Below are 54,189 nucleotides of genomic sequence, written 5' to 3' on the forward strand. Positions count from 1 at the left end.
CCTTGCCACACGCACGACCAGACTCATGTTCTGTTCGATCAGCAAAAGCGCGGTGCCTTGGTCAGCGACCTGGTTGAAGATGACGGCCAGTTGGTCCACGATGACCGGAGCCAAACCTTCTGTGGGCTCGTCCAGCAAGATCAGCTCGGGGTTGGCCATCAAGGCCCGCCCCACAGCCAGCATTTGCTGCTGACCACCCGACAGGGCTGTGCCCGGCGTGTGGGCGCGCTCTTGCAGGATGGGAAAGAGCTTGTAAATTTCGGACACCGTCCATGGGCCTTTGCGCCCAACGGCAGCGCCTAGGATCAGGTTCTCTTCCACGCTCAGGTTGGCCACAATCCGACGGCCTTGGGGAATCACGGCAATGCCATGCTGGGCGGCCATGTAGGCGCGCAGCTTGGTGTGCTCTTTGCCGCCAAAAGCCACATGCCCGTCTTGCAGACTGGCCAGCCCCAAGATGGTGTTGACCACAGTGGTCTTGCCCACCCCGTTGCGCCCAATGAGTGCCACACGCTCGCCAGGGTTCACATGCAGGTCCAGACCGTGCAAGATGTGCGCGGCACCGTAGTAGGCGTGGACGTTTTTCAGATTCAATAAGGCGCTCATGCTGCGCTCCCCAAATAAGCTTCACGCACTCGTGGATTGGCTCGCACTTCAGCTGGCACCCCACTGGCAATCACACGGCCCAACTCAAACACCGTTACCACATCGGAGATGCTGAACACCACATCCATGTCGTGCTCCACCAGCAAGACCGACACGTCCCAGCTGGAGGTGAGTTTTTTCAAGTGCTGCGCCAGATCCAAGGATTCCTTGACCGACAAGCCCGCCATGGGCTCGTCCAACAGCAGCACGGTGGGGCGCCCCACCAAAGCCAGTCCCAGATCCAGACGGCGTTGCTCGCCATAGCCCAGGTCATCGGCGGCGGAGTCCCGCATGGGCCACAGGTCCAGCTCTTTGAGCACAGCTTCGGCATCGGCGGCAGAGTCCTTCACGCCCATCTTGTGAGACGCCAGTTCGATTTGTCGGTACACGGTCATTTGGCCGAAGATGCTGGTGCGTTGAAAGCTGCGGGACAAGCCCCGCATGCGGCGTTCGACCACACCCAGGGCCGAAACGTCTTCGCCGAGCAACTGGACTTTGCCGCGCGTCAGCCTGCGCCGTCCGGTGATGGCGTCGATCACCGTTGACTTGCCCGCCCCGTTCGGGCCTATCAGTCCGCGGATTTGTGCTTTTTCCAAAGTCAGGGCGACACCGTCCACGGCTTTGACCCCGCCGTAATGGATGGCCACGTCTTCTGCTTGCAATACGTAATTTGTCATCTTGTTCTCCCGCTCAGTGGCCACCTACCTTGACCGAAGGCTTCTTGCCCAGGACCCAGCGGTCAAACAGCCCTGCCACCCCCGTGGGGGAGAAGACGATGACCGTGATCAGGGCCATGCCGAAAATCGTCATCCAGTGCGTGGCGTGTTCACCCAAAATGTCTTTGAACATGAAATACACCACCGCACCCACGGCAGGTCCCCAAAGTGCTTTGAAGCCCCCTACGACGACCATCATCAAAGCCACCCCCGACAAGCTCCAGTGCAGGCTTTCAGGGGAGACAAATCCAGTGTTCAGTGCAGACAAAACGCCTGCCACTGAAGTCACCAGTGCCGACAGGGCGTACACCGCAGCGCGTGGCAGCAATGTAGTGATGCCGATGAAACGGGCCCGTTCCTCGTTGTCCCGAACTGCTTCGGTGATGGCACCAAAACGTGTGCGCATCAGCCAAGACAAAAGGAACATCACCACCACCAAAGTGGTCCAGCAAATCAAGAACATCATGGCCGGCTTGAGCATCTGCGACATCGGGAAACCAAACAGACGCGAAGGCCAATCGATGTTCATACCGTCGGCCCCGCCCGTCAAACCTCTGGCGCGTGAGGCAGTGAGAAAGAACATCTGGCCAATGGCCAAGGTCAACATTCCAAAGGCCACGCCAGGCACGCGCACAATGACCAGTCCGATCAGAAAGGCCGCTACCGTGACGCCAAGCAAGGCCGCCAAAATGGCCAGCTCCGCCGACACGAGTTGCAGTTGCAGCAAGATGCCTACCAAGTAACTGGCACCCCCAAAGAACAGGGCATGCCCAAAGCTGACCATGCCGTTTTGCTTGAGCAACACGCCCACACCCAGTGCAAAAACCGCATAGATGATGGACTGCGTGAGCAGCGACAAAAGGGTACTCGAGCCCACGCCAAAGGCAACTGCCGCCCCCAAGATCAAGGCTAGTACGGCACCAAGAGAAGAAAATTTCAAGTTCATCAGCATCTACTCCCGACACTCAAGTGCGGCTGCCAGCAAAGCCGGAGGGCTTCCAGATCAGGATGCCGATCATGAACACGAAGGGCAGTAACACGGCGACATCGGGCAGGTAGACTGCACCAATGGCCTGCAACATACCCAACACCAAGGCCGCGATGAACGCGCCTGCCAAAGAACCCAGGCCGCCAATCACGACCACCACGAAAGAGTCGATGATGACGTCAGAACTCATGGCCGGTGACAAGGACAGGAAGGGCGCTGCCACCACACCGGCAAGACCTGCCAGCGCGGTGCCCAGACCCACCACGCCTGCGCTCAGAAAGTCGGTGTTCACGCCTTGCATGGAAGTGGTCACCGGGTCGGTGCTGGCTGCACGGACAAACAGACCCACCTTGGAAAAGCGTAACCACAGGCTCAAGCCCAGCGCTACCAGCAAACCGATCACGATCACAGACAAGCGATAGGCTGGCACAGGCGTGCCAAACAAGTCGACGCTGAAGGCCAGGGCTTCAGGGACCGGTACGGACAGGTTACTTTTGCCCCAAGTGGTTTGCACCAGATCCTCAATGACCAACAGCAAGCCGAAAGTGACGAGCACCACCGTGAGCGGATCGCGGTCTTGGAGCAGACGAAACCCATAGCGGTCCAGCAACACGCCGAACATGGCCATGATGGCCGGTGCCGCGACCAATGCCACCCAGAAATTGCTGTGCAGAGAAATCGAATAGCCCAGGTAGGCGCCCAACATGTACAGCGAGCCATGGGCAAAGTTCACCACCCGGCGCAGGCCGTAGATGAGGGCCAGGCCTGAGCACATCACAATGAGCAATGCGCCGTAGACCAGGCCGTTGAATAAATTGATCGTCAACATCTAGGTTGTCTCCTTTTTTAATCTTCTTCAAGGGGGCTAAGTGCCGTCTCGGGCGCACCCAAGGCGGTCCAGCCACCATCCACCGGCAACACCGCACCGGTGATGTAGCTGGCCATCGGTGATGCCAAAAAGGCGATCACCTGGGCAATTTCTTCGGGGGCGGCCATGCGGCCCATGGGGGTTCGGCGGGCAATCGCCTGTGCATCGATCGCGCCGCGTTCGACCAGACTGGCCACCAAGGCGGTTTTCACGTAACCAGGGGCCACGGCATTCACACGGATGCCACGGTGAGCCCACTCGCTGGCAAGTGCCCGTGTCATTCCGAGCACACCGGCCTTGGCCGCGCAGTAAGCATTGCGACCGGGAATGCCGCCAAAGCTGGCGATGGAGCCGATGTTCACGATGGCGCCTCGGATGCCGCGTGCATCACGCGGCTGCTGGGTCATCTGCGCGATCACCTGTTGGGACATTAGAAACACACCTCGCAAATGCACCGACAACACCTTGTCAAAAGCGACGATGTCTTGCTGCAAAGTCGGGGCGGTCTGATCGGCGATCCCGGCGTTGTTGACCAGTCCATCGACGCGGCCATGGCGTGCCACCACATCGCTCACACGCGTTTGCACCGCGTCCGCATCGGTTACATCGCAGGACCAGCCCGAGTGTTGGACACCCAGGGTCTGCGCACGTTCTAGCGCGAGCGCACCGTTCAAATCGAACAAGGCCACGGTCCATCCAGCATGGGCCAGCTGCTGTGCCGTGGCCCAGCCAATGCCATCGGCCGCGCCGGTGACGATGGCCACAGGTGCGCCGCTCATGCTGCGCTCCTTACCGGCTTGATGAGCGTGTTCATTTCAGGCACCCACTTTGTCCGCGATGTGGTTGGCCGTCACAAAGGCGAACACCATGTTGGGCCCGTGTGTAATGCCTGCGGCCGGGTAGTTGCCGCCCATGATGCTGGCACGGTCATTGCCGACGGCGTACAGACTAGGAATCACCGAGCCATCGCTTTTCTTGACTTCACCCACCACGCTGGTCTGGATGCCATCGAAGCTGCCGAGGTCACCCATCAACAGTTTGACCGCATAGAACGGACCTTTTTCGATCGGTGCCACGCAGGGGTTGGGCTGGTGATTGGGGTCGGCCAGGTAGCGGTTGAAGGCGGTGGTGCCTCGGGCATGTTGTTCGTCCACACCTTTGACGGCACCTGTGTTGTATTCGAGCACGGTGGCTTGCAGACCCGCCGCATCGATGCCGGTGACTTGGGCCAGGTCGGCCAAGGTCTTGCCCTCAAAGAGGTAACCGTTGCGGATGTACTTGCCAATGGGCATGGGCGCGGGTTTGACAAAGCCCAGGCCGTATTTGCCCAAGGTGGTCTTGTCACAGACCAGCCACATCACGGTTTCCTTTTGACCCTTGCAGGCCTCGATCATCGCCACGCCCACATCGTGGTACGAGTTCGATTCGTTGGTGAAGCGCTTGCCGTTGCGCAGCACACCGATCACGCCGGGCTTGTAGCGGTCCAACAAGTGAGGGAAGACCCCAAACTCGCCGTTGCCAAAGGGCACTTTGGACACGGGCATCCACGCGGCGGCGTCTTTGAAGCGTAAGTCCACATCGGCACCGGCGGTCTCGGCCATGCGCACGCCATCACCGGTGTTGGTTTCGGGCGTGGGGGAGAGGTGTTCCCCGCCACTTTGCAGGTGCGGATAAGCCTTGGCGATGCGCTGCACGTCTTGCGGAAAGCCGCCGCATGCGAGCACCACGCCGCGGCTTGCCCGGATGTCGCGGTCACCGCCTTCGCCGCCCACTTGCATGCCGACCACTTGGCCGTTCTCGGTCAACACCCGCTTGGCCGGTGTCGAGGTCAGGATCGGAATGCCCAGGTCCAGCGCCGATTGGGCCAGACGCGCGGCCAGCGCATTGCCGCTGGTCACGTTGATGGCGCGTTGGTACAGGACCAGTTCCTTAATGTGGTTGACCAACCGTTTGGCCACGTACACAAAGGAAGTCAGTGATTTGGTGAACTGGAAAAAATGCTTGAGGTCCGCATTGGATGAGTTGAACATCATGCCGATGAAGGTGATGGTCTTGAGTGGGGGCTTCAGGCGCGGCATGTCTTTGCCCAGACCCCGGATGTCATAAGGCTTGGCCAGGATGGAGCGGCCAATGGCAGCGCCGCCAGGCACATCGGGGTGGTAGTCCGGGTAGAGAGTGGGGATGAACTGCATCGCGGTCTCGCGCTCGAGGAAGTCGACCATCTTGGGGCCTTGATCCAAGAAGGCCGCCACCGCCGCTTCGTCGTAATACGCGCCGGTCTCTTGCATCATGTAGGTGCGCACTGCGTCCAGCGTGTCTTGCGGGTTTTGTTGGCGACCATGGGTGTTCAGGGGCACCCACAGCACGCCGCCCGAAAGCGCCGTGGTGCCGCCGAACACGGGTTCTTTCTCGATCACCACCACATTCAGGCCCCGCTTTTTGGCGGTGATGGCGCAGGTCAATCCTGCAGCACCAGAGCCCACCACCAAAAGGTCACATGCCATCGGGTTTGTCATCTTGGTTTCCTCAAGCGGTTAGGTTGTAGCCAGGGCGCGGCACCATGTCCATCAACATGCAGGACATGCCGCCGTCGACGACCAACTCGGCGCCGTTGACGTAGCCCGAGCGTGGACTGGCTAAAAAGATCGCGACATCGGCGATGTCGTGTGGCTCACCGATCCGGCGGCTGGCCGTGACGGCGGAGCGCTTGGCTTCAAAGCCAGGCTCTTCGTAAAACTTGGCAGATAAAGCGGTGCGGATCATGCCGGGGCAAATGGCGTTGCTGCGCAAGCCCAGGGGGCCCCATTCGACCGCCAGTTGCCGCGACATTTGCAGCACACCAGCCTTGCTGGCGCTGTAGGCACCGCTGTGGCTTTGTGGGAACAGGCCTGAGATGGAGGCGATGTTGACGATGCAGCCTTCACCCGCTTCGCGCATGGCCGCGCCAAATGCGCGGGCACACAGCAGGTAACCGGTCAGGTTCACAGCCAACACGGCGTTCCAGTCGTCCAGACTGACATCGGCCAGCCCGCCCGAGCGCAAGAGGCCGGCGTTGTTGATCAGTGCATAGGGGGCACCCCATGTGGCCTGGACTTTTTCTGCGGCGGCCTGCACGCCTTGGGCATCGCTGATGTCACAGCTCAGGGCCATGACCTGAGCGCCCTGGGCTTGCAGCCTGACTTGCACCTTGTGCAGGCCCTGTGCGTCGCGGTCAAGCATCGCCACGCGTGCGCCGACCTGTGTCAAGCGCTCGGCCACCGAGGCCCCGATGCCGCTGGCTGCCCCGGTGACCACACACACGCGGTCTTGCAGTTCAAGCCAGCTCTTGTCTCCAGTCATGTTCTTGTCCTTGTTCCTGATCTCTGTTGGAGATTGTTGGAATGGGGGGCGTTTTATTTTTTGACGAATCGAACGAAGAACAGGACAATTCGTGCGGAATGGAGTGTGAAAATGGCAGTTTCTAGGGTAATCCCGAATTACGATTTGTATGGCGATTCGAGCAGCCATGAAGAATCGTCGGCATTCAATTTCGAATGGATTCCGCAGCGCTCGACCTTGTACAACTGGCTCATCCATCCCCACCGCCACGACTCGTTCATCCAGGTGCTGTACCTCACGCAAGGGCATGTGGATGTGCAGATTGAGCATGTACAGCAGACACTGCACGCGCCCTGTGTGATGCTGATCCCGGCGGGGCATGTGCACGGGTTCAGGTTTTCTAAAGACACCAATGGTCCGGTGGTCACGGCCATGCAAAAGGCGCTCGAGTCGGCAGCGGCTTTGATGATGCCGCCCTTGCTGGAGACCATACGCACGCCGCGTTTGCTCTCTTTGCAGTCGGAGATGCGCTACATCGACCAGCTCATGCCTTTGTTCATGGCGCTGGAGCAGGAGTCGCACACACCTGCGGAAGGCCAGGTGGCTGCAGGCACGTCTTTGTTGTTGGCCCTGATGGTGCAAGTCCACCGCATTTGCAAATTGTCCGAGCTGACGGACACCCACACCCACTACAGTATCTCGCGCAAGGCCCGTCAGATCGAAAAGTTCCGCAGCCTGATCGACAAGAATTTCCGCACCGAGCATTCTTTGCAAAGCTACGCCAACCAGGTCGGCGTGACGGTGGGGCAACTCTCGCGCCTGTGTCGGGAGGTCTTGGGCAAATCGAGCCTGCAGGTCATCAATGACCGCTTGATCCAGGAAGCACAGCGCGAACTGGTTTACACCGCATTGCCCATCAAGCAATTGGCTTCTGAGCTGGGTTTCGAGGACGATGCCTACTTCAGCCGCTTCTTTCGCAAACACATCGGCATCACCCCCAAGGCCTACCGAGCGAGGTCTCTGGCGCAAATGGGCGGCGATGTTCAGACCCATTTCTGAGCACCTTTTCCCATGTGAGCCTTGAGTTTGAGGTCGCAGTTCATGCGGTGTACGGATGGTCCGGTCTGGCCCCAGTGCAGGTCTGTGCTGGCGCGATGCACTTGGCGCTTGTTCTGGGCCCGTTGAACGTCGAGGTTCAAAGAATCAGCCCAAGCAAAAGTGGCTTTGTCGGACATTGGATCAACGGTGCTGGAAAACAGGTTTGCGCTTGTCCAAAAAGGCATGCATGCCTTCGTGGGCGTCTTCGCTGGCAAAGCGGGCATACAGCTCGCGCCTTTCATACAAGATGCCCTCGCTCAGGCTGCTCTCATGGGCACGGTTGACGGATTCCTTGATGGCCATGAGTGCAGGCAATGAGTAGCCCGCGATCTGTGTGGCCAGTTTCAATGCGGTGGTTTCCAGTTCCACGTCAGGTACCACACGCGAGACCAGTCCATAACGGTCCGCTTCTTGCGCCGACAGCATGCGGGCCGACAGGCACATGTCCATGGCCTTGGCTTTACCCACTGCGCGTGGCAGGCGCTGTGTGCCGCCTGCGCCGGGCAACATGGCCAATTTGATTTCGGGCAAGGCGAATTGCGCAGACTCGGCCGCCAAGATGATGTCGCAAGCCAAAGCCAGCTCGCAACCACCGCCCATGGCGTAACCCGCCACAGCCGCTATGACCGGCTTGCGCACATGGCGGATGGTTTCCCAGTTTCGGGTGATGAAGCTGCTTTGGTAAACATCCATGTAGGACCAGTCGGCCATCACGGCGATGTCGGCCCCGGCGGCAAAGGCTTTGCCACTGCCGGTGATGAGGATGGCCCCGATGTCGGCGTTGCCATCGAAAGCCAGCAAGGCTGTGCCCAGCGCGTCCATCAACTCGTCGTTGAGTGCGTTCAGTTGCGCGGGACGGTTCAGTCGGATCAGGCCCACGCGGCCATGGATCTCGGTCAGGACGGTGGGCTCGGGCATGGTGTGGGTGACCATCAGCCTTGGGCCAGCATGGCTTGCAGTTGTTCGCGCAGCTTGAACTTCTGGATCTTGCCCGAGGGGGTCGCGGGCATGGCGTCCAGCAGGTGCAGGCGCTCGGGAATGTACTGCGTGGCGACCTGGTTCTCTTTCAGGTAACGCACGATTTCGGGCAGATCCATGCTTTGACCGGCCTTGGTCACCACCACGGCGCAGGCGCGTTCGCCCAAGCGCTCGTCAGGATAGGCCACGATCGCGGCCATGGCCACAGCAGGGTGACGGTACAGCAGCGATTCGATCTCGACCACTGGGATGTTTTCACCACCACGGATGATCACGTCCTTGCTGCGGCCGGTGATGCGGATGTAGCCCTGCGCGTCCATGCGCGCCAAGTCGCCGGTATCGAACCAACCTTCGCCATTGGTGCCGTTCAGGTTCTGTCGCTTGAGGTAGCCGCCAAAGTTGGAGCACGAACGCACATACAACTTACCGGGTGTGCCCGCAGGCAGGGCGGGGCCGGAAGCATCGATCTCCACCACTTTGAGTTCCACACCGGGCAATGCGAGGCCATCGGTGGTGAAAGCGCGCTCGTCCGGGTCGTTCAACGCGATAAGCGTGACAGCACCGTTTTCGGTCATACCCCAAGCTGACACGATCTTGGTGCTCAAAGCAGCACGTGCCTGCTCGACCAGTGGACCGGGAATCGGCGCGCCAGCGCACAGGAAAGTTTTCAGCGTGGGTACCGGGGTGTTTCCTTCGCTCACGGCGCGTGTCAGGTCGGTTAGGAACGGTGTCGAGGCCATCGTGAAGGTGGCTTTTTCACGGTTGATGATCTCGACCGCTTTTTTCGGCTCCCAGATGTCTTGCAGCACGGCGCTGGCCTTGAGCATGATGGGCATCATGAGACCGTACATGAAGCCCGTTTGGTGCGCCATGGGCGAAGCCATCAACACCACGTCTTCGGCATCGAGCTGCAGGCGCTGAGCGTAGGGGATGATGTTGGCCATCACGGTGTTGGCCGAGTGCATCACCCCTTTGGGCTCGCCGGTGGTGCCCGATGTGTAGATCAGCTGCGTGATTTCGTCCGGGCCAGGGCGGTGCGCGCTCAAAATGGTGGCGGCATCGGGCTCGTCTTCCCACGCGGGGCCACTCAGCAGGGCTTCAAAACTGTTGGGGCCTTGGCCGTCGATGACCACCACGTGTTTCAGATGCGGCAGGCTCGGCTGAATGGCGGTAATCATTTGCTCGAAATCAAAACCCCGGAAGGCCTTGGGTGCGACGATGACCTTGGCTTCGCCATGCTTGAGCATGAAGTTGAGTTCGCGCTCGCGGAAGATGTGCATCAGCGGGTTGATCACCGCACCAATGCGTGAGCAAGCCAAGTACAGCAAGGTGAACTGCCACCAGTTGGGAAGTTGGCAGGCCACCACATCGTTCTTTTGCACGCCCAGGCGCGTCAGGCCCACCGCGATGCGATCGGCCATGCGGGCGAGTTCGCGGTAAGTGAAACGCTTTTCATCACCAGCCTCAACCCTGTAAGCGGTAAGCGCAAGCTTGTCGGGACAAGCGGACAAACAAGCGTCGAGTTCAGCGTTGATGGTGCGGTCATGCCACAGACCTTGCGCGATCATGCGGGCACGGCGAGGGGCCAAAAGTACGGCATCGAATTCCATGGTCGTCTCCTTGGGTTGGTTTTATGTTTTGAAAATCTCAGGCTGGCACGTTTTTGCGACCAGCGCGGGTACGCGCGATGATGGTTTTCATGATCTGCGCTGTACCGTCACCGATTTGGAAGCCCAGCACATCGCGAAGGCGCTGCTCCATCAGGCCCCTGTCATATCCGCCGTGCCCAAAGCACAGTAGGCACTGGTGTATGACGTCATAGGCCAGCTTCGGACCCCACCACTTGGCCATGCCGGCCTCGGCTGAATGAGGTAGGCCTTGATCTTTGAGCCAGAGGCCTTGAAGGCAAACCAAGCGTGCCCCTTCTACTTCCGTGTCATATTGAGCCAACGGGTGAGTGACACCTTGGAAAGCCGACAGTGGCTGGCCGAAGGCTTGGCGCTGCGTGATGTATTCCCAGGTTTCGTCCAGTGCCGCACGCGCTACGGCCAGGCATTGCAGGCCAATCAGAGAGCGTGAGTAATCAAAGCCGTGCATGACTTGCACAAAGCCTTTGTTCTCGTCACCTAAACGGTGACTGACGGGAATTCGAACGTTCTCAAAGAAGATAGAGCCTCGACCGATCGAACGCTGGCCATGGCAGTCAAAGCGACTGGTGGTTAAGCCGGGCGTGTCCATTGGCACCAGCAGCGCAGTAACACCGTGTGCGCCGTCTTCGGGCTTACCTGTGCGGCCAAAGACAACAGTGATGTCGGCCTGGTCGGCAGCTGAGATGGAAGTTTTCTCGCCATTGATGACGTAAAAGTCACCGTCACGCTCCACGCGCAGGCGCAGATTTGCTGCATCCGAACCACCGCGTGGCTCGGTCAAAGCGATGGCGCAGATCGCTCGACCCTCGCGGATCTTGTCAAGCCAAGGGCGCACAACTTCGGGGTTTCCGTACTTGTAAAGAATTTGGCTGTTGAGCGAGGCCAGAAGGTTCAGATATGAAAAGCTAAGGTCTGCCCTTGAGATTTCTTCGTGCACAACGCCAGCAGCCACACATCCCATGCCCATACCGCCAAATTCCTCTGGGACTTCAGGACAAATAAAGCCCAATTCGCCCATTTCACGCAGCAAGGCGCGGTCAAACTCGCGTGTCTTATCGCGCTCCAAAAAACCGGGTTTGATTTTTTCATCGGCAAAGCGGCGCACCGTCTGTGCCAGAGCCTGAAGATCTTCGGTGATGTAAGGATTGGGATTCATTGAGATTTCTCTATTTGGGCGCTTACTTGGCGAACTTACGGAAGTCGGGCTTGCGCTTTTCCTGCAAAGCTTTCACGCCTTCGCGCGACTCTTCCGTGTCGTAGTAAAGCTTGAGCGCGTACATGCCCATGCCAGCAATACCCGACTGGTGAGCGGTATCCATATTGAAGCTGCGCTTAGCAATCGCAATCGCGGTAGGGCTGCGCTCGCAGATGGTTTCTGCCCATTCCTGCACAGTGGCGTCGAGTTGCTCGTGCGGCACGCAGATATTGGCCAGGCCCATGTCCACAGCCTCTTGGCCGGAATAGCGCTTATTGAGATACCAGATTTCGCGGGCCTTCTTCTCGCCGACCACGCGGGCCAGGAAGGCGGTGCCGTAGCCGGGGTCGACCGAGCCCATCTTGGGGCCGACCTGGCCGAAGATGGCTTTTTCAGAGCAGATGGTCAGGTCGCAGATGGTGCACAGCACGTTGCCGCCGCCAATCGCAAAGCCCTGCACCCGGGCGATCACGGGTTTGGGCACATCGCGGATCGCGGTGTGAAGCTCTTCCATCGGCAGACCAATCGTGCCGCGGCCGTCGTAGTTGCCATCATGGGCCGACTGGTCGCCGCCCGTGCAGAAGGCGCGGTCACCAGCCCCGGCCAGCACGATGCAACCGATGTCGCGGTCGTAACCGGCCTTGTTCAAGGCCTTGATGATCTCGTCGCAGGTCGTGCCGCGAAAGGCGTTCATTTTGTCGGGGCGGTTGATCGTGATCCAGGCCACGCCGTTGCGGTTTTCGTAAAGGATGTCTTCGAATTGCATGTGTTTCTCCGGTTGAATGGGGGTGATGGATCAGCCGTGCATGGTCAGACCGCCCGAGACGCTCAGGACCTGGCCGGTGATGAAGGCAGAGTCGGCGCTGCTCAGGAAGACGATGGCACCAGCCAGGTCATCCGGTTGACCCAGACGACCCAGTGGGATGGCCTTTTTGAAGGCGTCCATGAGTTTTTCGGGGTTAGAAGCGCCTTCGGCGAAACCGGCCAGCAAAGCGGTGTCGGTCGGGCCGGGGCAGACCACGTTGACGGTGATGTTGTGACGGGCGTGCTCGCGTGCCAGGGTTTTGGACAAAGCGACCAGACCGCCCTTGCAAGCGGCGTAAACGGCTTCTCCGGAAGAACCGCCACGGGCCGCGTCCGAGGCGATGTTGACGATGCGGCCTGCGCCGCGTGAGGCCATGCCAGGCAATACAGCGTGGTGCATGTGCAATGCGCCTGTCAGATTGATGGCGATCAACTTGTCCCACTCAGCGGGCACGGTTTTGGTGAAGGGTTTGAAGATGTCCCAGCCAGCGTTGTTGACCAAGATATCGATGGGACCCAGCTGAGCCTCAGCGGCCGCGACTGCCGCATCGACCTGGGCACGGTCGGTGATGTTGCAAGCAAAAGCCTGCGCCTTGCCACCAGCGGACACGATGCCGTCGGCCACTTTCTGGGCGGCTTCCAAGTTCATGTCAAACACCGCAACATGAGCGCCTTCTTCGGCAAAACGGCGGCAAGTGGCCCCGCCAATACCGCCGCCGCCACCGGTCACAATCGCTGTTTTGCCTTTGAGGTCTTTCATGACTTTCTCCGTGAATTGAAATGGATTGGAAAATTCTGAATGTCGAACATATGACAACATGTTGACTAATTCTAGGGTTTTCCCACGTTTCCCCTCAAGTTTTTTTCGTGTTCAATAACCTATCGTTTTCCCTATGCCAAAAATTAAAGACGCTCGCATGGAACTGGCCAATCGGATTTTCTTCAAGCTGTATCAGTGTGCCAATATGTTGCATAAAACCGGCAGCCGTGCAGTTCAGGATGAAGGGCTGACCACACAGCAATGGGCAGTGCTGGGGGCGCTGTCTCGCCCAGAGGCGGCACAGGGGATGGGCGTAGGGGAGCTGGCGCGATACCTCATGGTCAGTCGACAAAACTTGTCGGGTTTGATCACCCGCATGACGCGCGATGGCCATATCGAGATTAGTACAGATGGGCGTGATCGCCGCTCGCGCTTGGTGGTGATGACCGAGTCGGGGCGTCACATCTGGATGGATCTGGCGCAACCCAAGATCAAGGCCTATTACGAGCAGGCCCTGCAAGATTTTTCAATGGGCGATATGGCCCACACCCTGCACTATTTCCTCAAGTTGCTCGACAACATGGAAAAGATTGATCAAAAAATTTCTGCGTCAGAGGAAGACGACACACGAAATGGCGAGCAGGAATTGTGATCACCTACTATCGTCTTATTTTTTGATGACCTCAAAAGGCTGGTTGCAGTAGCTTGTGCTACCTGATCTGACCGACCGCAAACGCTGCAAAGCAGACCTGGCGGGTTGCCCAAACAACAGCTCGGCTAGGGCCATTGAACGCCTGAAAAAAATCACAAGGCGGCTGCAGCTGACCGCGCCCTTCCAGCACTTCATTGCCAAGGGCCCCTCAGGGCCCTTGATTTTTCGGGTTGTCAATCAGCCTGCATCAGGCTGCTGCCCCGGTGCGGCTTTCTTGAAGGCGTCTATTTCGCTGCAGGCTTGGTCAATGGCATTGATCAGGGGCCAGCGGTTCAAGTCGATTTTGAAGCGGCGAGCGCTTTCAACTTGGGGGATCAAATACACATCGGCCAATGTGGGGGTGTCGCCAAAGCTGAAGCGCCCGCGCGTCTTGTCAGCCGCGATCAGGGCTTCGTAGGCGTCAAACCCCTCGCTGATCCAATGTCCACACCAAGCGTTGATGGCGTCTTCGTTGGCGCCGAACTGTTGGCGCAGGGTTTGCAAAATCCGGCGGTTGTTGATGGGGTGGATGTCGCAACCCACCATGGCGGCCAGCGCCCGAACATGAGCCCGCGCGTGCGCACCCGTCGGCAGCAAGGCCGGTGTGGGATGCGTTTCTTCCAGCCATTCGATGATGGCGGGCGACTGGATCATGACCTGCTCGCCCGTGTCCAGCGCGGGCACCAGGCCTTGGGGGTTGACCGCTTTGAATGTTGGTTTCAATTGCTCGTCCACACGCAAGTCCACAGCCACATAGTCGGTGGCGATGCCTTTGAGGTTGAGGGCAATGCGCAAGCGGTGCGAGGTGCCGCTTCTGAAAAAACTGTAGAGCTTCATGGATTTTTCAAGGTGATTCATTGCGAGCGAAGCGCGGCAAACCATGCATTGTGATGGATGCCCGCACTTGTCTTGTCAGCAGCGGTCTTACTCGGCAGCGCCAATGTTCAGCGCGATCTCGGCCACACCTTCAACACGGCCGGTGATCTTGTCGCCGGTGACCACCGCACCCACACCTTCGGGGGTGCCGGTGAAGATCAGGTCGCCGGGTTGCAGGTGGTAGTAGGTGGACAGGTCGGCGATGATTTCGCGGATGTTCCAGATCAGCTTGTCCACGTTGGACGATTGCTTGGTGTCGCCATTGACTTCCAAAGCAATCGCACCGTTCTCGATCACCACGCCGGGCATGGGCACGATCTCGGAGCAGACCGAGCCTTGCTCGATGTCTTTGCCGGTGTCCCAAGGGCGGCCCTTGTCGCGCGCCACCAGCTGCAGGTCGCGGCGGGTCATGTCCAGGCCTGCGCCGTAGCCATAGACCAATTCGTGTGCGTTGGCTTCGCTCACGCGAAAGCCGGCTTTGCCAATGGCCAGCACCAACTCCATCTCGAAGTGGTAGTTGCTGGTGCGGGGGGGGTAAGCGACGGTCGCGCCGCTTTCCACCAGGGTCTGAGGCGACTTGGTGAAATAGAAGGCCTGCTCCACGCTTTTGTCGACGGGGCGGCCCATCTCGACCGCGTGGGCGTGGTAGTTGCGGCCCACGCAGAAGATGCGGTTGATGGGTAAGCGCTCGGTTTGGCCACGGATGGGCAGGGATTGAACGTTGGGCGGGGTGAAGAGGTAAGAGGTCATGTTCAAAGAGGGAATCAAGAAAAGGTCAGCCGCGGTTTTCGTACACACCCAATTTGCGGTGCAGAGGTGATTCGTCGGCCATGAACAAGAACGCAGGCTGGCTGGCGTTCAGGTTGGTCAGTGTCACGGCTTCGTAGCCGGGCGCGCAGCAGGTGTCGGCTTCGGCCAAGGTGAAGGTGCTGGCCACGATCTGCGCTTGCACCGCGCCTTCGATGACATGGAACACCTGTGCGGGCGAGCGGGCCGCCAAGCGCAGCGTCTGGCCCGGACGCAGCATCAGGGCGTAAAAGCCCAAAATGTTTTCCGCATCGCCGCCCGTCTCGGGGTTGGTGTAGGTGACCTGCACCTGCTCCAAACCGGCTTCGTCAGAGGCCAGTGATTCGAGCGCGGCCTTGGCGTCTTTCCAGGCATAGCGCAGCATGGGGTAGGCTTTTTTGCTGCGCTCAAACACGTGCGATGGCACCACGCCACCTCGGGCGTACTGTTTGGCGCCCTGACCGGGCACCACGGTTTGGCGGTCGCCGTTGATGTGGTAGCTGGCCTCCATGTAATAGACCAGTGGCAGGTCCAGCACGTCCAGCCAGATCACGGGCTCGGTGCCGTCGTGACCGTGTTCGTGCCAGAGGCCTGTGGGCGTGAGGATCAAGTCGCCCCGGCTCATGGGGCATTTTTCGCCATCCACCGTGGTCCAAGCGCCTTCGCCTTCCACCACCATGCGCACCGCGTTGGGCGTGTGGCGGTGGCTGGGGGCCCACTCGCCGGGCATGAGCAGTTGCATGCCCAGGTACATGGCGGCCGAAGCTTGCATCTTGTCCAGACCATGGCCGGGGTTGGCCAGCACCAGCACGCGGCGCTCGGCTTTTTCGATCGGGGTCAACTCGCCTGCTTTGAGCAGCAGTGGCTTGATGTCCTGGTAGGCCCAGCAAGTCGGCTGGGTCTGGCGCGTCGGCACCTTGGGGGGCAGCACGCCCCGCAGGCTGGGCCACAGCGGCACCAAGTTCAGTTTGCGCAGGTCTTGCACATAGTCTGCGGGCAGGTCTTCGAGTCGTCCGAGGTCGTTCATGGTGATGTCTCCGTCCATTCAATGGTGCTGTGCGGCGTCCAGGCAGTTGCTGACGTTCCAGCCGTACAGCCACGCCATCGCATCATAAAAGCGCTCGGGGCTGCGGCCGCGCCAGAGGTCGTTGCGCACCAGGCGCTCGACGCCTTTGGCGTGGTAGATGCGGCCCATCTCCCGGCTCGAGAGCACGATGCGGGCGGTGCGGGCCACGCGGGCGCGTTGGTACATGTCGAGCGCTTGGGGCCAGTCGTTGTGGTGCGTGCGCAGGGCTTCGCCCAAGGTGACGGCGTCTTCCATGGCCATGCAGGCGCCTTGTGCCATGTACTGCGTGGTGGGGTGGGCAGCGTCGCCGAGCAAGGTCACGCGGCCGTAGGTCCATTGGCCAATCGGCTCGCGGTCTGCGGTGGCCCAACGCTTCCAGGTCTTGGGCAGGTCGATCAGCTGGCGCGCCTTGGGGCAAATGCCTTGGAAGTAGCTTTGCACCTCTTCCTTGCTGCCGTCGGTGACGCCCCATTCTTCTTGCTCGCGGCTGTGGAAGGTCACGACCACGTTGTACTGCTCTCCACCGCGCAGCGGATAGTGCACCAGGTGGCAGTTGGGGCCAACCCAGATGGCCGCAGCGTTCCACTGCAGGTCTTGCGGAAAGTCTTTTTTGTCGACCACAGCGCGGTACACCACATGGCCCGTGACGCGGGCCGGGTCGCCCACAAACTGCTCGCGCACCACCGATTTGACGCCATCGGCCCCAATGAGGGCGCAGCCCTTGAAAGCTTTGCCGTTTTGGTCCCACACGGTCACGCTGGTGTCGTCTTGTTCGATGCGCACCACGCGCGTGTTGGTGTGGAACGCGACCTGCCCGGTTTCTTGGGCCCCTTCGAGCAGCGACAAATGCACATCGGCCCGGTGGATCACGGCATAGGGGTTGCCAAAGCGCGCGCGGAATTTTTCATCGGTAGGGATCTTGCCGACCTGGTACTCGTCGATGGCGTCGTGCATCACCATGAAGTCGGTGTAGACGGCGCGGCCCCGGGCCTTGTCGCCAACGCCCAAAGCGTCAAACGCGTGAAAACCGTTGGGACCAATTTGGATGCCCGCGCCGATCTCTCCGATTTGGGGTGCTTGTTCCAGCACCGCGACCTGAAAGCCCTGGCGCACGAGCGCCAAAGCGGCTGCCAAACCGCCAATACCGCCGCCAGCGACGAGGACAGGAAGTTGAGAAGGTGCAGTGCTCATGGGTTCTCCAGCAGGTGTTGAATGTGGGCAGATCTATTATAAGCATGCTTATTAATTGTGTGCTGAATCCAGATTTCGATGGGGCATGCTCGAAAACTCCAGCATGGAGCCCAGCAGGGTCAGGGCACAAAGAGACTAAAATTTCCCGACCGCCCGGTTGGCTAATTTCTTGAGCCGGGCTTTTTTCTTTTCAGAAAGCACGATGCCATGTCCCAAGTCCTGCAAAGTTTCATCGGTGGCCAGTGGATCGGCCAGCAAGGTGCACAAGCCCTGCGCAGCGCCATCAACGGTCAGACCGTTTACCAAACCCATGCCGAAGCCATTGATTTCGGCGATGCGGTGCACCACGCCCGCACGGTGGGTCTGCCCAACCTGCTCAAGCTCGACTTTCAAGAGCGCGCCCAGCGCCTGAAGGCCCTGGCCAAGTACCTGGGCGAGCACAAGGAAACGCTTTACGCCATCTCGGCCCACACCGGCGCGACCCGTGCCGACAGCTGGGTCGACATCGAAGGCGGCGCAGGCACCTTGTTTGCCTATGCGGGGATGGGCAGCAACGAGCTGCCCAGCGGTAACTTGATCCACGAAGGCCCTGCTTTTTCGCTGGGCAAAAAGGGTGGCTTTGCAGGCACGCACATTCTGGTGCCGCGCGGCGGCATCGCCGTGCACATCAACGCTTTCAATTTCCCTGTCTGGGGCCTCTTGGAAAAGTTCGCACCCAGCTTTTTGGCCGGCATGCCTTGCATCGGCAAACCGGCTTCATCCACCAGTTATCTGACCGAAGCCATGGTGCGCTTGGTGGCGCAATCGGGCATCCTGCCTGAAGGTGCTTTGCAGCTGGTCATTGGCTCGACCGGCGACCTGCTCGAGCGCCTGAACGGCCAAGACGTGGTCACCTTCACCGGCTCGGCCGACACCGCCGCCATGCTGCGCGTGCACCCCAATGTGGTCAAGCACAGCATCCCCTTCAACGCCGAAGCCGACTCGCTCAACTGCGCCATCCTGGCGCCCGATGTCTCGCCCGACGATGAAGAGTTTGACCTGTTCGTCAAAGAAGTCGCCCGTGAAATGACCGTCAAGGCCGGCCAGAAGTGCACCGCGATCCGCCGCGCCATCGTGCCGCGCCAGCACCTGGACGCCGTGGCTGAAAAACTCAAAGCCCGTCTGGCCAAGGTGGTGGTGGGCGATCCGTCGGTGGAGGGCGTGAAGATGGGCGCCTTGGCCTCGCACGCGCAGCAAGCCGATGTGGCCGAGCGCGTGGCCCTGTTGCGCCAAAGTGCCGAGCTGGTGTTTGGCGGCGGTGCCGATTTCCAACCGGTGGGGCAGGGCGTGGAAGGCGGCGCCTTCTTCCAGCCCACGCTGCTGCTGTGCCAGAAACCTTTGCACACCGACAGCGTGCACGACGTAGAGGCGTTTGGCCCGGTCAGCACGCTCATGCCCTATGACGACATCGACCAAGCCTTGCAACTGGCCGCACGCGGGCAGGGCAGCCTGGTCGGCACTCTGGTTACCCAAGACCCGCACATCGCCGCCCGCATCATCCCGGTGGCCGCGGCCTTGCATGGCCGCCTGCACATCCTCGACCGTGAATCGGCCGTGGAATCGACGGGCCACGGCTCACCGCTGCCGTCTCTCAAGCATGGCGGCCCTGGCCGCGCTGGTGGTGGTGAAGAGCTCGGCGGCATCCGCGCCGTCAAGCACCTGATGCAGCGCACCGCGCTGCAGGGCTCACCCACCATGATCGCTGCCGTCACGGGCGAATACATGCGCGGCGCCAAGCTGATTGAGACCGAGGTCCACCCCTTCCGCCGTTACTTTGAAGAGTTGCAAATTGGCGAGAGTCTGCTGACCCACCGCCGCACCGTGGGCGAGGCGGACATCGTGGCTTTTGGGGGCCTGTCTGGCGACTATTTCTACATGCACTTCGACGAGATCGCCGCCAAGGATTCACCCTTTGGCAAGCGCATCGCGCATGGCTACTTCGTGTTGTCGGCCGCTGCGGGCTTGTTTGTCTCGCCCGCACCTGGCCCGGTGCTGGCCAACTACGGTTTGGACACCCTGCGCTTCGTCAAGCCCGTGGGCATTGGCGACACGATTCAAGCGCGCCTGACGGCCAAACGCAAGATCGACCGCCACAAGAAGGACGCGAACGGCGTGGGCCAAGGTGTGGTGGCCTGGGACGTGGAAGTCACCAACCAGTTGGGTGAAGTTGTGGCCAGCTACGACATCCTGACGCTGGTGGCCAAAAAGGGCTGAGGCCCATTGTCAACAGGGGCACACCATGAACTGGTACGACCGTGTGGTGTTGCCCTATGTCATCGACATGGCCTGCGGCTTGCCGATGGTGCAAAAGCAACGCCGCCAGTTGGTGCCCCAAGCGCAGGGCCGGGTGTTGGAGGTCGGCATGGGCACTGGCCGCAACCTGCCGTTTTATGACCGCAGCCGCATCACCCGCTTGGTGGGCGTGGACCCGGCCATGCAGATGCACCGATTGGCCCAAAAACGCAGCCGAGAGGCGGGCATTGCCGTCGAGCTGATGGGCCTGTCGGCCGAGCAACTGCCAACCGAAGATGCCAGCTTTGACACCGTGGTCTGCACCTACACCCTGTGCAGCATTCCGGATGCGGCTCAGGCCCTGCGCGAAATGCGCCGGGTGTTGGTGCCGGGCGGCAAGCTCTTGTTTTGTGAGCACGGCCTGGCACCTGACGAATCTGTGCGTCGCTGGCAAGAGCGGCTGCAACCTTTTTGGGGGCCACTGGCGGGTGGCTGTCATCTGGGGCGCGACATTCCTGCTCTGTTGGACGCCGCAGGCTTTGTTGCGAACACGCAATCGGCGTATCTGGCGGGTCCCAGCCCCATGACTTTTCATTATTGGGGCCAGGCGCAGGCGGATTGAAACCTTGTATCCGGGGATAATCATGGCCCATGAGATCCCCCATTGCCGTTGTCGACGTTGACCGTTGCGAAACCTGGACCCGTTACAAAAACGGTTTGTGCGACACCTGCGCCGCCAACTGCTGCACCATGCCGGTCGAGGTCAAGCTGGCCGATCTGGTGCGGCTGGAACTGGTGGACCCTTTTGAGGCCGAACACGAAGACCCCAAGCAAATCGCCAAACGCTTGAGCAAAGCCGGACTGATCGAGCACTTCAACTTCAAGAACAGCATTTTCAGCCTGGCGCGGCGCGCCAGTGGCGACTGCCAGTTTCTCGATGCCAAGACCCGCCGCTGCACCGTGTACGCCAAGCGGCCCAACACCTGCCGGTTGCATCCTCAGGTGGGGCCGCGCCCCAACCACTGCCCTTACGGCAACAAAGCCCAGTCGCGCTGAGATGGCCCTGTGGTGTTTGCACAGGTGCCGCAAGCACTGGGTGCCTCGCCTATACGGCCTTGGCTTTTGAATGCCAATTTTTATTGTTGATCGGCCTCCAGGCAAACGAGCTGAAACGACGGCAACAGTTTTTCATATTTTTCTGGAATTAATTGCTTAACCATTAAATTATTGGCTGGACTGAGCATTTACTGTCCTTTTTGCAGTTATTGATAATTATCTTAATTGAAATCTACATTTTTAATGTACGGTAGCGTACATAAATAAGTTCTTCATTGACCGGGTTTCTCAAAGTCGCTCCCCTGATGGCGGTGCAGGGCTGAATGGGGCGTGTCGAAGGCGCGCTGGGGCATAAAAAAAGCCTCCTGACTTGGCAGTCAGGAGGCTTTGAGCTTCGCCCTGATGTGGTTTACATCGTGTCGATGAAGCTGCGCAGTTTGTCGCTGCGGCTGGGGTGCTTGAGCTTGCGCAGCGCCTTGGCTTCGATCTGGCGGATGCGTTCGCGGGTCACATCGAACTGCTTGCCCACTTCTTCCAAGGTGTGGTCGGTGGACATCTCGATGCCAAAGCGCATGCGCAGCACCTTGGCTTCGCGGGGCGTGAGGCTATCCAGAATGTCCTTGACCACATCGCGCAGACCGGCTTGCAAGGCCGCGTCGATGGGCGCAGTGTGCGTGCTGTCTTCGATGAAGTCGCCCAGGTGGCTGTCGTCGTCGTCGCCGATCGGCGTTTCCATCGAGATCGGCTCTTTGGCGATCTTCATGATCTTGCGGATCTTGTCTTCCGGAATCTCCATTTTCTCGGCCAGGATCGAGGCATCGGGCTCAAAGCCAAATTCCTGCAAGTGCTGGCGCGAGATGCGGTTCATCTTGTTGATGGTCTCGATCATGTGCACTGGGATGCGGATCGTGCGGGCCTGGTCCGCGATCGAGCGGGTGATGGCCTGGCGGATCCACCAAGTGGCGTAGGTCGAGAACTTGTAGCCGCGTCGGTATTCGAACTTGTCCACCGCCTTCATCAAACCGATGTTGCCTTCCTGGATCAGGTCGAGGAACTGCAAGCCACGGTTGGTGTATTTCTTGGCGATCGAGATCACCAGGCGCAAGTTGGCCTCGATCATCTCTTTCTTGGCATCGCGCGAGGAACGCTCACCGGCGTTCATGCGCTTGTTGATGTCCTTGAGCTCATCGAGGGGCACCACCACCTGTGACTGCAGGTCCATCAGCTTTTGCTGCAGGTCTTGCACGGGCGGGATGTTGCGGCCCATGACGGCGCTCCAGCTCTTGCCCGCAGCAGCCTGCTTTTCAATCCACTTGAGGTTGAGCAGATGGGATTCGATGCGTTTGCCGTTTTTGTCGCGGCCGCTGAAATCGGCAATGAAGTTGTCTTGCGGGTAACCGCATTTGTCCACAATGATGCGGCGCAGCTCACGCTCTTTCTTGCGCACATCGTCAACTTGGCCCCGCACCATGTCGCACAGTTTTTCGATGGTTTTGGCCGTGAAGCGGATGGTCATCAGCTCTTCCGACAGGGCCGATTGCACCTTCACATACGCTGGCGTGCCCCAGCCTTCTTTGTCGTACACCTTGTGCACTTTTTCAAAGTATTCGGTGATGCGGTCAAAGCGCTCCAGCGCCTGGTTTTTCAGCTCTTCGAGCTTCTTGGTCAGGGCCTTGGAGCCGCCTTTGCCATCGTCGTCGTCGGCTTCGTCGAACTCGTCAAAGTCTTCCTCGGCCACGTAGTCGTCGGCTTCGTTCAAGTTGGCGAAACCGTCCACCACGGTGGAGATCACCACTTTGCCTTCGCGGATTTCGCTCGCCATGCGCAGGATTTCGGCGATGGTGGCGGGCGATGCGCTGATCGCGGCCATCATGTCCATCAAGCCGCCTTCGATGCGCTTGGCGATTTCGATCTCGCCTTCACGGGTCAGCAGTTCCACGGTGCCCATTTCGCGCATGTACATGCGCACGGGGTCGGTGGTGCGGCCGAATTCGCTGTCCACCGTGGACAAGGCGGCTTCGGCGGCTTCTTCGGCTTCTTCTTCGGTCGAGCCTGTGGGGGCGTTGTCCGTGATGATCAGGCTTTCGGCGTCGGGCGTTTGCTCGTACACCGCCACACCCAGGTCGTTCAGGGTGGCGATCACCACTTCCAGGGTTTCGGCATCGACCAGTTTGTCGGGCAGGTGGTCGCTGATTTCGCCGTTTGTGAGGTAGCCACGGGTTTTGCCCAGCTTGATCAGGGCCTTGAGGCGGTCGCGGCGCTGCTTCATCTCGGCTTCGGTCAGGACGGTTTCGTCCAAGCCGAATTCCTTCATCAAGGCGCGCTCTTTGGCCTTGCTGATCTTCATGCGCAGGGGCTTGACCTTCTCCGCGGTTTCGGAGCCCGCTTCGACGACCGGTTCGCCTTCGAGGTCGGCTTCAATGTCCAAATCGTCCTCGAGGCTGGGCTCGGCGATGCTGCCCTTTTTCTTGGGGCCGCGTTTGGCACCGGTGACGACTTTTTTGGCAGCAGGTTTTTTGTCTTCGACCGGGGCCGCGACTTTGGCGGCTTTGGCGGGTTTCTTCACTTCCACTTCGGCCACAGCCTCCTTGGCTTTGGCGGTGGATTTTTTGACAGGGACTTCAGTTTTCTTGGCTGGCACGGAGGCGGCTTTCTTGGCAGGCTTTGCAGGAGTCGCCGGGGTTGTTGTTGCTTTGACCTTGCTCGGTGCTGCCTTGGCTGCTGGTTTGGCTGCCGTTTTCGCTGCAGCTTGGGCAGCGGCTTTGGCAGGCGCCTTGACCTTGGTCACCACGGGGGCTGACTTTTTGGCTGGGGCTTTGGCAGTGACAGGGCTTTTGGCTTTGGGCTTGGCGAGGGGCGCGGGGGCTTTTTTGGCAACAGCGGTCTTGGCAACGGGTTTGGCTTTGGCAGCGGCCTGGGCAGGCTTCTTCGACTTTTGAGCAGGCATGAACGAACACCTCAGAACATCAAAACAGACAAGGAAACGGACACAGTCAGCGCCAAATACATCCCGGCGCGGGCGTGGGTTAAGACACAGACAGACTCCCTATATGGGCGTTTAATCTGCAATGGCAAGATGGTGGGCGAACATTTGGAATGCAGTCCTTGCGGAACGGTGACCGGCCCACATGGGGGCGTCGCGCGGTTGGCGGTGGTCTAGCCGGAGGTGCTGCTGTCGCTCTTGCCGAAAACGTGGATTATACCCAAAGGACAGGTGTGCCCCGAAGGCGGCGGCATGGGCCGGCCTCGGGTCAGGGCCAGGGCAGGGTGGACACCCTTGTGGGCGCGCCAGTCTGGGACCTGCGGCCGCTGAACTTCAAGGCGCGCCTCAGCGTGGGGCTCGGATGGCCGTTTTGGGGCGAAAGGCTTTGCAGACTTCGTCCCGGGTTTCCATGTAAGGCCCACCCATCAAATCGACGCAATAAGGAACGGCTGCAAAAATGCCGTGCACCACCGGTTTGCCCTCGGCGTCTTTGAGGCCTTCGAGTGTCTCGGCAATGGATTTGGGCTGACCTGGCAGGTTGATGATCAGGCTTTGGCCACGGATCACCGCCACCTGGCGCGACAAAATGGCGGTGGGCACAAACTTCAGGCTGATCTGGCGCATTTGCTCGCCAAAGCCGGGCATTTCCTTGTCGGCCACGGCCAGTGTGGCCTCGGGTGTCACATCGCGCAAGGCGGGGCCTGTGCCACCCGTGGTCAAGACCAAGCTGCAACCCGCATCGACCAACTCGATCAGGGTGGCGCTGATGCGGTCTTTTTCGTCAGGGATCAGGCGCGGCTCAAAACGGATGGGGTTGTGCAGGGCTTGGGTGAGCCACGCTTGCAACGCGGGAAGGCCTTTATCTTCGTACACGCCTGTGCTGGCGCGGTCGCTGATCGACACGATGCCGATCTTGACCGGGTCAAACTGGGGTTCACTCATCTTCAGCATCCTCGTCGGGGGTGTTGTCACTCTCGCCACCCGTGAGCACGCTGCGCACCAGCTTGAACAACTCGCGGTAAGCGCGGCCTTGGCGCGGGGCCAGGCCTTGCGATACCGCAGCGTTGGTGACCGGTACGGCATCCTTGCGGGCCTGGCGCACCAGGGCGCGCAGCTGCTGGATGTCGGTTTGCGGGTGGTGCGCGATCCATTCACCCACGGCGTCGTCGTCGGCGATCAGTCGGTCGCGCCAGGCTTCGGCCAGGTGCAGGGCCTGGGTGTCTTTGGCGCTGCCCAGGCGCTGGATGTCGAGTGCTTCGCGGACGGTTTGCAGGGTTTCGGGGCTGAGCAGCCGCATTTGCTTGCCAATGAACTGCATCTGACGGCGCTTGCCCTCAAAGTTGGTGATGCGCTTGGCTTCGGCCAGCCCGTCGACCAGTTTGTCGGGCAAGGCCAGACCTTCCATCAGGTCGCGGCGCAGGGTCAGCAAGGCGGTGCCGAGTTCTTGCAGCTCGGTGCTTTCGCGCTTGAGTTCGGTGCGGCTGGGGCCATCCAAGCCGCCTTTGAGCTCGCGCTTGTACTCCAGGTCGAGTTCGCTGCCCTCGGCAACAAACTGACCGCGGACGAAATAGCCTTTTTTGGGTTTACGGGACATGACTGGGGGAACTCGTTCTCTGGTGCAGCGCAGGGGCTGGGTGGCAAGTATCATAGCGGCCACTGCGGGCCTGGTGCCCGCCATTTTTTTTGAGACCCCTTCCGTGAAAAGTTCCGTGAAAAAAAACGCATCTGACGCTGCCGCCCATGCGCATGCCCATGACGGCTTCAGCTACTCGCGCGATCACTTTGAAGAGCTGGTCGACATCGCTTTGAAGCATGCCAAGAAACTGGGAGCCACCAATGCGGGGGCCGAGGCATCCGAAGGCTGCGGCCTGTCGGTCAGCGTGCGCAAGGGCGAGCTGGAAAACGTGGAGCGCAACCGCGACAAGTCGCTGGGCGTGACGGTGTATGTGGATCACCGCCGGGGCAACGCCAGCACCTCGGACTTTTCCAAAGCGGCGATCGAGCGCACCGTGCAGGCGGCCTATGACATTGCCCGCTTCACCGCCGAAGATCCCACGGCTGGACTGCCCGACGAAGCCGACATTGAAACGAATCACCGCGATCTGGACCTGTTTCACCCCTGGGCCATCAACAGCGAAGAGGCTGCCCAGCTGGCCTTGCAGTGCGAAGCCGCAGCGCTCCAAACCAGCCGCCGCATCACCAACAGCGACGGCGCGGCCGTATCGGCCCAGCAAAGCCATTTTTTCAGTGCCCACACGCACGGTTTTCGCGGCGGTTATGCCAGCTCGCGGCACAGCATCTCGGTGGCCCCGATTGCCAAGCTGCCCGGGCGCAACGCCGAGATGCAGCGCGACGCCTGGTACACCTCGATGCGCGCGGCTGCCGAGATGGCCTCCCCGCAAACGGTGGGGCGTTACGCCGCTGAACGCGCCTTGTCGCGCCTGGGGGCGCGCAAAATTGCCACCACCGAATGCCCGGTGTTGTTCGAGTCGCCCGTGGCAGCAGGTTTGCTGGGCGGTTTTGTTCAGGCCGTCAGCGGTGGGGCGCTGTACCGCAAGAGCAGTTTTTTGCTCGACTCGCTGGGCAAGAAGGTGTTCCCCAAACACATCGATATCGAAGAAGACCCGCACCTCTTGCGCGGCAAAGGCAGCTCGCCGTTTGACGACGAGGGTGTGCGCTCGGTGCGCCGCCAAGTGGTCAAGGGCGGCCGTGTCGAGGGCTATTTTTTGAGCAGCTACTCGGCCCGCAAATTGGGCATGAAGACCACCGGCAACTCGGGTGGCTCGCACAACCTGACACTCACTTCGCGCCTGACGCAGTCGAGCGACGACCTGGACGCCATGCTGCAAAAGCTGGGCACAGGCCTGTTTGTGATCGAGCTGATGGGCCAGGGCGTGAACTACGTGACGGGCGATTATTCACGCGGGGCCAGCGGCTTCTGGGTCGAGAACGGCCAGATCGCTTACCCGGTGCATGAGATCACCATCGCAGGCAACCTGAAAGACATGCTCATGGGCATCGAAGCCGTCGGGGCAGACACCTACAACATGGGGGCCAAAACCACCGGCTCCATCTTGGTCAACCGCATGAAACTCGCTGGCAGCTGAGGCCTGCGCCGCTGTGCAGGCCTGGCCCCGGCAATGCCTCAGCCGGCCAGAGCCGCCTTGACCGCCGCAGACACTTGGCCCATGTCGGCCTTGCCTGCCAATTGGGCTTTGACGGCGCCCATCACTTTGCCCATGTCGCCCGGGCCTTTGGCGCCCAGGTCGGCCACGATGGCTTGCACCGCAGCGCTCACCTCTTGGGCCGACATGCGTGCAGGCAGATAAGCCACCAACACGGCCATTTCGGCCTTTTCCTTGTCGGCCAGGTCCTGGCGGGCGGCCTGCTCGAAGGCGGCGATCGAGTCTTTGCGCTGTTTGATCAGTTTGTCCACGATGGCCACCACGGCCACATCGTCGAGCTCCACACGCTCGTCCACTTCCTTTTGCTTCATGGCCGACAGCAGCAGGCGGATGGTGCCCAGACGCTCGGCATCTTTGGCGCGCATGGCGGTTTTCATGTCTTCGGTGATCTGTTCTTTGAGGCTCATGAGAGGCTCCTGGTGGTGTGGAAAGTAGCGGGGCATCAACGAAAAAGCCCGCCTGAGCGTCCTCCAGCGGGCTTGTTTGCAGACCTGGATCAGGTCAAGCAAAAAGGAAGATCAATACATCTTCTTGGGCAACTGCATGCTGCGCACGCGCTTGTAGTGGCGCTTGACGGCTGCCGACTTCTTGCGTTTGCGCTCGGTCGTGGGCTTTTCGTAGAACTCGCGGGCACGCAGGTCTGTCAGCAGGCCGAGTTTTTCGATGGTGCGCTTGAAGCGACGCAGGGCGACGTCAAACGGCTCGTTTTCTTTCACGCGGATGGTGGTCATTGAATCAATTTTCCAAAAATGTGCCGGCTGCAGCCACAAGGGAGATCGGGCCCTTGAAACCCAGTTTCGGCGGTTCCCCGTCACGAACTAGTATTTGGCCGACGGGGGTTTGCCAGCAAAGCCTGAGATTATAACGCTGAATCCGTCTGTTTTCAGGCCCTCGACGGGCTCGCCAGACGATCGGTCAGTGCCGTGGCGCAGGCATGGGCACTGGCCCAAGCCCACTGGAAGTTGTAGCCGCCGAGCCAGCCGGTCACGTCGATCACCTCGCCAATGAAGTACAGACCGGGCTGTTTGGACTCCATGGTTTGCGAGGACACATCGCGGGTGTCCACCCCGCCCAGCGTGACCTCGGCTTTTTTGTAGCCTTCGCTGCCCGTGGGTGTCAGGTTCCAGCTCGACAGCCCTTGCGCCAGCTTGTGCAGGGCCTTGTCGGGCACCTCGGCGGCGGGTCGCTGCAAGGCGGGGTCTTGGCTGACCCAGGCTTCCGCCAGGCGACTCGGGACCAGGCTGGCCAGCTCGTTGCCCAGCAGCTTTTTGGAGCGCAGCTTGGCCTCCTGCAGGCGCTCAGGCAGGTTCAGCTCTGGGGCCAAGTTCAGGCGAATGGGCGTGCCCTCATGCCAGTAACTGGAAATTTGCAGCACACCCGGTCCGGACAGGCCCCGGTGCGTGAACAGCAGGTCTTCGTCAAAGTGCATGCGGCCTTTTTTCTCGCCCGTCTCGATGCCCACAGGCAGCGCGAGTCCGGCCAGCTGGGCATAGGGTGCCCAGGCTTGGCCGTCAAAGGTCAGTGGGACCAGGCCAGGGCGGCGCTCCACCAGGCGCAGGCCAAACTGGCTGGCGATGCGGTAGCCCCAGTCACTCGCCCCGATTTTTGGGATCGACAAACCGCCCGTGGCCACCACCAAGGACGTGGTTTGCAACGCACCCTGGGTGGTGTCCAGGATGAAGCGGGGGGTGTTTTCGGTGGGCGCTGGCACCGCTTGCACCGACTTGACGCTGCAGCCTGTGCGGATCTCGACGCCGCCCGCGGCGCATTCGGCCAGCAGCATGTGGATGATGTCCTCGGCCGAGTGGTCGCAAAACAGTTGGCCTTTGTGCTTTTCATGAAACGCGATGCCATGCTTTTGCACCAGCTCGATGAAGTCTTGCGGCGTGTAGCGCGACAGGGCCGAGCGGCAAAAGTGCGGGTTTTGGCTGATGAAGTGCTTTTGCGGGGCCGAAGCGTCCAGCAGTCGGTTGGTGAAGTTGCAGCGCCCGCCACCCGAGATGCGTATTTTTTCGGCGATCTTGTCGCTGTGGTCGATGACCAGCACCTTCAGCCCGCGCTGGCCTGCCACGCCCGCGCAAAACAAACCCGCTGCCCCTGCGCCAACAATCACTGCATCCCATGTGTTCATGGCCGGGAGTGTAAGGGGATGGGCAGTGAACAGCGGTTGCCGGCAACGGGAGTTGTAGGGACTGGGATGGGTTGCTTGTCGTGCGTGGGCGCTCGCCCCCACAGTGGTTCTGAGCTCAGGCGGCCCGCTGGGTCCATGACTGTGGCGTGGCGGCTTGCCATGCCCGGGCACCTTGCACCACGTTCCCCACCACCATGATGCTGGGGCTTTGGAGCTGTTCGCGCTGCAGGGTGCCGACCAAGTCGCCCAGTGTGGTGAGCGCTTGGCGCTGTGTGGGCAAGCTGGCGTGCTGCACCACCGCCACAGGGGTGTGGGCGGGCAGGCCTTGCAGCAAGCCTTGGCTGATCTTGTGCAGGCTGCTCACGCCCATGTAAATCACCAGCGTCAACTTGGCTTGGTGGGCCGTGGTGGCCAATTGCACCCAGTCGGTGCCGCTGTCGCCGGGTTTGGCGTGGCCGGTGACAAACACCACGCCGTGCGCATGTTCGCGGTGGGTGAGCGGCGCGCCCAGACTGCTCAGGCCCGCCAGCCCCGAGGTGATGCCGTTGACCACCGCCACGTCAATGCCCGCTGCGCGCAGGTGCTCCACCTCTTCGCCGCCCCGGCCAAAAATGAAAGGGTCGCCCCCTTTGAGGCGCACCACCCGCTCACCTTCTCGGAAAGCGGTGACCATCAGTTTGTCGATGAAGGCTTGGGGCGTGCTTTGGCAGCCGCCGCGCTTGCCCACATGGATGATGCGTGCGGTGGGCGAGGCGTGGGCCAAGACGTCGTCGTTCACCAAGTCGTCGACCAGCAGCACGGTGGCGTTGGCAATGGCTTTGACGGCTTTGAGGGTGAGCAGTTCCGGGTCACCGGGACCGGCACCGACAAGGGTGCAGCTTGGGGTAAAAAGTGGGGACATGGGCGGTCAGAAATCGGCACGGGCATTCAGTGCTTCCAATTTTCTGATCTATAGGCGGCGCTTACAAATACATATTTAGCATATGTTGAATGACGCGGTCCCAGCCCACGAACTTGCAGAGGTGCCCGCGATCAGGCCGTTTGCATGCCGTGCTGCAATTTCAGTGGGGTGCAAGCCGCCGATGCCCAAAACGCCAACAAGGCCCGCACTGCCTCGGCTTGGAGGCTGTTGGCTGCCACTGAGCCAGAGAACGTGGTGATGATCTCTACCGCCTGCGGCAGGCCGCCCACGATGGTGATGCCGGGAACGCCCAGCATTTCGCTCAGCTGCTGAAAGCCCAACGCCACTTGGCCCTGGGCCACCAGCGAGCCCACGGGCACGCCGGGTTGGGCCTGCACGATGCGTGGGGCGATGGTTTCGGCGATGCCCCAGGCCTCAAACTGCCTGGCCAGTTGCACGCCGCTGGGGCCGGTCGAATAGCCCAGTGTGGGGGCGGCGAGGATGGCGGCCTTCAGTGCGGCCTCGGTCGAGATGTCTGGCACGGGTTGGCCCGCGGGCACGGCCACCGCCACGCCCGAGCGCACCAGATCAACGCGGCTGCCCGCCAGCACATGGCCGCTGGCGGTCAGTTTGTCGATGGCGTCGCTGGCCAGCACCACGCCGTCCAAGGCTTCGCCCGCTTGCACGCGCTTGGCCGCATCGACGCCGCCGACCGACTCGACCTGGATGTGGATGCCCGGGGTCTGCGCTTGGTACAGCGCCACCAAATCGGCCAGCAGCGGCTTGGTGGCCATGGAGGAAATCAATCGGAGAGTGGTCATGGTGCGGGGCTTCAAGTGCAGAGTCGTGCTGCCCAGGATTATGGACAAGCCCCGTGTCACCGCCCATGCCCCGCTTAAACTCGCTGGTATGCGAATTTTGGGTATCGAATCTTCCTGCGACGAAACCGGTGTGGCCTTGGTGGAAACCACCGGGGACGCCATGCCGCGGCTGTTGTCGCACGCGCTCTACAGCCAGATCGAAATGCACCAGGCCTATGGCGGTGTGGTGCCGGAGCTGGCCAGCCGCGACCATATTCGCCGGGTGCTGCCGCTGACCCGCCAGGTGTTGAGCGAGGCAGGGGCCACGCTCGGCGACATCGACGTGGTGGCCTATACCCGGGGGCCGGGGCTGGCCGGCGCGCTCTTGGTGGGTTCGGGCGTGGCCTGTGCGCTGGCCGCTTCATTGGGCAAACCCGTGCTGGGCGTGCACCACCTCGAAGGGCATTTGCTCTCGCCGTTTTTGAGCGCCGACCCGCCCGAATTCCCCTTCATCGCTTTGCTGGTCTCGGGTGGCCACACCCAACTGATGCGGGTGGACGGCGTGGGCCGTTACGAATTGCTGGGTGAGTCGATCGACGACGCCGCAGGCGAAGCCTTTGACAAGTCTGCCAAGCTCATGGGCTTGCCTTACCCTGGTGGGCCGGGCTTGTCGCGTCTGGCCGAGCAGGGCAATCCGGCGGCCTACAAACTGCCGCGTCCCTTGTTGCACAGCGGCGATCTGGATTTTTCTTTTGCAGGCCTCAAAACCGCCGTGCTGACCCAAAGCCAAAAAATCGGGCCCGCAGCCCACACCGAAGGCGCACCCGAGCGAGCCGATCTGGCCGCGTCGACCCAAGCGGCGATTGTGGAAGTGCTGGTCAAAAAATCCATGAATGCCCTCAAAACCTCGGGCATGAAGCGTCTGGTGGTGGCCGGCGGCGTGGGCGCCAACCGCGAGTTGCGTGCCCAGTTGAATGCCGCCTGCGCCAAGGTGCAAGTGCGTGTGCACTACCCCGAGCTGCACCTGTGCACCGACAACGGCGCCATGATCGCCATGGCCGCTGCCATGCGTTTGCAGTCGGGCGCGCAGGTGGCCGAGGCGCGTTACAGCTTCGATGTGAAACCGCGCTGGCCTTTGCATGAACTGGTTTAAGCCGAGCCGTTAAACTGCGCGACTTTTGGCCCCGACCCGTGTCAGCACGGGTTCTATTTTTGATATGCGTTTGTCTTTGATCTCTTCCCGTTGTGCGCTGGTTTTGCTGGCTGCGGCTTTTTGTGTGGCGCCCGCTGGGGCGCAGTCGCCAGCCCCCATCAAGCTGGCACTCATTGAGGGCCTGAGTGGCCCCTTTGGCAACACCGGAGAAGCCGTGGTGCGCAACATCGCCTGGGCGGTTGAGCGTGTCAACGCACGTGGCGGCGTCAAAACGCCGCAAGGCATACAGCCCATGGTGCTTGAGCGTTACGACAGCAAAGGCCAAAGCGAAGAAGCCTTGTCGGCCCTCAAGTCCGCCATCGACGACGGGGCGCAAGTGGTTTTGCAGGGCAACTCCTCGGCCAATGCGGCGGCATTGATCGACGCGATCAACAAACACAACGAACGCGAGCCGGGCAGGCGCGTGCTGTTTTTTAACTACTCGGCGGTCGATCCGGCCCTGACGAACGAAAAATGCAGCTTCTGGCATTTCCGTTTTGACGCCCACGCCGACATGCGCATGACCGCGCTGATGCAGGTGCTGCAAGATGACAAGAAGGTCCGGTCGGTGTACCTGATCGGTCAAGACTACAGCTTCGGTCAGGCGGTGCTGCGCGAAGCCAAGCGCCAGTTGGCCGAGCGGCGTCCTGATGTGAAAGTGGTGGGCGAGGAGCTGCACCCCATGGGCCGCGTCAAAGATTTCTTGCCCTACGCGGCCAAGATCAAGGCCAGCGGGGCCCAGGCGGTCATCACCGGCAACTGGGGCAATGACCTCACGCTGTTGGTCAAGTCGGCACGTGAGGCGGGCTATGACGGCAAGTTCTACACCTTTTACGGCAATGCGCTGGGCGCGCCTGCGGCTTTGGGCGATGCGGGCGTGGACCGGGTGATCGCTGTGGCCGACTGGCTGCCCAATGTGCCGGGCAAAGCCAGTGAGGCGTTTTACCAATCGTTCCGCCAGCGTTTTGCCAAGCCCTCGGAAGACTATGTGCATGTGCGCATGCAGCTGATGGTCGAGGCGCTGGCCCAGGCGGTCGAGAAGGCGGGCAGCACCGAGCCGGTGGCCGTGGCGCTGGCGCTGGAAAAAGCCCGCGTCAGCATGGCCGGGCAAACCGGTTTCATGCGGGCCGAAGACCACCAGTTTCAGCAGCCTTTGGTGGTGGGCGTGATGCAACGCCAAGGTGCCGCGGGCGTGCCTTTTGATGTCGAAGGTTCGGGCTACGGCTTCAAAGTGGTGCGCCAGATCAAAGCCGAGCAGGCCCGTTTGCCCAGCAGTTGCAAGATGGTGCGCCCCGGTTGAGCCCATCTGCCTGCAGCCGCCTGCGCTGGCCGCGGTGTGGCTTCATTGCCCGTGACTTGACCGCGAGGCGTCGTGGTGTGGCGTGGTCTGGTGTTCGGATTTGAGTCGGGCGCGGTAGGCCCAGGGTGGCTCGGGACTGGCCGGGCCTTGGCCTTGCCACAAGCCCAGATGGTTTTCTCGCGCGCCTTGCTCGGCGGCCTCGTAGACGCTGCGTTCTTCGGGCGTTTGTTCACGCTGGTACTGCTTGTAATGCCAGGCCCAACCCGCCTGCAGTTGTCGCAAATTGGCGTCTTCGCCACGCACCCGCACTTGGCCGACGATGCGGCCGTAGCGGTCGCGCTTGTCAAATGTCACGGTCACGGTTTGCCCGAACACGGCTTGCGACAAATGCGCTTTGGATTTTTGGCCGTAGGGCTGGCTTTTCTCGGGCGCGTCAATGCCCCCGAGCCGGATCACATGCGATTGGTGCTGGGCATCCAGCACCGTCACGGTGTCCCCGTCAGCGACCTTGATCACCCGGCCCTGCAGTTCATCGGCACCCGCGACTGCATAGATGCCCAGCGTCAGACAGGCGAGCCAGCACCAGCGTCTGAATCGGCCGGCAGGGGATGGCGAGCGCCAATGGATCGGAGGGCGGGTGCGCATGCGAGGCGCAAATCAATCGGCTGGGCCCACCGCATCTTTGACGCACTTCTTGACATGGCTGGTTTTGGCTGCCCCCGCCAGTTTTCGTTCAGCCGCGGCCGCTTCGCATTGGGCTGTGGCGTCTTTTTCGCATTTCTTCAAGAACGAATTTTTGGCAGCGCCCGCCAATTTTTTTTCTGCCGCTGCGGCGGTGCAGGAGGTGGCTTGGGCGTGAGCCGAGGTGAGCCAAAGCGCGGAAACCAAAATTGCGAAAAGTTTTGACATGATGATTTTGGTGGTTAATTCACCAAAATCATAGCCAGTATTTGCATTTTTGGATGGGACGTCTGCTTGTCCCGCATTTGCCAATCACGCGCAGTCTGGCCTGCTAACCTGCGGGCATGAGCTCTACCACCGCCGCCGCCGAACACCTGATCGACTCTGCTTACGCCGCTCGGCGCTTGCTGGTCACGCTGGCCCTGATGACGCTGGGGGGCTCCAGCATGTATGTGGTGGCCGTGGTGTTGCCCGCCGTGCAGGCCGAGTTCGGTGTCAGCCGGGCCGATGCTTCCTTGCCGTACACCTTGATGATGATCGGTTTTGGCGTTGGCGGCTTGTTCATGGGCCGTTGGGCCGACCGCGCGGGCGTTCATGTGCCATTGTTTCTGGGCGGAGTGGGCACGGGCCTGGGGTTCATCGCGGCCAGTCTGTCGGGCAATATTTGGTGGTTTGCGCTGGCGCACGGCTTGCTCCTGGGGCTGATCGGCAGCTCCACCACCTTCGCGCCCTTGGTGGCCGACACCTCGCTGTGGTGGCGCAAGCGCCGGGGCATCGCCGTGGCGGTGTGTGCCAGTGGCAACTACGTGGCCGGAGCCCTTTGGCCGCCTTTGGCCCAGCACGGTGTCGAGACCATGGGCTGGCGCAGCACCTACGTGGCGCTGGGCCTGTTTTGCGGCATCGGCATGGTGCTGCTCAGCCTGCTCATGCGCCAGCGCCCGCCCTTGCTGCAAACCCCGGTGGTGGGCAGCGCCCAGGCCTTGCAGTCGCAGCGGCCCTTTGGCCTGAGCGCCAACAAGGCCATGTTTTTCCTGTGCGTGGCGGGTGTGGCGTGCTGCGTGGCCATGGCCATGCCGCAGGTGCACATCGTGGCGTACTGCACCGACTTGGGCTTTGGCGCGGCACGCGGCGCAGAAATGCTCTCGCTCATGCTGGCCAGCGGCATCGCCAGCCGCTTGATTTCCGGGGCCATATGCGACCGCATTGGCGGCTTGCGCACGCTGGTGTTGGGCTCGGTTTTGCAGGGCGTGGCTTTGCTGCTGTTTTTGCCCTTCAATGGCCTGGTGTCGCTCTACATCATCTCGGCCCTGTTTGGCCTGTTTCAGGGCGGTATCGTGCCGGCCTACGCCATCATCGTGCGCGAGTACTTCCCGGCCAAAGAAGCGGGCTCACGCGTGGGGGCTGTCATCATGGCCACGCTGCTGGGCATGGCTTTGGGGGGCTGGATGTCGGGCAAGGTGTTTGACCTGACGGGTTCTTATCACGCCGCATTCCTCAATGGTGTGATGTGGAACGCGCTCAACCTGAGCATCGCCTTGTGGCTGCTGTGGCGTGTCAAACGGGCAGCCGTGGCAGCGGCTTGAGCTTCTGAGCACATTTTGGCGCGAGAAACAGGCGCCAGAAACTGAACGATGGGGGGCATGTCACCCAGCCCTGATCGGCGCTGATCACGCGCCCAAGTGCCGAACCGCCTCCGAGATGCGCATACCCAGTTGCAGGCCCTGCGCCAGCGCCAAAGCGTTCAGGCCGTTGACCACGCCGTTGTCCAGCCCGTCTTGCGCTTCGCCAATGCGGGCCGAGGTGTGTGCGTACAAAATCGCCAGCACGCCCACGGCCTGCAACTCGTGCAGCGCCACGCGGCCCGCATCGTCTTTGCCGCCCCCCGCATCGTTGAAGGCCACGGCATAAGGTTTGTGGGTTTGCGCCGTCACAAAATGCGAGGCCGACAAACCGCCGTGCGAGCCCGAAACGATCACCGTGCCGGCATGCGAGGCGTTGACCAGCGCAATCGAATCGAGCAAGACCAATTGGCGCTGGGTCATCGCGTCTCCTTGTCGACGTCTTGGGCAAAACTGGCGTTTTGCAGGGGGTCGTTGTCGGCCATCCAGCCGCGGTAGACGGTCTTGAAGTCGGCCACGATCTGCGCCAGCGGCATGTCGTCAAAGGTGCCGCGCTGGTTCACGTATTCCATGTGCCGGTTGCCGGCCTTGTCAAAGGGGTGGTAAATCGAATCGTTGCGTCCGTCAAACTCCAGCGGCAGCAGGCCGAATTTGTCGCACAGCTCGATGTTGAAGGCGGGTGTGGCCTTGACCCATTGGCCGTCCAGCCAGATGTCGGCATAGCCGTGCCAAATGAACACATCGGTCTGCATGGTCTGGCGCAAGCGCTCGGTGCTCAGGTGGTTGCGCACATCGGCGTAACCCAGGCGGGCGTGCAGGCCCGCCGCCCGGCAGGCAGCGGCCATCAGCGCCGCCTTGGGCACGCACCAGCCCGCGCCTTGGGCGATGACCGAGCTGGCCCGCATGCCTTGGGCCGACAGGTCGATGCGGTAGGGGTCGTAGCGAAACCGGTCGCGCACCGCCAAATACAGCGAAACGGCCCGTTCGCGCGCGTTGTCGCCTTGCCCATGTTCGCGGGCAAAAGCGATCACGTCGGGGTGGTCGCTGTCGATCAGGGCGGTGGGGGCCAGGGTAGCGGGGCTGGGCGGGGTGTTCATGCCATTGACTGTAGCTTGCGCGGCAGCTGGCCGCTGTCACGCTGGCTATATTGCACACCTCAGACCGACATTTTGGAAAGGCTGTCATGTCCTCTGTTTTGCGTTTTGGCGCGGTGAGCGTGCATTTGGGTGCCAAGTCGGGCAAATACCCCGACGGCAACCAGCTCATCGTTGAGGGAGCGGATATGCGGGTGGCCTTTGACACGCCCGAGGTGGCCAACCGCATTGGCCCCGAGCTGGACACGGTGGACCTGGTCATCCTGGGCCATGTGCACGAAGACCACATGGCCGGTCTGCACCGACTGCCGCACGCCCCCGTGCAAGTGCACGAGGCCGACCTGGCCGCCGCCCAGTCGTGGGACGGCATGTGCCGCCACTACGGTTACCCGCAGGACGTGCTGGACGCGATGCTGGCCATCGTGCAAAAGGATTTCCATTACCAGCCCCGGCCCGACGCCACCGGCTACAGCGACGGCGCGGTGTGGGACTTGGGCGGCGGCGTACGGGTGCGGGCGCACCACCTGCCGGGCCACACGGCGGGCCACTGCGCCCTGGTGGTGGAGAGCGAAGGCCTGGCCTTCATTGGCGACATCGACCTGAGCGGTTTTGGTCCGTATTACGGCGACGCCACCTCCAGCCTGAGTGATTTCCGCCACACATTGAACAAAGTGGCCGAACTGGACGCCCGCATCTGGGCCACCTCGCACCACAAAGCGGTGATCACCGACCGGGCTCAGTTTTTGGCCGATTTGGCCCGCTTTGCCAGCAAGATCGACGAGCGCAGTGCGCAGCTGCTGGGCTATTTGCAAGCCCCTCACAGTCTGGACGAACTCGTCAACCGCCGCCTGTTGTACCCCGCAGGCTACGACGTGCCCTTTGTGCCCTGCGCCGAGCGCCACACCATTGCCATGCACCTGGACGAGCTGCTGGCGCAGGGGCAAATCCAGGCCCAAGAAGACGGCCGCTTTGTGGCGGTGTGAAGATTTTCAACATGTCATCAGGAGACTTTTCATGACCCCCGAACAACTCTTGCAGCACCACGACCAGGCCCTTTTGTGGGGCCAAGCCCCCGGCGTGGTGGGCGGCCCCGACACGGCCGCGGCCTACCAACAAGCTTTGGCTGTGCGCCAGTTGCGTCAGCAGCGTGGCGAAGTGCCCAGGGGCTACAAGATCGGCTTCACCAACCGCACCCTGTGGCAACGCTACGAGGTGTTTGGCCCCATGTGGGGCACGGTCTGGGACACGGGTCTCAGCTTTGCCGAGCCCGCTGCCACGGGCGAGGCCCAAGGCAGCATCGACCTGAACCGCACCTGCCAGCCCCGGCTGGAGCCCGAAATCGTCTTCGGCATGAAGGCCACGCCCCCTGCCCACGCCGGCCTGCAGCAACTGTTTGAGGCCATCGATTGGCTGGCCCCCGGTTTTGAAGTCGTGCAGTCGCACTGCCTAGACTGGAAGTTTACGGCCACCGACACCATGGCCGACAGCGGCTTGCACGCCCGCTTGCTGGTGGGCCAGCGCCTGCCCGTGCAGCAATTGGCCGCCGATGCGCAGGCCCTGCACACCCTGCTGGCGCAGGCCCAGGTCACACTGTTCAAAAACGGTCAAGCGGTGGAGCAGGGCAGTGGCACCAACGTCCTCGACAGCCCGCTCAACGCCTTGCACCACTTTTTGAAAGAACTGCGCCAATGCCCCGGCGCGGTGGATTTGCAAGCGGGCGACGTGATCACCACCGGCACCTGGACCGACGCTTGGCCTCTGCAAGTGGGCGAGAGTTGGCGGGCCGAATTTTCTGCGCCGCTGGGCCGCTTGAGCGCCCGCATGCGCTGATGGTGCGCACAAGGTGCGTCACAGACCGGGGCGTAAAAAAACGCCCCAAGCCGCAAAGCCTGGGGCGTAAATCAACAAAAATGTCAGGCAACTGCAAGAAGCATGACCGTGCCAGTATACTGTAAATATAAACAGTATTTGAGACCCCCCACACCATGCATGCCCCAGACACCCCCCAAGCCCTGCCCCCCGGAAACTGGTGGCTGCAGGCCTTGCCCGCCAGCATCGCCGCGGGCTTTCCGTCGCCCGCCGAGGACCACCAGGTCGAGCGCATCGACCTCATGCAGCAGCTGGTCAAACACCCGCAGGCCACGTTTTACATCCGGGTGCGTGGCGAAAGCATGCGCGATGCGGGCATCCTGGACGGCTCGGTGGTGCTGGTGGACCGCGCCATCACCCCAGCCGATGGCCAGATCGTGCTGGCCGTGGTCGATGGCGACTTCACTTGCAAAACCTTGCGCTTGAACGCCCAGGGCCTGCGTCTGCAAGCGGCCCACCCCGACTACCCCGACATCGTGCCCAAAGACGGCCAAAGCGTGGACATCTGGGGTGTGGTCGTGGCCACCATCCACCAACACGCCACCTGATCTGACATGGCCAGCATCTCCCCACGCCACCGCCGCGACGACTTTGAGGCCGAGCGCGTCTACGAATACCCCCAGCACCTGCGGGGCGCCATCGAAGACGCGCCCACCGGGGCGGGCGTTTACATTTTTCATGGCGAGGAAGGTGACTTGCCGCTGTACATCGGCAAAAGCATCAACATCCGCGCGCGACTGCTGTCGCACCTGCGCACACCCGACGAGGCGCGCATGCTGCGCCAAACTCAGCGCATCAGCCACATCCGCACGGCGGGCGAGATCGGCGCGTTGCTGCTGGAGGCGCAAATGATCAAGGCCCAGCACCCCTTGTTCAACCAAAAACTGCGCCGCAACCCACAGCTGTGCAGCCTGCAACTGACGGGCGAGGTGCCGCAAGTGGTCTACGCGCGGGACATCGACTTTGCCAGCCAGCCCGAGCTGTACGGTCTGTACGCCAGCCGCCACGCCGCACTCGGTGCGCTGCGCGCCATCGCCGACCAAAACAAACTGTGCTACGGCCCGCTGGGCCTCGAAAAATTACCCACCGGCAAAGCTTGCTTCAGGGCCGCCATTCGCCAATGCGTCGGTGTGTGCCGGGGCGACGAAACCCCCGATGCGCACCGCGAACGCCTGTTCAGCAGCCTGCTGGCGCTGCGCGTGGAATGCTGGCCTTACCCGGGTGCGGTGGGTTTGGTCGAGCGCGATGGCGAACTCACACAAATCCACGTTGTGAAGCACTGGTGCTATCTGGGCAGCGCCCCCAGCGCCGAAGCGGCCCGCCAACTGAGCCAGTCGGCCAGCCAAGTGGCCGCCCATTTTGACGCCGACGGCTACAAGATTTTGTGCCGCCCGGTGCTCACGGGAAGTGTGGAGATGGTGTTGTTGTGAGCCCGAACGACACGTCAGACCATTCGGTTGAAGTCCTCACCCAACGCAACCTAAGCCCAGCATCATGAAAATCCACCTGCAAACGCCCGAGGACATCCGCTCGCAAATTTGGAAAGAGCTGGCCCGGGCCAGTCTGGACCGACACCATGAATGGCGCACGCCCGTGCTGGCCTGTGCCGATGCAGACGGCTTGCCCGATGCCCGCACCGTGGTGCTGCGGCAGGTGGACGCGGTGGCCGCCCAACTGACTTTTTACACCGACAGCCGCAGCCCCAAAGTGGCTCAATTGCAGGCTCAAGCCTCAGCGATGCTGGTGTTTTGGAGTGCGCGTTTGAGCTGGCAATTGCGGGTGCGGGCGACTTGCTCGGTCATCACCTCTGGCCCAGAGGTCGATACGCTTTGGCAAGGCGTCAGCCAGTCAGCGGCTGCGGGCGATTATTTGTCACCATGGCCGCCGGGCGCGGTGTTGCCACCAGACAGTGGCACGGCAGATGCAACCAAGGCGAACGCTCCCGCGCCAACGCACAACTTGGCTTTGCTGCGTGCGCAGGTGCTTCAGATGGACTGGCTGGAATTGTCGCGCGACGGGCATCGCCGGGCGCAGCTGAGCGCCAACACCTGGGAGTGGCTCACGCCCTGAGCGCGTTGTCTCGCATGCGCTGCAGTTGCGCGCCGTCCACCACCGAACGCACGCCCAAAGAGCCGCTGCCTGCACGCACCGGATCCGACTGGTCGTGGGCAGTGTGGGCATGGATAAAGGCATGGTGGTGGGCAGGGTTCAACGCCGGTTTTGGAGCCGTTGGCTCTTGCGGCTTTTTTCAAAAAATGCGTCGGGTTTGGTTTGCACCCAACGGATGAAGCGGGTCATCTCTTCGGGCTGCTTCAAAGCTTCGACCGTGGCATAGGTGCGGGCCAATTCGGTTTCGGTGAACAGTGCATGAATTTGGCGGTGGCAAATGCGGTGCAGCACTACGGTGTGCGCGCCCCCGTGTGACTTGGGCACCAAATGGTGCGCGTCTTGTTGGCTGGGCGGAATGGGCCGCGCGCACAGCGGGCACAGCACGGTATCGCTGCGCGGTGCGGGCAGGGCTTCAAGCTGGGCTTGAATGCGTTTTTTGCGAATGCGCCCCGTCACGGCTGAAAGACTGTTGTGACCATTCCCCCAAGGCTACAACAGGCGGCCAGCGCCGCAGGACGCACCGGGCGATTGATCCCGGTCGCTTTCAGGGCATCAGGTCGATCAGGATTTCGTTGCGCCGGTTCCACGGCAGGGTGAAGGGATCGTCGTAGCGGGCGATTTGGGCTTTGGGGCTGAGCTTGAGTTGGCGCGCCTGCGCCCAAGCCCGCAGGCGCTCGGTCTGCTCCTGGATGCTCGCTTGCGTGGTGAAGCCGCCAAAGCGCACCGCCACCGTCTCGTGCTCGGGCACGGGGCGCAGCTGGATGTCCGGGTTGAGCGGTTGGGGCAGGGTCTGCATGTTTTCGGCGGACGGCATCACAAAATGCACGCGCCAACCTTGGTCGTCGGGCACCACGGTGACGGGTGCGGTCATGGAAATTTTCCGCTGCGCACCCAGCCCGGCTTGCACGTTATCGCCAAAGATGTAGGACGCAATGCGCCGAAAGCCGCTGCGGCTGGCGGCGTCAAAGTCCCCCTGGATTTGCGTTTGGGCCACCGTGAAGGCGGCGTAGCGCCGCACCTCAAAAGGCGGGTCTGAGACGAGCACGGTGTAACGCGGTTCTTCAACGGCCATGGCGGCTCCACAAAAAAGGAAAAAGAGGGGAGATATGAGAGAGAAAAGCCAGCGCATCATGGGACAAGACGGTGTTGGAGAAGGTGCATTGAATCAAATTCATCGTAGCAGCATCAGTCTCTTACCGTACGCAAGCCGCCTGCAGCCGCTCAAACGTCTAAGTCAGGGGGTTTGGGGGTAGGCATCGTCTGTATACTGTTCATTTGTACAGTATTTCATGTCCCTGCCCCAACCCATGCTGGCCCTCATCGACGGCAACAACTTCTACTGCAGCTGCGAACGCGTCTTCCAGCCCTGGCTGCAAAACCGCCCGCTCGTCGTCCTCTCCAACAACGACGGCTGCGCCATTGCCCGCAGTGACGAAGCCAAAGCCCTGGGCATCAAGATGGGCGCGCCGTACTTCCAGCTGCGCGCGCTCGAGCGCGACGCCGGCCTGATCGCCCTGTCGGCCAACTTTGCGCTGTACGGCGACATGAGCGACCGCATGATGAGCCTGGCCGCCGGCCTGGGCCACACACAAGAGGTCTACTCCATCGACGAAAGCTTTGTGGACCTGAGCGGTATCCCTGGCGACCTGGTGCGGCGTGCCCGCACCATCCGCGGGCGCATTCACCAGTGGATCGGCATCCCGACCTGCATCGGCATCGGCCCCACCAAAACCCTCGCCAAATTGGCCAACGCCATCGCCAAAAGCGCCGAACGCAAACCCGGCAGCTACCCGGCGCACCATGCGCAAATTTGCCACCTGGGCGCGTGCAGCCCCCAAGAACTCCAGGCCCTGCTGGCCGCCACCGAGGTGGGCGAGGTGTGGGGTGTCGGCCCCCGCATCGGCGCACAACTCAGGGCCCAAGGCATCCACACCGCGCTGGACTTGCAAGGCATGAGCCCGGCCGCAGCCAAAGCGGGCTGGTCGGTGGTGCTGGAAAAAACCGTGCGTGAACTCGGCGGCACGCCCTGCATCGAATTCGAGGACGAACCACCGGCCAAACAACAAATCGCCTGCACCCGAAGCTTTGGCCACCCGGTGACCGAGCTGATCGAACTGCAAGAAGCCATCACCGAATTCGCCTGCCGCGCCGCCGAAAAACTGCGCCGACAAGGCAGCCACACGGGCCACATCATGGCCTTCATCCGCACCAGCCCCTTCCGGCAACAAGACCCCCAATACAGCCGCAGCGCCAGCATCCCCTTGCCCAGCCCCACCAGCGACAGCGCCCACATCACCCAGGCCGCGAACGCCATCGTGAAACGCCTCTACCGCCCGGGCTTCAAATACGCGAAGGCGGGCGTGATGCTGATGGACCTGCAACCGGCCACCCGCGAACAACTCACGCTGGACTTTGACGAGACCATGCCCGAAAACCGCATCCGGCTGATGGCGGCGATGGACGCCATGAACCAGCGTTATGGGCGCGGCACCCTGAAGCTGGCCAGTGCGGGGGCACCAAGGGCGATCAAGTTGTGGGCGATGCGGCAAGAGCACAAGACCACCGCTTACACCACCGACTGGACCGGCCTGCTCTCGGTGCACCTGGACGCTTGAATGCCCACCGGCTGTTGTCTGGGGCCGGACCAGGTGAGGGGAGGCGGCCATTCACACCCTCCCTGACCTGTCTGTGCAGTGGCCCTCAGACCCGGGCGGGTATAAAAAACGCCCGCGCAGACCCACTGCTAGACTCAGCGACTTCAAAAAACCAACGCAGACATGCCCTACGACTCGTCCATCGACATCGTTTACTTGTGGGTTGACGGGAACGATTCAAACTGGCGCGCCAAGCGCCAAGCGGCCCTGCAGCAACTCCCCAGCGATTCCAGCGCCGCCATGGCCCGCTACAGCAATGTGGAAGGGCGCTTTCGGGACAACCACGAGCTGCGTTACAGCCTGCGTGCGCTGGAGAAATTTTTCCCCGATCACGGCCATGTCTACATCGTCACCGACGCGCAGGCGCCCGATTGGTTGCGCCCCTCGGACCGCCTGACGCTGGTGGATCACCGCGAGCTCATGCCCGAGGCGTCTTTGCCCACCTTTGACTCCGGGCACATCGAGTCCTGGATCCACCACATTGCGGGGCTGTCCGAGCGCTACTTTTATTTCAACGACGACGTGTTCTTCGGTGCGCCGGTGCGGCTCGATGACTGGTTTCACCCGGGTGGTTTTCATGTGACCTGGTCTGACGACCCGGTGGTCACGGACGAGGCCATGCGCATGGACGCCACCTCGCTCGAAAACGCCTGCCGCCTGTCGATCCAGTGGCTCACCGAAAAAGCCCGCTCGGGCACGCCCGCGTTGCGCGAGCAAGACCCCTTGTACCAAAGCACCTTCCGCACCTTTGCGCATTCGCCTCGGCCCATGCTCAAGTCGATCCTGCTGGAGCTCGAGAGCACCGCCCCGGAGTTGTTTGCCGCTGTCCGCTCGACCGTGTTCCGCAGTTGGGACAAACCCACCATCGTGTCGGACTTTGTGTTGCGTTGGGCCCTGGCGCATGGGGTGGCGAGCATCCGGCCTTACCGCCATCGCTATGTGTCCACAGGCGAGGCCGACCAGAACCAGCAGTTGCAAGCGCTCGTGGCCGACTTCGGTTCGCTCGAGTTTTTCTGCATCAACGACACCACCGACGATGCCCAGACCCACGACCCGCGTCTGCAAAATGTGCTGAACGTGCTGCAGTCGATCCTGCCTGAGCCTTCGGGTTTTGAAAACCCGACGGCTGGGCTGCAGCACGCCTGGCCGTCTGCCCCTGAGGCCTCGACCTTTCAGGCCCATGCCCGTCGGGACGAGGCACAGCACCCCCCCCATGCGGCAGGGCTTCAAAAAAGGGCCTGATGGCCGTCAACCCAGGGACTGGCGCGTGATGGGTGAGGGTGGCAGCGGAAAGTCCTCGGGCGTCTGCGCACCCTGCCGCGCGAGGGCTGCAGCCGATCCTGCGAAGCCTTCAGCGCTGCCTTGGCGCGGTGGTCGGCCCTGCTGCAAGGCCAGATGTTTGGCCACTCGGCCCCGCACCCGCATGCGCCAGACCCGGAACGAGCGGGTTTTCAGTTGCGCCCGCATCAAGGCGATGACCTCGGGCTCGGACAAGCCAAACTGCAAGGCAATCGCTTCAAACGGGGTGTCGTCCTGCCAGGCCATGGCGATGATGCCCGACACGTCAGCCTCTGACAAAGAAGCGGCCAGGCCGGAGTGAGGGTCAGTTTTTTTCACGCATGTCGTCCAGTGTTGGGCTGCCCGTTCACGGTGCGTTCTGTTGTGCTGGGGCAGATGCGTTCGATCATGCCAGAGCGGGCCAAACGACATGCACGTGAGGTGCTTTGGGAGCGGGTGTTCAGTGGCCGGGGCCAATTGGGCCTGCGTCGGCGCTGTCCAGGTGCAAGAAACGGCTGGACGAAAGCCTTGGCGCTTTCTAGACTCAGCGCACCTTGACTCACGGCGACCCCGATTCATGATTTCTTCACACCCTTCTCAAGCGCGCACCGTGGTGGTGGGCGGCGGCACCATGGGCATGGACGTGGCCATCGTGCTGGCCCGTGGCGGCTGCCAGGTCACCGTGGTCGAACCCGATGCGGCCAAGCGCCATGCGCTGGGCGCCCATGTGCGCCACAACCTGGCGCTGCTGGGCATGGCCCACCGCAGCGAGCGCGTGCATGCCGTGGCAGATTTGGCCGAGGTGACGTGGTCGGGGGTGAGTCTGTTGATCGAATGCATCCCGGAAAAATTGCCCCTCAAACAGGCCTTGTTCGCGCAACTGGCGCCGCTGGCCGCGCCCGACACGCTGCTGTGCAGCAACAGCTCCAGTTTCCCGATCAGCGCCATCGCCCAAGGCCTGCCCACGGCCGAGCGCATGCTGGGTTTGCACTTTTTCATGCCCGCTCATTTGGTGCCGCTGGTCGAGGTGGTGCTGGGCCCCCAGTCCCATGTGCAAGAGGCCGAGCAGTTGTGCGACTTCATGCGTGGCTGCGGCAGCGTGCCGGTCTTGGTGCGCAAGGACAAGCCGGGCTTTTTGGCCAACCGCATGCAGCATGCCTTGGCGCGTGAAGCCTTTGCCCTGATCGACGAAGGTGTGGCCACGCCCGAAGATGTGGACGCGGCCGTGCGCTTTGGTTTTGGCTTCCGCTTTCTGGCCGCAGGCCCGGTCATGCAGCGCGACCATGCGGGGCTGGAGGTGCACACGGCGGCGGCGGCCAGCATGTACCCCAGCCTGGCCGTGAATGCCGAGCCTGCGCGCGTGCTGCAAGAGCGCGTTGCCCGGGGTGACCTGGGCATGAAGACCGGGCAGGGCTTTTTCAGCTGGACGCCCGAGACCCAACAAGCCGAGCGCGAACGCTACGATCGCCTGCTGCGCCAAGGCTTGGATTTGCTCGCCGCGGAGCTGCCGCCCCTCAACCCTCACGATTGATTCATCAAAGGCTTCCCCATGGCTGTTTTCCCGCATCCCCTGTTGATCACCGTCGCGCCCAACGGCGCCTACAAGCAGCGGCCCGACCACCCGGCTTTGCCCATCACGGCGTCTGAGCTGGGCCAAACCGCCAAGCTGTGCCTGGATGCCGGTGCGGCCATGATCCACATGCACATCCGCGACGCGCAAGGCCGACACAGCCTGGACGTGCAGGGCTACCGCGACGCCCAGCAAGCGGTCAAGCAGGCGGTGGGCGATGCGATGATCATCCAAGTCACCAGCGAAGCGGCGCGCGTTTACAAAGCGCCCGAACAAATCGCCATGGTCACCACCCTCAAGCCCGAAGCCGTGTCGGTGGGCCTGCGCGAAGTGGACCAGCCTGAAATTGGCGACGCAGGCCTTGCCCAATTTTTTGGCTGGTTGGCCAAAGAGCGCGTGATGACCCAGGTCATCGTCTATGACGTGGCCGATTTGCAGCGCTGGCAAGCCCTGCGTGCGCAAGGGGTGATCCCGGATGCACCCTGGTCGCTCTTGTTCGTGCTGGGCCGTTATTCGGTGGGGCAAACCTCCGAGCCCCAAGACCTGTTGCCTTTTGTCATGGCCCACACCGGCAACGAGCCGTGGTCCATGTGCGCCTTTGGTGCGGGCGAGCACGCCTGCGCCACCACCGCCGCCGCACTGGGCGGTCATGTGCGGGTGGGTTTTGAGAACAACCTCTTGCTCAACAACGGGCAAGTCGCCCCCGACAACGCGGCGCTGGTCCGTCAGGTGGCCGACTCGGCCCGCGTGCTGGGCCGCAGCCTCTGCACCGCGCAGCAGGCCCGTGAAGCCTTCTGGGGCGCATGACTTTTGGCGTCACAGTGCAGGCCCCCCCAAAACCGTGGAACAGCGAGAAGTCATCGCCTGGCCTGTGGAGAACGGGAGCTCGAACGCTTGACGGGTGCTTCGCTGTGCAGCGATGCGTTGGGGCCCTGTGTTGAAACCTCGGGCTCGGCGCAGGCTTTGGGTGTTTGACGACGATCTGGCGAAGGGGCGTGTTTCAGCGGGAGGCGCCGTGTTTAAACGCCGCCTTGTGGGTGCGTGGGGTCAATCCAGAGCACCGTTTCGGGTTTTTCAGCAGGTTCGATGTCCATGTTGACCGCGACAGCCTGGCCATCGCTGCGGCACAGTACGCATTCCAGCGTTTCGTCTGCGCTGGCATTGATTTCCTGGTGTGGCACATAGGGCGGCACATAAATGAAATCGCCAGGTCCGGCTTCGGCGGTGAACTCCAGTGCATTGCCCCAGCGCATGCGGGCGCGGCCCTTGACCACATAGATCACACTTTCCAAGGGCCCATGGTGGTGCGCCCCGGTTTTGGCGTTGGGGTGGATGTGCACGGTGCCAGCCCAGAGTTTTTGGGCCCCCACGCGGGCAAAGTTGATGGCGGCTTTGCGGTCCATGCCCGGTGTGGAGGGCACATTGCCATCCAATTGGTCCCCCGGCACCACGCGCACACCGTCGTGTTTCCAGTCGGTGGGCGTCTGGCCGGACGAGGGCGACGGGGCCATGGGATCGTGGGTGTGTGACATGAAAAGTGCCTTCCTCAATGCGTGTATTTCACTGTAGCACGGGCTTGTAGCGTGGGCCTGTGCTTCAGCAGAGGGTGTTCGCCAACTGCGTTGCCGAGCCAAAAGCCAGTGTGAAGCCCAAAGCGCCTTGCCCTGCGTTGATGAATAAATTGCGGGGACCGCCCTGATGCCCAACGATGGGCAGACCCGTGGGGGTGGCCGGGCGCATGCCGGCCCAAGGTTGGATGTCGGTATAACGCGAGCAGTCCGGAAAAAGGGCTTGGGTGGCTTGCTGGAGGGTTTCAATTTGGCGGCGCTGGACGCTGGCGTCCTGACCCACCAATTCGACCATGCCAGCGGCCCGCAGCCGTTGACCCAAGCGCGAGAACACAATCTTGCGGGCGCTGTCGGTGATGTTCACCTTGGGGGCCAGGCCTGTGCCATCGGTGGGCACGGTGATGCTGTAACCCTTGAGCGGATAGATCGGCAATTCCACATCCAAAGAGGCGGCCAGCGCAGGTGCTGTGTGGCCTGTGCACAGCACAAATGCATCCGCGACCACCTCATCGCCATTGTCCAGTTGGACGGCCGCCAGCCGATCGCCCGCAGATACCCATTGTCTGAAGGCCTGCCCCCAACGCAAGGCAGCGCCTCTTGCCTTGAGAATGGCCGCCAATGCTTCGCAGACTTTTTTGCAATCGGCGGCGCATTCGCTGTCGGTGTAGATGGCGCCCGTGAAATCGTTTTGCTGGTGTGCCAGGGCGGGTTCGATGGCGCACGCCTCAGATGCGGTCACAGCCCGCTGGCTCTCCCCCCCCAATTGCTGTTGCAGCAGCATCTGCTGACGTGCCGCCGCAAATGTGGCTTCGGTGCGAAACAACACCAGTTTGCCGGAGGCGGTGTAGTCGACATCGATGTTTTCTCGCTGGCGCAGTGCATCAAACACCTGCCGACTCTGCGCGGCCAAGGTCAGCAATTCAGCCGTGGTCTTGTGCGATTGTTGTGCATTGCAAGCGTGCAGAAATTGCCAGACCCAAGCCCATTGGCGGGTGTCCCATTGAGGCCTGATCTTGAGTGCAGAAGAAGGTGACAACAGCAATTTGGGCAGTTGTGCCCAGATGCCGGGGTCGGCCAAAGGCTGAACATAAGAGTAGCTCAGCTGAGCGCCATTGCCGCCGCTGGCACCAGCGGCCGGGGCGGCACGGTCGATCACGGTGACCTGATGACCTCTTTGGGTCAATTCGTAAGCGGTGCTCAGGCCGATGATGCCAGCGCCCAATACGCAAACATGCATGGTTTTCCTTTGTGCATTGAAACGCGACCTTTGTGCAAGTGGATCGCAGCTTGTCATTAGGGGCATCGATATGAGAGTCTACCCTGAGCGGCCCGCTTTGAAGGTCAATTCAGGCGCAAGTTGTGCTACACAGTAGGGTCTGATTTTTCCACTCTTTCAAGAGGTATTACATGAAGCGTCGTCAACTGTTTTGGGTCTTGAGTTTGGCTGCCGCCATGGCCGCCCCCGTGCATGCACAGCAATTCTTCCGAATTGGTACCGGTGGTACCGCGGGCACCTATTACCCCGTGGGCGGCATGATCGCCAACGCGGTGAGCCAGCCCGGCAAGATCGTCGCCACTGCCCAAGCCACCAACGGCTCGGTGGCCAACGTCAACGGTGTGGCCGGTGGTGCTTTGGAGTCGGGATTCTCGCAGTCGGACGTGGCCACCTGGGCTTACACCGGCACCGGCGTGTACGAGGGCAAGCCCAAGGTCACAGACCTGCGCATGATCGCCAACCTGTACCCCGAGAGCATTCACTTGGTGGTCAAAAAGGGCTCGGGCATCAAGTCCGTGGCCGACCTCAAAGGCAAACGCGTGGCCTTGGACGAGCCAGGTTCTGGCACCTTGGTCAATGCCCGCATTGTGTTGGCCGCTTATGGCGTGAAGGAAAGCGACATCAAGCCCGAGTACATCAAGCCCAATCAGGCCGGTGACAAGCTCAAAGACGGCGCGCTCGATGCTTTCTTCTTTGTGGGCGGTGCACCTGCGGGCGCGATTGCCGAATTGGCATCGAGCGGCACGGGCATCGAGTTGGTGCCTTTGGCAGGCCCCCAGGCCGATGCCCTGCGCAAGACCAATCCGTATCTGGCGGTAGACACGATCGCTGCTGGCACTTACAAGGACGTGCCCGCCGTGCAGACCATGGCCATGGGCGCCCAGTGGGTGACCAGCGCCAAGGCCGATACCGAAACCGTGTACCAGATCACCAAGGCCCTGTATGGCAAAGCCGCTCAGGACACCCTGGCTGCTGGCCACGCCAAAGGCAAGTTCATCACCAAGGAGAACGCGGTCAAGGGGGTGGGCATTCCTTTCCACCCCGGTGCTGAGAAGTTCTACAAGGAAGCCGGTCTGCTCAAGTGAGTGGGGCGCATCAGGCCCAGTGTGTCGTTCACACGGGCCTGATTGCCAACCTTTTTGTAGGGGCCCAGTTGTGGGCCATGATGTTTGAACAGGGCGCTACGGCGCCCTGTGTGTTGTGAACAAGGCCCCAAGGACCTTGTGTTGTGAAGGACAGTGATGGCCGAAGCCCTTGAGCGCAATGTGCGCAATTTGCAGGAACTGGAAGAAAAGTTCGACCCCGAAATGCGCTTTCGGCCCACGCTGCCGCCAGCGACGGTGATCGTGAAATGGCTGCTCATCATCCTGTCGGGTTTCCATTACTACACGGCGGGTTTTGGCTTGCTGCGCGAGACCACCCACCGGGGTGTTCACCTGGCCTTTGTGCTGGGGCTGATTTTTCTGGTGTTTGCCGCCACAAAATCTGACGCGGAGTCCACCGTGTCCAAAAGCCGCCTGAGCATTGGCGGTGTGCCACTGATCGACTGGCTGCTGGGCCTGGCCTGTGCGGCCAGTGTCATGTACATCCCCTATGTGTTTGACGACTTGGCTTTTCGGGTGGGCAACCCGGACACGATGGACGTGGTCATGGGCTCGGTCCTGTTCCTGACCTTGCTCGAAGCCACCCGCCGCTCCATGGGCTGGCCCTTGCCTTTGATTGCGCTGGGCTTTACGGCTTATGCCCTGACCGGGCCGTATTTTCCGGGCCTGCTCAAGCATGCGGGCGCCAGTTGGAGTCAGATGATCAACCACCAGTACCTGACCAGCCAAGGCATTTATGGCGTGGCCGTGGGCGTGGTGGCCACCTATGTGTTTCATTTTGTGCTGTTTGGCGTGCTGGCCACGCGCATTGGTTTGGGGCAGTTGTTTCTGGACATCGCCTCCACCGTGGCCGGGCGTTACGCAGGGGGTCCCGCCAAAGTGAGCGTGTTTGGCTCGGCCATGTTTGGCACGCTCAGCGGGTCGTCGGTGGCCAATGCGGTCACGGTGGGCTCGCTCACCATACCGGCCATGATCCGGGTCGGTTACAAGCGCGAATTTGCGGGCGCGGTAGAAGCCGCGTCATCGACCGGTGGGCAGATCACGCCCCCCGTGTTGGGCGCAGCGGCATTTTTGATGGTCGAGTTTTTGAATGTGTCCTACCAGACCATCATCGCGGCCGCTGTCGTACCGGCTTTCATGCATTTCTTTGGCGTGTTCATGCAGGTGCATTTCGAGGCCAAGCGCTACGGCTTGCGCGGCCTGACTGAGGAGGAAATGCCCAATTTGCGCGAGTCTTTCCGTCAGCGCTGGCCGACCCTGATTCCTTTGGCCTTGCTGATTGCCATTTTGGTGTCGGGCCGCACGCCTTATTTGGCGGCTTTCACCGGGATCACCTCTTGCATCATCGTGGGCCTGAGCACCACCGTGTGGGGCAACCACAGGACCAACTGGGTTTTGCTGGTGGTGCTGCATGTGCTTCTGGCGCTGGTGACGTTTGTGGACTGGGGCAGCGATGGCGAGGCCATCAAGCTGGGATTTTTGGCGCTGGGCGTGGCCCTGATTTGGGCTGGGCAAAAGTGGATGGGCCTGGTGGGGCGCATAGACAATGCCGTGCTGCTGGAGGCCTTTGAAACCGGGGCCAAATACGCGCTGGCGGTGGGCGCTGCTGCGGCCACCGTGGGCATTGTGATTGGCGTGGTCACGCTCACGGGCGTTGGCTTCAAGATCAGCTTCATCATCACCGGTTGGGCGCAGATGATCTCGGCTTTCTTGATGGACTGGTTGCCCGCCTTCATGGCCGACAGCAAGTCCTTGACCCTGCTGGCGGCGCTGTTCATGACCGGCATCGTTTGTATTTTGATGGGCTGCGGCATTCCGACGACGGCCAACTACATCATCATGGTCACCGTGGCCGCACCCACTTTGGTGCAGCTGGGGGTGGAGCCACTGGTTGCGCACTTCTTTGTGTTTTATTACGGCGTGCTGGCCGATATCACACCGCCCGTGGCGCTGGCCGCTTATGCGGCGGCGGGCATGGCCGGCGGTGACCCGTTCAAAACCGGCAACACGGCGTTCCGCTTGGGGCTGGCCAAAGTGCTGGTGCCCTTTGTATTCGTGTTCTCGCCCTCCTTGCTGTTGGTGGCCAAGGGCTTCACTTGGGCCGACTTTGCCGTCACCTTCACAGGCTGTGTGCTGGGCATCGTGGCCTTGGCTGCGGCGCTCAGCGGTTACCTGATGACCGTGATGAATCGATGGGAACGCGCGCTGTGCGCCATCGGTGCCCTGTGCCTGATTGCGCCGGGCCTGAAAATCAGTTTGCTGGGTGTGGCGTTGATGGTCCCCGTGTTGATTCACCAATGGACGACGAGCCGGTCACCCAAAGGCGCATCCCTTGGATGACGGGAAACGCAGGGGGCTTTTCCGTGACTTTTGGGGTTGGGATGTTGGAGCCACTACACTGGCGAGCCTTGGATTGAGGCTCGCCGCTTTTCGACACGGTCTGGCCTTTCACCCCTTGTTCTTCTTTGATTGCCCATGAAATTCAAAATGTCCGAAAAGTCGCTCTTTGCGACTTTGTTACGCGCCCCTTGGTGGGTGAGCTTTTTGGTGATGTTTGGTGTGGCCCTGGTGGCCGGTGCCTTGCTGCCTGAGGCCTACAAAACAGCGGGCATGCTGGGTGCCTTTCCATTTTTTGTGATCGGTGTCATGGCCGCTTGGCGACAAAAAGACGCCATTTCGGCCAGCCGCATCGAGGAACTGACCGCGCAAGCCCGCAGCATGGGTTGGCGTGATTTTTCGGTCTTGATCGAAGAAGCGCTGCGTCAGCAGGGCTTTGTGGTGACCCGATTGAACGAGGGTCCGGCCGATTTCCAGATCGAAAAAAATGGCCGCATCACCTTGGTCAGTGCCAAACGCTGGAAAGCCGCCACCGTGGGCGCTGAGCATTTGCGCGAACTGCTGGCGGTCCGTGAAAGCCGGGATGCTTTTTCCTGCACCTGCATGAGCTTGGGCGTCTTCAGCCAGGCCGCCGTTGACTTGGCCAACGACAGCCCCATGCAGTTGCTCAGATCGGCCAACATCGCGCAACTCATGCACGAAGGGGCCAGCGCCCTCCAGGCCTGAAACAGGGGCATTTTTTTCGGTACACCTTTTTTCGGCTCACCAAGGACCTCCATGACCCGACCTCTTTTGGCCGAATCGGCCATCCACCCGGCCATCCGTCAGCGCATTGCCGAGCACCACTTGCCGGTGATCCAGCAAGTGCAAAACGCCATCGCCCAGCACCCTGTGGTGGTGGTCGGCTTGTCGGGCAACCCCTTTGTGGGCAAGGCCCGCAAGGCGCTGGCGGCGGCAGGTGTGGCGCACGAGTACATGGAATTTGGCAGCTATTTCTCGCAGTGGCGTTTGCGCAATGCCCTGAAGATGTGGACAGGCTGGCCCACGTTCCCCATGGTTTTTGTGCGCGGCACCTTGGTGGGCGGCGCCGATGACTTGCGCCGCCTGATCGACAGCGGTGAACTCAACACCTTGCTCAAAGCCTGAGCCAGATGGCGGCCCTTGCCAAACCCGAGTTGTGGCGCGCCGAGGTGGGCGATGCGGTGGCTGTGCTGAACATTCCGGGCGCACTCCACCGCCCACGCACGTTTGACATCGATGTCAGCCTGCTGGTGCGTGTCCCCGAGGACAACGCCGACGCTTGGCACGATTTGACGTTGGAGATCGACGGCCGGCGGCAATGGCATCGGCGCATTCCCAGCAGCTGCCCGGGCCAGACCGATGGGCTCGATTACCACTGTCGCGTGCGGCTTGAAGCCGGCCCGGCCTTGCGCATCCGCGCGGTGGCGGGCACCCGGGGCGCGGTGGTGCAGCGCTTGCAAATCGAAGCCCGAGAAGACGTGCAGGACTAGCCAATCACCTGCAACTCGCGCAGCGGCCTGTTGTGCAGCAGGCGCTCGTAGCCCAGCTCAGCCACCGCGATG

At 61.5% G+C, this 54,189-nt stretch carries 58 protein-coding genes (2 of these 58 running past the window's edge); 23 read left to right on the forward strand and 35 right to left on the reverse strand.

What is annotated here, in order from left to right; genetic code table 11:
• The 7 genes in view from LHAB_RS09555 to LHAB_RS09585 are tightly spaced (at most 36 nt apart) and all read right to left on the reverse strand, a layout consistent with a single transcriptional unit that may run on beyond the window.
• Window positions 1–606: the 5' portion of an ABC transporter ATP-binding protein gene (locus LHAB_RS09555; RefSeq protein WP_090045751.1), read on the reverse strand. It extends 99 nt beyond the left edge of the window; 606 of the gene's 705 nt are visible here — the first part of the coding sequence; it begins with the start codon at window positions 604–606; its stop codon lies beyond the left edge, outside the window.
• Window positions 603–1,322 (reverse strand): ABC transporter ATP-binding protein, encoded by a 720-nt coding sequence (locus tag LHAB_RS09560; RefSeq protein ID WP_090045753.1) that lies wholly within the window; start codon window positions 1,320–1,322, stop codon window positions 603–605. The genes LHAB_RS09555 and LHAB_RS09560 overlap by 4 nt, the downstream gene beginning before the upstream one ends.
• 13 nt (window positions 1,323–1,335) lie before the next feature.
• On the reverse strand, window positions 1,336–2,307 hold the full coding sequence (locus tag LHAB_RS09565; protein WP_090047865.1) for a branched-chain amino acid ABC transporter permease: 972 nt from the start codon (window positions 2,305–2,307) through the stop codon (window positions 1,336–1,338).
• A 19-nt stretch (window positions 2,308–2,326) separates the two neighbouring features.
• Window positions 2,327–3,178, reverse strand: a complete 852-nt coding sequence (locus tag LHAB_RS09570; RefSeq protein WP_090045756.1) for a branched-chain amino acid ABC transporter permease — start codon at window positions 3,176–3,178, stop codon at window positions 2,327–2,329.
• Window positions 3,179–3,195: 17 nt separating this feature from the next.
• A complete protein-coding gene (locus LHAB_RS09575) occupies window positions 3,196–3,996 on the reverse strand; it encodes an SDR family NAD(P)-dependent oxidoreductase (RefSeq protein WP_090045759.1) in 801 nt (266 codons plus the stop codon).
• Between the two features lie 36 nt (window positions 3,997–4,032).
• Entirely contained in the window at window positions 4,033–5,733 is a 1,701-nt protein-coding gene (locus LHAB_RS09580) for an FAD-dependent oxidoreductase (RefSeq protein WP_090045762.1), read from the reverse strand.
• 10 nt (window positions 5,734–5,743) lie between these two features.
• Window positions 5,744–6,556 carry an SDR family NAD(P)-dependent oxidoreductase gene (locus LHAB_RS09585; RefSeq protein ID WP_090045764.1) on the reverse strand — a complete coding sequence of 271 codons (813 nt, stop codon included), beginning with the start codon at window positions 6,554–6,556 and terminating at the stop codon, window positions 5,744–5,746.
• A 111-nt stretch (window positions 6,557–6,667) separates the two neighbouring features.
• On the opposite strand from LHAB_RS09585, the gene LHAB_RS09590 reads away from it, so the two are divergent.
• Window positions 6,668–7,594 (forward strand): helix-turn-helix domain-containing protein, encoded by a 927-nt coding sequence (locus tag LHAB_RS09590; protein WP_090045766.1) that lies wholly within the window; start codon window positions 6,668–6,670, stop codon window positions 7,592–7,594.
• A 180-nt stretch (window positions 7,595–7,774) separates the two neighbouring features.
• Here the strand turns inward: LHAB_RS09590 and LHAB_RS09600 are convergent, their stop codons facing one another.
• Genes LHAB_RS09600 through badH form a run of 5 tightly spaced genes read right to left on the reverse strand, consistent with a single transcriptional unit; the run spans window position 7,775 to window position 13,019 of the window.
• Complete coding sequence (locus LHAB_RS09600; RefSeq protein ID WP_090047867.1) at window positions 7,775–8,551, reverse strand: enoyl-CoA hydratase-related protein; 777 nt, start codon at window positions 8,549–8,551, stop codon at window positions 7,775–7,777.
• Window positions 8,552–8,565: 14 nt separating this feature from the next.
• Window positions 8,566–10,221 (reverse strand): cyclohexanecarboxylate-CoA ligase, encoded by a 1,656-nt coding sequence (gene aliA, locus LHAB_RS09605; RefSeq protein WP_090045771.1) that lies wholly within the window; start codon window positions 10,219–10,221, stop codon window positions 8,566–8,568.
• Window positions 10,222–10,258: 37 nt separating this feature from the next.
• Window positions 10,259–11,416 carry a cyclohexanecarboxyl-CoA dehydrogenase gene (gene aliB, locus LHAB_RS09610; RefSeq protein WP_090045773.1) on the reverse strand — a complete coding sequence of 386 codons (1,158 nt, stop codon included), beginning with the start codon at window positions 11,414–11,416 and terminating at the stop codon, window positions 10,259–10,261.
• Window positions 11,417–11,438: 22 nt separating this feature from the next.
• Window positions 11,439–12,221 carry a 2-ketocyclohexanecarboxyl-CoA hydrolase gene (badI, locus tag LHAB_RS09615; protein ID WP_090045775.1) on the reverse strand — a complete coding sequence of 261 codons (783 nt, stop codon included), beginning with the start codon at window positions 12,219–12,221 and terminating at the stop codon, window positions 11,439–11,441.
• A gap of 30 nt (window positions 12,222–12,251) precedes the next feature.
• Window positions 12,252–13,019, reverse strand: a complete 768-nt coding sequence (badH, locus tag LHAB_RS09620) for a 2-hydroxycyclohexanecarboxyl-CoA dehydrogenase (RefSeq protein ID WP_090045776.1) — start codon at window positions 13,017–13,019, stop codon at window positions 12,252–12,254.
• A gap of 157 nt (window positions 13,020–13,176) precedes the next feature.
• On the opposite strand from badH, the gene LHAB_RS09625 reads away from it, so the two are divergent.
• Window positions 13,177–13,671, forward strand: a complete 495-nt coding sequence (locus LHAB_RS09625; protein ID WP_228763404.1) for a MarR family winged helix-turn-helix transcriptional regulator — start codon at window positions 13,177–13,179, stop codon at window positions 13,669–13,671.
• Window positions 13,672–13,908: 237 nt separating this feature from the next.
• On the opposite strand, the gene maiA is transcribed toward LHAB_RS09625, so the two are convergent.
• The 4 genes from maiA to LHAB_RS09645 all read right to left on the reverse strand — a co-directional run bounded on the left by maiA (window position 13,909) and on the right by LHAB_RS09645 (window position 17,629).
• Window positions 13,909–14,547: a maleylacetoacetate isomerase gene (gene maiA, locus LHAB_RS09630; RefSeq protein WP_090047868.1), complete on the reverse strand. Its 639-nt coding sequence runs from the start codon at window positions 14,545–14,547 to the stop codon at window positions 13,909–13,911.
• 87 nt (window positions 14,548–14,634) lie between these two features.
• Window positions 14,635–15,336 (reverse strand): fumarylacetoacetate hydrolase family protein, encoded by a 702-nt coding sequence (locus LHAB_RS09635; protein ID WP_090045779.1) that lies wholly within the window; start codon window positions 15,334–15,336, stop codon window positions 14,635–14,637.
• Window positions 15,337–15,361: 25 nt separating this feature from the next.
• The gene (locus LHAB_RS09640; protein ID WP_090047870.1) at window positions 15,362–16,399 is read right to left on the reverse strand and encodes a cupin domain-containing protein; all 1,038 of its coding nucleotides are present in this window, start codon (window positions 16,397–16,399) and stop codon (window positions 15,362–15,364) included.
• A gap of 18 nt (window positions 16,400–16,417) precedes the next feature.
• A complete protein-coding gene (locus tag LHAB_RS09645) occupies window positions 16,418–17,629 on the reverse strand; it encodes a 3-hydroxybenzoate 6-monooxygenase (protein ID WP_090045781.1) in 1,212 nt (403 codons plus the stop codon).
• A gap of 207 nt (window positions 17,630–17,836) precedes the next feature.
• Between LHAB_RS09645 and paaZ the strand changes: the two genes are divergently transcribed.
• Genes paaZ through LHAB_RS09660 form a run of 3 tightly spaced genes read left to right on the forward strand, consistent with a single transcriptional unit; the run spans window position 17,837 to window position 20,956 of the window.
• Entirely contained in the window at window positions 17,837–19,882 is a 2,046-nt protein-coding gene (paaZ, locus tag LHAB_RS09650; RefSeq protein ID WP_090045783.1) for a phenylacetic acid degradation bifunctional protein PaaZ, read from the forward strand.
• Between the two features lie 25 nt (window positions 19,883–19,907).
• Window positions 19,908–20,522, forward strand: a complete 615-nt coding sequence (locus LHAB_RS09655) for a class I SAM-dependent methyltransferase (protein ID WP_090045785.1) — start codon at window positions 19,908–19,910, stop codon at window positions 20,520–20,522.
• A 29-nt stretch (window positions 20,523–20,551) separates the two neighbouring features.
• Window positions 20,552–20,956, forward strand: coding sequence for a YkgJ family cysteine cluster protein (locus LHAB_RS09660; RefSeq protein WP_090045787.1), 405 nt, complete (start codon window positions 20,552–20,554; stop codon window positions 20,954–20,956).
• Between the two features lie 409 nt (window positions 20,957–21,365).
• On the opposite strand, the gene rpoD is transcribed toward LHAB_RS09660, so the two are convergent.
• From rpoD to yjgA, 3 genes are all read right to left on the reverse strand, one after another.
• Window positions 21,366–23,903, reverse strand: coding sequence for an RNA polymerase sigma factor RpoD (gene rpoD / locus LHAB_RS09665; protein WP_090045789.1), 2,538 nt, complete (start codon window positions 23,901–23,903; stop codon window positions 21,366–21,368).
• Window positions 23,904–24,284: 381 nt separating this feature from the next.
• Window positions 24,285–24,881: a molybdopterin adenylyltransferase gene (gene mog / locus LHAB_RS09670; RefSeq protein ID WP_090047871.1), complete on the reverse strand. Its 597-nt coding sequence runs from the start codon at window positions 24,879–24,881 to the stop codon at window positions 24,285–24,287.
• Entirely contained in the window at window positions 24,874–25,533 is a 660-nt protein-coding gene (gene yjgA, locus LHAB_RS09675) for a ribosome biogenesis factor YjgA (RefSeq protein WP_090045790.1), read from the reverse strand. The genes mog and yjgA overlap by 8 nt, the downstream gene beginning before the upstream one ends.
• 22 nt (window positions 25,534–25,555) lie before the next feature.
• Between yjgA and pmbA the strand changes: the two genes are divergently transcribed.
• Window positions 25,556–27,046: a metalloprotease PmbA gene (gene pmbA / locus LHAB_RS09680; protein ID WP_228763461.1), complete on the forward strand. Its 1,491-nt coding sequence runs from the start codon at window positions 25,556–25,558 to the stop codon at window positions 27,044–27,046.
• A gap of 38 nt (window positions 27,047–27,084) precedes the next feature.
• Here the strand turns inward: pmbA and LHAB_RS09685 are convergent, their stop codons facing one another.
• The 5 genes from LHAB_RS09685 to LHAB_RS09705 all read right to left on the reverse strand — a co-directional run bounded on the left by LHAB_RS09685 (window position 27,085) and on the right by LHAB_RS09705 (window position 30,977).
• The gene (locus LHAB_RS09685; RefSeq protein WP_090047874.1) at window positions 27,085–27,531 is read right to left on the reverse strand and encodes a GatB/YqeY domain-containing protein; all 447 of its coding nucleotides are present in this window, start codon (window positions 27,529–27,531) and stop codon (window positions 27,085–27,087) included.
• Between the two features lie 111 nt (window positions 27,532–27,642).
• Window positions 27,643–27,855 carry a 30S ribosomal protein S21 gene (gene rpsU / locus LHAB_RS09690; protein ID WP_019428257.1) on the reverse strand — a complete coding sequence of 71 codons (213 nt, stop codon included), beginning with the start codon at window positions 27,853–27,855 and terminating at the stop codon, window positions 27,643–27,645.
• A gap of 152 nt (window positions 27,856–28,007) precedes the next feature.
• Window positions 28,008–29,255 carry a BaiN/RdsA family NAD(P)/FAD-dependent oxidoreductase gene (locus LHAB_RS09695; protein ID WP_090045792.1) on the reverse strand — a complete coding sequence of 416 codons (1,248 nt, stop codon included), beginning with the start codon at window positions 29,253–29,255 and terminating at the stop codon, window positions 28,008–28,010.
• Window positions 29,256–29,370: 115 nt separating this feature from the next.
• A complete protein-coding gene (gene cobA / locus LHAB_RS09700) occupies window positions 29,371–30,156 on the reverse strand; it encodes a uroporphyrinogen-III C-methyltransferase (RefSeq protein ID WP_090045794.1) in 786 nt (261 codons plus the stop codon).
• Between the two features lie 131 nt (window positions 30,157–30,287).
• Complete coding sequence (locus tag LHAB_RS09705; RefSeq protein WP_090045797.1) at window positions 30,288–30,977, reverse strand: substrate-binding domain-containing protein; 690 nt, start codon at window positions 30,975–30,977, stop codon at window positions 30,288–30,290.
• An 88-nt stretch (window positions 30,978–31,065) separates the two neighbouring features.
• On the opposite strand from LHAB_RS09705, the gene tsaD reads away from it, so the two are divergent.
• Together tsaD and LHAB_RS09715 are read left to right on the forward strand one after the other, a co-directional pair.
• On the forward strand, window positions 31,066–32,109 hold the full coding sequence (gene tsaD, locus LHAB_RS09710; RefSeq protein ID WP_090047875.1) for a tRNA (adenosine(37)-N6)-threonylcarbamoyltransferase complex transferase subunit TsaD: 1,044 nt from the start codon (window positions 31,066–31,068) through the stop codon (window positions 32,107–32,109).
• A 64-nt stretch (window positions 32,110–32,173) separates the two neighbouring features.
• A complete protein-coding gene (locus tag LHAB_RS09715; protein ID WP_090045799.1) occupies window positions 32,174–33,448 on the forward strand; it encodes a branched-chain amino acid ABC transporter substrate-binding protein in 1,275 nt (424 codons plus the stop codon).
• A gap of 42 nt (window positions 33,449–33,490) precedes the next feature.
• Here LHAB_RS09715 and LHAB_RS09720 read toward each other — a convergent pair whose 3' ends face one another.
• Entirely contained in the window at window positions 33,491–34,093 is a 603-nt protein-coding gene (locus tag LHAB_RS09720; RefSeq protein WP_090045800.1) for a thermonuclease family protein, read from the reverse strand.
• A gap of 12 nt (window positions 34,094–34,105) precedes the next feature.
• A complete protein-coding gene (locus LHAB_RS09725; protein ID WP_369814112.1) occupies window positions 34,106–34,441 on the reverse strand; it encodes a hypothetical protein in 336 nt (111 codons plus the stop codon).
• A 32-nt stretch (window positions 34,442–34,473) separates the two neighbouring features.
• Between LHAB_RS09725 and LHAB_RS09730 the strand changes: the two genes are divergently transcribed.
• On the forward strand, window positions 34,474–35,712 hold the full coding sequence (locus LHAB_RS09730) for an MFS transporter (RefSeq protein ID WP_090045803.1): 1,239 nt from the start codon (window positions 34,474–34,476) through the stop codon (window positions 35,710–35,712).
• An 84-nt stretch (window positions 35,713–35,796) separates the two neighbouring features.
• Here LHAB_RS09730 and LHAB_RS09735 read toward each other — a convergent pair whose 3' ends face one another.
• Both LHAB_RS09735 and LHAB_RS09740 read right to left on the reverse strand, forming a co-directional pair.
• Window positions 35,797–36,171, reverse strand: a complete 375-nt coding sequence (locus LHAB_RS09735; protein ID WP_090045805.1) for a hypothetical protein — start codon at window positions 36,169–36,171, stop codon at window positions 35,797–35,799.
• Window positions 36,168–36,845, reverse strand: coding sequence for a transglutaminase domain-containing protein (locus tag LHAB_RS09740; RefSeq protein WP_090045806.1), 678 nt, complete (start codon window positions 36,843–36,845; stop codon window positions 36,168–36,170). The genes LHAB_RS09735 and LHAB_RS09740 overlap by 4 nt, the downstream gene beginning before the upstream one ends.
• Before the next feature lie 86 nt (window positions 36,846–36,931).
• Here LHAB_RS09740 and LHAB_RS09745 point away from each other — a divergent pair, with 86 nt between their 5' ends.
• From LHAB_RS09745 to LHAB_RS09765, 5 genes are all read left to right on the forward strand, one after another.
• Window positions 36,932–37,825 carry an MBL fold metallo-hydrolase gene (locus tag LHAB_RS09745; RefSeq protein WP_090045808.1) on the forward strand — a complete coding sequence of 298 codons (894 nt, stop codon included), beginning with the start codon at window positions 36,932–36,934 and terminating at the stop codon, window positions 37,823–37,825.
• A 31-nt stretch (window positions 37,826–37,856) separates the two neighbouring features.
• Window positions 37,857–38,672 carry a 2-keto-4-pentenoate hydratase gene (locus tag LHAB_RS09750; RefSeq protein WP_090045810.1) on the forward strand — a complete coding sequence of 272 codons (816 nt, stop codon included), beginning with the start codon at window positions 37,857–37,859 and terminating at the stop codon, window positions 38,670–38,672.
• A gap of 155 nt (window positions 38,673–38,827) precedes the next feature.
• A complete protein-coding gene (locus LHAB_RS09755) occupies window positions 38,828–39,259 on the forward strand; it encodes a LexA family protein (protein ID WP_090045811.1) in 432 nt (143 codons plus the stop codon).
• A gap of 6 nt (window positions 39,260–39,265) precedes the next feature.
• The gene (gene cho / locus LHAB_RS09760) at window positions 39,266–40,141 is read left to right on the forward strand and encodes an excinuclease Cho (protein ID WP_090045813.1); all 876 of its coding nucleotides are present in this window, start codon (window positions 39,266–39,268) and stop codon (window positions 40,139–40,141) included.
• A gap of 64 nt (window positions 40,142–40,205) precedes the next feature.
• Window positions 40,206–40,781 (forward strand): pyridoxamine 5'-phosphate oxidase family protein, encoded by a 576-nt coding sequence (locus LHAB_RS09765; RefSeq protein WP_090045814.1) that lies wholly within the window; start codon window positions 40,206–40,208, stop codon window positions 40,779–40,781.
• On the opposite strand, the gene LHAB_RS14670 is transcribed toward LHAB_RS09765, so the two are convergent.
• The 3 genes from LHAB_RS14670 to LHAB_RS09775 form a co-directional block, all read right to left on the reverse strand.
• Window positions 40,771–40,923, reverse strand: a complete 153-nt coding sequence (locus tag LHAB_RS14670) for a hypothetical protein (RefSeq protein ID WP_194943147.1) — start codon at window positions 40,921–40,923, stop codon at window positions 40,771–40,773. The genes LHAB_RS09765 and LHAB_RS14670 overlap by 11 nt on opposite strands.
• Window positions 40,920–41,276 (reverse strand): HNH endonuclease, encoded by a 357-nt coding sequence (locus LHAB_RS09770; RefSeq protein WP_194943148.1) that lies wholly within the window; start codon window positions 41,274–41,276, stop codon window positions 40,920–40,922. Before LHAB_RS09770 ends, LHAB_RS14670 begins: the two co-directional genes overlap by 4 nt.
• An 88-nt stretch (window positions 41,277–41,364) precedes the next feature.
• On the reverse strand, window positions 41,365–41,892 hold the full coding sequence (locus LHAB_RS09775; RefSeq protein ID WP_194943149.1) for an SOUL family heme-binding protein: 528 nt from the start codon (window positions 41,890–41,892) through the stop codon (window positions 41,365–41,367).
• A 235-nt stretch (window positions 41,893–42,127) separates the two neighbouring features.
• Between LHAB_RS09775 and LHAB_RS09780 the strand changes: the two genes are divergently transcribed.
• Both LHAB_RS09780 and LHAB_RS09785 read left to right on the forward strand, forming a co-directional pair.
• Window positions 42,128–43,435 carry a Y-family DNA polymerase gene (locus LHAB_RS09780; RefSeq protein WP_090047878.1) on the forward strand — a complete coding sequence of 436 codons (1,308 nt, stop codon included), beginning with the start codon at window positions 42,128–42,130 and terminating at the stop codon, window positions 43,433–43,435.
• Window positions 43,436–43,597: 162 nt separating this feature from the next.
• The gene (locus LHAB_RS09785) at window positions 43,598–44,716 is read left to right on the forward strand and encodes a stealth family protein (protein WP_090045818.1); all 1,119 of its coding nucleotides are present in this window, start codon (window positions 43,598–43,600) and stop codon (window positions 44,714–44,716) included.
• Window positions 44,717–44,722: 6 nt separating this feature from the next.
• Here LHAB_RS09785 and LHAB_RS09790 read toward each other — a convergent pair whose 3' ends face one another.
• A complete protein-coding gene (locus tag LHAB_RS09790; RefSeq protein WP_228763405.1) occupies window positions 44,723–45,091 on the reverse strand; it encodes a TIGR03643 family protein in 369 nt (122 codons plus the stop codon).
• A 238-nt stretch (window positions 45,092–45,329) separates the two neighbouring features.
• On the opposite strand from LHAB_RS09790, the gene LHAB_RS09795 reads away from it, so the two are divergent.
• Window positions 45,330–46,283, forward strand: a complete 954-nt coding sequence (locus tag LHAB_RS09795) for a 3-hydroxyacyl-CoA dehydrogenase family protein (protein WP_090045821.1) — start codon at window positions 45,330–45,332, stop codon at window positions 46,281–46,283.
• Window positions 46,284–46,301: 18 nt separating this feature from the next.
• Window positions 46,302–47,129, forward strand: coding sequence for a beta-keto acid cleavage family enzyme (locus LHAB_RS09800; RefSeq protein ID WP_090045822.1), 828 nt, complete (start codon window positions 46,302–46,304; stop codon window positions 47,127–47,129).
• A gap of 212 nt (window positions 47,130–47,341) precedes the next feature.
• Here the strand turns inward: LHAB_RS09800 and LHAB_RS09805 are convergent, their stop codons facing one another.
• Both LHAB_RS09805 and LHAB_RS09810 read right to left on the reverse strand, forming a co-directional pair.
• Window positions 47,342–47,854, reverse strand: a complete 513-nt coding sequence (locus tag LHAB_RS09805; RefSeq protein ID WP_228763406.1) for a cupin domain-containing protein — start codon at window positions 47,852–47,854, stop codon at window positions 47,342–47,344.
• A 64-nt stretch (window positions 47,855–47,918) separates the two neighbouring features.
• Window positions 47,919–49,127 carry a D-amino acid dehydrogenase gene (locus tag LHAB_RS09810; RefSeq protein WP_090045825.1) on the reverse strand — a complete coding sequence of 403 codons (1,209 nt, stop codon included), beginning with the start codon at window positions 49,125–49,127 and terminating at the stop codon, window positions 47,919–47,921.
• Between the two features lie 170 nt (window positions 49,128–49,297).
• Between LHAB_RS09810 and LHAB_RS09815 the strand changes: the two genes are divergently transcribed.
• The 5 genes from LHAB_RS09815 to LHAB_RS09835 all read left to right on the forward strand — a co-directional run bounded on the left by LHAB_RS09815 (window position 49,298) and on the right by LHAB_RS09835 (window position 54,117).
• Window positions 49,298–50,251 (forward strand): TAXI family TRAP transporter solute-binding subunit, encoded by a 954-nt coding sequence (locus LHAB_RS09815; RefSeq protein WP_090045827.1) that lies wholly within the window; start codon window positions 49,298–49,300, stop codon window positions 50,249–50,251.
• 156 nt (window positions 50,252–50,407) lie between these two features.
• Window positions 50,408–52,609: a TRAP transporter permease gene (locus LHAB_RS09820; RefSeq protein ID WP_090045830.1), complete on the forward strand. Its 2,202-nt coding sequence runs from the start codon at window positions 50,408–50,410 to the stop codon at window positions 52,607–52,609.
• A gap of 135 nt (window positions 52,610–52,744) precedes the next feature.
• Complete coding sequence (locus tag LHAB_RS09825; protein ID WP_090045831.1) at window positions 52,745–53,332, forward strand: restriction endonuclease; 588 nt, start codon at window positions 52,745–52,747, stop codon at window positions 53,330–53,332.
• A 51-nt stretch (window positions 53,333–53,383) separates the two neighbouring features.
• Window positions 53,384–53,752 (forward strand): glutaredoxin domain-containing protein, encoded by a 369-nt coding sequence (locus LHAB_RS09830; protein WP_090045832.1) that lies wholly within the window; start codon window positions 53,384–53,386, stop codon window positions 53,750–53,752.
• Window positions 53,753–53,757: 5 nt separating this feature from the next.
• Window positions 53,758–54,117, forward strand: a complete 360-nt coding sequence (locus LHAB_RS09835) for a hypothetical protein (protein WP_090045834.1) — start codon at window positions 53,758–53,760, stop codon at window positions 54,115–54,117.
• On the opposite strand, the gene LHAB_RS09840 is transcribed toward LHAB_RS09835, so the two are convergent.
• Window positions 54,114–54,189 carry the 3' portion of an NAD(P)/FAD-dependent oxidoreductase gene (locus LHAB_RS09840; RefSeq protein WP_090045835.1) on the reverse strand. The gene runs 1,094 nt beyond the window's last position, so 76 of the gene's 1,170 nt are visible here — the last part of the coding sequence; its start codon lies off the right edge, out of view — the gene reads right to left on this strand; it ends in the stop codon at window positions 54,114–54,116. The genes LHAB_RS09835 and LHAB_RS09840 overlap by 4 nt on opposite strands.

Origin of the sequence: Limnohabitans sp. 2KL-27, from assembly GCF_001269345.1 — a bacterium.
Classification (GTDB): domain Bacteria; phylum Pseudomonadota; class Gammaproteobacteria; order Burkholderiales; family Burkholderiaceae_C; genus Limnohabitans_A.

Excerpts from the sequence above, each read along its gene's own strand:
- LHAB_RS09765 (WP_090045814.1), top strand. The coding sequence starts at position 40,206 with ATGAAAATCCACCTGCAAACGCCCGAGGACATCCGCTCGCAAATTTGG.
- LHAB_RS09590 (WP_090045766.1), top strand. The coding sequence starts at position 6,668 with ATGGCAGTTTCTAGGGTAATCCCGAATTACGATTTGTATGGCGATTCG.
- LHAB_RS09580 (WP_090045762.1), bottom strand. The coding sequence starts at position 5,733 with ATGACAAACCCGATGGCATGTGACCTTTTGGTGGTGGGCTCTGGTGCT.
- aliB (WP_090045773.1), bottom strand. The coding sequence starts at position 11,416 with ATGAATCCCAATCCTTACATCACCGAAGATCTTCAGGCTCTGGCACAG.
- cho (WP_090045813.1), top strand. The coding sequence starts at position 39,266 with ATGGCCAGCATCTCCCCACGCCACCGCCGCGACGACTTTGAGGCCGAG.
- LHAB_RS09775 (WP_194943149.1), bottom strand. The coding sequence starts at position 41,892 with ATGGCCGTTGAAGAACCGCGTTACACCGTGCTCGTCTCAGACCCGCCT.
- LHAB_RS09585 (WP_090045764.1), bottom strand. The coding sequence starts at position 6,556 with ATGACTGGAGACAAGAGCTGGCTTGAACTGCAAGACCGCGTGTGTGTG.
- LHAB_RS09600 (WP_090047867.1), bottom strand. The coding sequence starts at position 8,551 with ATGCCCGAGCCCACCGTCCTGACCGAGATCCATGGCCGCGTGGGCCTG.
- LHAB_RS09820 (WP_090045830.1), top strand. The coding sequence starts at position 50,408 with ATGGCCGAAGCCCTTGAGCGCAATGTGCGCAATTTGCAGGAACTGGAA.
- rpsU (WP_019428257.1), bottom strand. The coding sequence starts at position 27,855 with ATGACCACCATCCGCGTGAAAGAAAACGAGCCGTTTGACGTCGCCCTG.
- LHAB_RS09740 (WP_090045806.1), bottom strand. The coding sequence starts at position 36,845 with ATGAACACCCCGCCCAGCCCCGCTACCCTGGCCCCCACCGCCCTGATC.
- rpoD (WP_090045789.1), bottom strand. The coding sequence starts at position 23,903 with ATGCCTGCTCAAAAGTCGAAGAAGCCTGCCCAGGCCGCTGCCAAAGCC.
- LHAB_RS09835 (WP_090045834.1), top strand. The coding sequence starts at position 53,758 with ATGGCGGCCCTTGCCAAACCCGAGTTGTGGCGCGCCGAGGTGGGCGAT.
- LHAB_RS09735 (WP_090045805.1), bottom strand. The coding sequence starts at position 36,171 with ATGACCCAGCGCCAATTGGTCTTGCTCGATTCGATTGCGCTGGTCAAC.
- LHAB_RS09635 (WP_090045779.1), bottom strand. The coding sequence starts at position 15,336 with ATGACCTCTTACCTCTTCACCCCGCCCAACGTTCAATCCCTGCCCATC.
- cobA (WP_090045794.1), bottom strand. The coding sequence starts at position 30,156 with ATGTCCCCACTTTTTACCCCAAGCTGCACCCTTGTCGGTGCCGGTCCC.
- aliA (WP_090045771.1), bottom strand. The coding sequence starts at position 10,221 with ATGGAATTCGATGCCGTACTTTTGGCCCCTCGCCGTGCCCGCATGATC.
- LHAB_RS09745 (WP_090045808.1), top strand. The coding sequence starts at position 36,932 with ATGTCCTCTGTTTTGCGTTTTGGCGCGGTGAGCGTGCATTTGGGTGCC.
- LHAB_RS09660 (WP_090045787.1), top strand. The coding sequence starts at position 20,552 with ATGAGATCCCCCATTGCCGTTGTCGACGTTGACCGTTGCGAAACCTGG.
- tsaD (WP_090047875.1), top strand. The coding sequence starts at position 31,066 with ATGCGAATTTTGGGTATCGAATCTTCCTGCGACGAAACCGGTGTGGCC.
- LHAB_RS09695 (WP_090045792.1), bottom strand. The coding sequence starts at position 29,255 with ATGAACACATGGGATGCAGTGATTGTTGGCGCAGGGGCAGCGGGTTTG.
- LHAB_RS09785 (WP_090045818.1), top strand. The coding sequence starts at position 43,598 with ATGCCCTACGACTCGTCCATCGACATCGTTTACTTGTGGGTTGACGGG.
- LHAB_RS09565 (WP_090047865.1), bottom strand. The coding sequence starts at position 2,307 with ATGAACTTGAAATTTTCTTCTCTTGGTGCCGTACTAGCCTTGATCTTG.
- LHAB_RS09715 (WP_090045799.1), top strand. The coding sequence starts at position 32,174 with ATGCGTTTGTCTTTGATCTCTTCCCGTTGTGCGCTGGTTTTGCTGGCT.
- LHAB_RS09685 (WP_090047874.1), bottom strand. The coding sequence starts at position 27,531 with ATGAGCCTCAAAGAACAGATCACCGAAGACATGAAAACCGCCATGCGC.
- mog (WP_090047871.1), bottom strand. The coding sequence starts at position 24,881 with ATGAGTGAACCCCAGTTTGACCCGGTCAAGATCGGCATCGTGTCGATC.
- LHAB_RS09750 (WP_090045810.1), top strand. The coding sequence starts at position 37,857 with ATGACCCCCGAACAACTCTTGCAGCACCACGACCAGGCCCTTTTGTGG.
- LHAB_RS09645 (WP_090045781.1), bottom strand. The coding sequence starts at position 17,629 with ATGAGCACTGCACCTTCTCAACTTCCTGTCCTCGTCGCTGGCGGCGGT.
- LHAB_RS09815 (WP_090045827.1), top strand. The coding sequence starts at position 49,298 with ATGAAGCGTCGTCAACTGTTTTGGGTCTTGAGTTTGGCTGCCGCCATG.
- badI (WP_090045775.1), bottom strand. The coding sequence starts at position 12,221 with ATGCAATTCGAAGACATCCTTTACGAAAACCGCAACGGCGTGGCCTGG.
- paaZ (WP_090045783.1), top strand. The coding sequence starts at position 17,837 with ATGTCCCAAGTCCTGCAAAGTTTCATCGGTGGCCAGTGGATCGGCCAG.
- LHAB_RS09755 (WP_090045811.1), top strand. The coding sequence starts at position 38,828 with ATGCATGCCCCAGACACCCCCCAAGCCCTGCCCCCCGGAAACTGGTGG.
- LHAB_RS09570 (WP_090045756.1), bottom strand. The coding sequence starts at position 3,178 with ATGTTGACGATCAATTTATTCAACGGCCTGGTCTACGGCGCATTGCTC.
- LHAB_RS09560 (WP_090045753.1), bottom strand. The coding sequence starts at position 1,322 with ATGACAAATTACGTATTGCAAGCAGAAGACGTGGCCATCCATTACGGC.
- LHAB_RS09575 (WP_090045759.1), bottom strand. The coding sequence starts at position 3,996 with ATGAGCGGCGCACCTGTGGCCATCGTCACCGGCGCGGCCGATGGCATT.
- LHAB_RS09825 (WP_090045831.1), top strand. The coding sequence starts at position 52,745 with ATGAAATTCAAAATGTCCGAAAAGTCGCTCTTTGCGACTTTGTTACGC.
- LHAB_RS09780 (WP_090047878.1), top strand. The coding sequence starts at position 42,128 with ATGCTGGCCCTCATCGACGGCAACAACTTCTACTGCAGCTGCGAACGC.
- LHAB_RS09795 (WP_090045821.1), top strand. The coding sequence starts at position 45,330 with ATGATTTCTTCACACCCTTCTCAAGCGCGCACCGTGGTGGTGGGCGGC.
- LHAB_RS09705 (WP_090045797.1), bottom strand. The coding sequence starts at position 30,977 with ATGACCACTCTCCGATTGATTTCCTCCATGGCCACCAAGCCGCTGCTG.
- LHAB_RS09640 (WP_090047870.1), bottom strand. The coding sequence starts at position 16,399 with ATGAACGACCTCGGACGACTCGAAGACCTGCCCGCAGACTATGTGCAA.
- badH (WP_090045776.1), bottom strand. The coding sequence starts at position 13,019 with ATGAAAGACCTCAAAGGCAAAACAGCGATTGTGACCGGTGGCGGCGGC.
- LHAB_RS09810 (WP_090045825.1), bottom strand. The coding sequence starts at position 49,127 with ATGCATGTTTGCGTATTGGGCGCTGGCATCATCGGCCTGAGCACCGCT.
- LHAB_RS09800 (WP_090045822.1), top strand. The coding sequence starts at position 46,302 with ATGGCTGTTTTCCCGCATCCCCTGTTGATCACCGTCGCGCCCAACGGC.
- LHAB_RS09625 (WP_228763404.1), top strand. The coding sequence starts at position 13,177 with ATGGAACTGGCCAATCGGATTTTCTTCAAGCTGTATCAGTGTGCCAAT.
- LHAB_RS09720 (WP_090045800.1), bottom strand. The coding sequence starts at position 34,093 with ATGCGCACCCGCCCTCCGATCCATTGGCGCTCGCCATCCCCTGCCGGC.
- LHAB_RS09655 (WP_090045785.1), top strand. The coding sequence starts at position 19,908 with ATGAACTGGTACGACCGTGTGGTGTTGCCCTATGTCATCGACATGGCC.
- LHAB_RS09730 (WP_090045803.1), top strand. The coding sequence starts at position 34,474 with ATGAGCTCTACCACCGCCGCCGCCGAACACCTGATCGACTCTGCTTAC.
- yjgA (WP_090045790.1), bottom strand. The coding sequence starts at position 25,533 with ATGTCCCGTAAACCCAAAAAAGGCTATTTCGTCCGCGGTCAGTTTGTT.
- LHAB_RS09805 (WP_228763406.1), bottom strand. The coding sequence starts at position 47,854 with ATGTCACACACCCACGATCCCATGGCCCCGTCGCCCTCGTCCGGCCAG.
- maiA (WP_090047868.1), bottom strand. The coding sequence starts at position 14,547 with ATGAAGCTCTACAGTTTTTTCAGAAGCGGCACCTCGCACCGCTTGCGC.
- LHAB_RS09830 (WP_090045832.1), top strand. The coding sequence starts at position 53,384 with ATGACCCGACCTCTTTTGGCCGAATCGGCCATCCACCCGGCCATCCGT.